The 57,671-nt window shown below is 58.2% G+C and carries 37 protein-coding genes and 2 pseudogenes (1 of these 39 running past the window's edge); 24 read left to right on the top strand and 15 right to left on the bottom strand.

Annotated elements, in window-relative coordinates; translation table 11 throughout:
* Positions 1-454, bottom strand: the 5' portion of a protein-coding gene (locus tag OHL18_RS20850) for an APC family permease (RefSeq protein ID WP_263376924.1). It extends 959 nt beyond the left edge of the window; only the first 454 of its 1,413 coding nucleotides appear in the window; it begins with the start codon at positions 452-454; its stop codon lies off the left edge, out of view.
* A 266-nt stretch (positions 455-720) separates the two neighbouring features.
* On the opposite strand from OHL18_RS20850, the gene OHL18_RS20845 reads away from it, so the two are divergent.
* The 3 genes from OHL18_RS20845 to OHL18_RS20835 all read left to right on the top strand — a co-directional run bounded on the left by OHL18_RS20845 (position 721) and on the right by OHL18_RS20835 (position 4,505).
* Positions 721-1,089, top strand: coding sequence for an energy transducer TonB (locus OHL18_RS20845; RefSeq protein ID WP_263376811.1), 369 nt, complete (start codon positions 721-723; stop codon positions 1,087-1,089).
* Between the two features lie 50 nt (positions 1,090-1,139).
* Positions 1,140-2,624, top strand: a complete 1,485-nt coding sequence (locus OHL18_RS20840; RefSeq protein WP_263376810.1) for a methyl-accepting chemotaxis protein — start codon at positions 1,140-1,142, stop codon at positions 2,622-2,624.
* A gap of 198 nt (positions 2,625-2,822) precedes the next feature.
* Complete coding sequence (locus tag OHL18_RS20835) at positions 2,823-4,505, top strand: B12-binding domain-containing radical SAM protein (protein ID WP_263376809.1); 1,683 nt, start codon at positions 2,823-2,825, stop codon at positions 4,503-4,505.
* Positions 4,506-4,979: 474 nt separating this feature from the next.
* Here the strand turns inward: OHL18_RS20835 and OHL18_RS20830 are convergent, their stop codons facing one another.
* A complete protein-coding gene (locus tag OHL18_RS20830) occupies positions 4,980-5,435 on the bottom strand; it encodes a MarR family winged helix-turn-helix transcriptional regulator (RefSeq protein WP_263376808.1) in 456 nt (151 codons plus the stop codon).
* A 71-nt stretch (positions 5,436-5,506) separates the two neighbouring features.
* On the opposite strand from OHL18_RS20830, the gene OHL18_RS20825 reads away from it, so the two are divergent.
* The 3 genes from OHL18_RS20825 (at position 5,507) to OHL18_RS20815 (ending at position 12,259) form a co-directional block, all read left to right on the top strand.
* Entirely contained in the window at positions 5,507-7,966 is a 2,460-nt protein-coding gene (locus OHL18_RS20825) for an ADOP family duplicated permease (protein ID WP_263376807.1), read from the top strand.
* 962 nt (positions 7,967-8,928) lie between these two features.
* Positions 8,929-11,880: a beta strand repeat-containing protein gene (locus tag OHL18_RS20820; RefSeq protein ID WP_263376806.1), complete on the top strand. Its 2,952-nt coding sequence runs from the start codon at positions 8,929-8,931 to the stop codon at positions 11,878-11,880.
* 178 nt (positions 11,881-12,058) lie between these two features.
* Complete coding sequence (locus tag OHL18_RS20815) at positions 12,059-12,259, top strand: hypothetical protein (RefSeq protein ID WP_263376805.1); 201 nt, start codon at positions 12,059-12,061, stop codon at positions 12,257-12,259.
* Between the two features lie 151 nt (positions 12,260-12,410).
* Here OHL18_RS20815 and galA read toward each other — a convergent pair whose 3' ends face one another.
* Positions 12,411-15,422 (bottom strand): beta-galactosidase GalA, encoded by a 3,012-nt coding sequence (gene galA, locus OHL18_RS20810; RefSeq protein WP_263376804.1) that lies wholly within the window; start codon positions 15,420-15,422, stop codon positions 12,411-12,413.
* Positions 15,423-15,811: 389 nt separating this feature from the next.
* On the opposite strand from galA, the gene hrpB reads away from it, so the two are divergent.
* From hrpB to OHL18_RS20790, 4 genes and pseudogenes are all read left to right on the top strand, one after another.
* Positions 15,812-18,133, top strand: a complete 2,322-nt coding sequence (gene hrpB / locus OHL18_RS20805) for an ATP-dependent helicase HrpB (protein WP_263376803.1) — start codon at positions 15,812-15,814, stop codon at positions 18,131-18,133.
* A 614-nt stretch (positions 18,134-18,747) separates the two neighbouring features.
* Positions 18,748-19,095 (top strand): annotated as a pseudogene (locus tag OHL18_RS20800) (SDR family NAD(P)-dependent oxidoreductase); the annotation flags it as partial.
* 59 nt (positions 19,096-19,154) lie between these two features.
* Positions 19,155-19,922: an IS6 family transposase gene (locus OHL18_RS20795; protein ID WP_263376802.1), complete on the top strand. Its 768-nt coding sequence runs from the start codon at positions 19,155-19,157 to the stop codon at positions 19,920-19,922.
* A gap of 429 nt (positions 19,923-20,351) precedes the next feature.
* The gene (locus OHL18_RS20790) at positions 20,352-21,266 is read left to right on the top strand and encodes a TIGR03435 family protein (protein ID WP_263376801.1); all 915 of its coding nucleotides are present in this window, start codon (positions 20,352-20,354) and stop codon (positions 21,264-21,266) included.
* A 180-nt stretch (positions 21,267-21,446) separates the two neighbouring features.
* Here the strand turns inward: OHL18_RS20790 and OHL18_RS20785 are convergent, their stop codons facing one another.
* From OHL18_RS20785 to OHL18_RS20765, 5 genes are all read right to left on the bottom strand, one after another.
* On the bottom strand, positions 21,447-23,582 hold the full coding sequence (locus OHL18_RS20785; protein WP_263376800.1) for a VWA domain-containing protein: 2,136 nt from the start codon (positions 23,580-23,582) through the stop codon (positions 21,447-21,449).
* A complete protein-coding gene (locus OHL18_RS20780; protein ID WP_263376799.1) occupies positions 23,583-26,573 on the bottom strand; it encodes a carboxypeptidase regulatory-like domain-containing protein in 2,991 nt (996 codons plus the stop codon). It lies immediately after the preceding gene.
* A 208-nt stretch (positions 26,574-26,781) separates the two neighbouring features.
* Complete coding sequence (locus OHL18_RS20775; protein ID WP_263376798.1) at positions 26,782-27,900, bottom strand: TIGR03435 family protein; 1,119 nt, start codon at positions 27,898-27,900, stop codon at positions 26,782-26,784.
* 486 nt (positions 27,901-28,386) lie between these two features.
* Positions 28,387-29,190, bottom strand: coding sequence for a hypothetical protein (locus tag OHL18_RS20770; RefSeq protein ID WP_263376797.1), 804 nt, complete (start codon positions 29,188-29,190; stop codon positions 28,387-28,389).
* A 20-nt stretch (positions 29,191-29,210) separates the two neighbouring features.
* On the bottom strand, positions 29,211-29,510 hold the full coding sequence (locus tag OHL18_RS20765) for a PadR family transcriptional regulator (RefSeq protein ID WP_263376796.1): 300 nt from the start codon (positions 29,508-29,510) through the stop codon (positions 29,211-29,213).
* Positions 29,511-29,566: 56 nt separating this feature from the next.
* Here OHL18_RS20765 and OHL18_RS20760 point away from each other — a divergent pair, with 56 nt between their 5' ends.
* Positions 29,567-30,340, top strand: a complete 774-nt coding sequence (locus OHL18_RS20760) for an ABC transporter ATP-binding protein (RefSeq protein WP_263376795.1) — start codon at positions 29,567-29,569, stop codon at positions 30,338-30,340.
* Positions 30,333-31,985 (top strand): hypothetical protein, encoded by a 1,653-nt coding sequence (locus OHL18_RS20755; RefSeq protein ID WP_263376794.1) that lies wholly within the window; start codon positions 30,333-30,335, stop codon positions 31,983-31,985. The genes OHL18_RS20760 and OHL18_RS20755 overlap by 8 nt, the downstream gene beginning before the upstream one ends.
* 75 nt (positions 31,986-32,060) lie before the next feature.
* Here the strand turns inward: OHL18_RS20755 and OHL18_RS20750 are convergent, their stop codons facing one another.
* From OHL18_RS20750 to OHL18_RS20740, 3 genes and pseudogenes are all read right to left on the bottom strand, one after another.
* Positions 32,061-32,987, bottom strand: coding sequence for a VWA domain-containing protein (locus tag OHL18_RS20750; protein ID WP_263376793.1), 927 nt, complete (start codon positions 32,985-32,987; stop codon positions 32,061-32,063).
* A gap of 54 nt (positions 32,988-33,041) precedes the next feature.
* Positions 33,042-33,185 (bottom strand): hypothetical protein, encoded by a 144-nt coding sequence (locus OHL18_RS20745; RefSeq protein WP_263376792.1) that lies wholly within the window; start codon positions 33,183-33,185, stop codon positions 33,042-33,044.
* 105 nt (positions 33,186-33,290) lie between these two features.
* Positions 33,291-33,674, bottom strand: a pseudogene (locus OHL18_RS20740) (integrase core domain-containing protein); the annotation flags it as partial.
* An 84-nt stretch (positions 33,675-33,758) separates the two neighbouring features.
* Here OHL18_RS20740 and OHL18_RS20735 point away from each other — a divergent pair.
* Both OHL18_RS20735 and OHL18_RS20730 read left to right on the top strand, forming a co-directional pair.
* The gene (locus OHL18_RS20735; protein ID WP_263376923.1) at positions 33,759-34,457 is read left to right on the top strand and encodes an IS6 family transposase; all 699 of its coding nucleotides are present in this window, start codon (positions 33,759-33,761) and stop codon (positions 34,455-34,457) included.
* 462 nt (positions 34,458-34,919) lie between these two features.
* The gene (locus OHL18_RS20730) at positions 34,920-37,448 is read left to right on the top strand and encodes a putative bifunctional diguanylate cyclase/phosphodiesterase (protein WP_263376791.1); all 2,529 of its coding nucleotides are present in this window, start codon (positions 34,920-34,922) and stop codon (positions 37,446-37,448) included.
* Positions 37,449-37,803: 355 nt separating this feature from the next.
* On the opposite strand, the gene OHL18_RS20725 is transcribed toward OHL18_RS20730, so the two are convergent.
* Complete coding sequence (locus OHL18_RS20725; protein ID WP_263376790.1) at positions 37,804-38,196, bottom strand: response regulator; 393 nt, start codon at positions 38,194-38,196, stop codon at positions 37,804-37,806.
* A gap of 21 nt (positions 38,197-38,217) precedes the next feature.
* On the bottom strand, positions 38,218-39,192 hold the full coding sequence (locus OHL18_RS20720; RefSeq protein WP_263376789.1) for a nucleoside hydrolase: 975 nt from the start codon (positions 39,190-39,192) through the stop codon (positions 38,218-38,220).
* 243 nt (positions 39,193-39,435) lie between these two features.
* On the opposite strand from OHL18_RS20720, the gene OHL18_RS20715 reads away from it, so the two are divergent.
* The 3 genes from OHL18_RS20715 to OHL18_RS20705 all read left to right on the top strand — a co-directional run bounded on the left by OHL18_RS20715 (position 39,436) and on the right by OHL18_RS20705 (position 43,285).
* Entirely contained in the window at positions 39,436-40,407 is a 972-nt protein-coding gene (locus tag OHL18_RS20715; RefSeq protein ID WP_263376788.1) for a nucleoside hydrolase, read from the top strand.
* Between the two features lie 16 nt (positions 40,408-40,423).
* Positions 40,424-41,848: a purine-cytosine permease family protein gene (locus tag OHL18_RS20710; protein ID WP_263376787.1), complete on the top strand. Its 1,425-nt coding sequence runs from the start codon at positions 40,424-40,426 to the stop codon at positions 41,846-41,848.
* Between the two features lie 1,161 nt (positions 41,849-43,009).
* Positions 43,010-43,285, top strand: a complete 276-nt coding sequence (locus tag OHL18_RS20705; RefSeq protein WP_263376786.1) for a hypothetical protein — start codon at positions 43,010-43,012, stop codon at positions 43,283-43,285.
* A 462-nt stretch (positions 43,286-43,747) separates the two neighbouring features.
* Here OHL18_RS20705 and OHL18_RS20700 read toward each other — a convergent pair whose 3' ends face one another.
* On the bottom strand, positions 43,748-44,401 hold the full coding sequence (locus tag OHL18_RS20700) for a TetR/AcrR family transcriptional regulator (protein ID WP_263376785.1): 654 nt from the start codon (positions 44,399-44,401) through the stop codon (positions 43,748-43,750).
* Between the two features lie 342 nt (positions 44,402-44,743).
* Here OHL18_RS20700 and OHL18_RS20695 point away from each other — a divergent pair, with 342 nt between their 5' ends.
* A complete protein-coding gene (locus OHL18_RS20695; RefSeq protein ID WP_263376784.1) occupies positions 44,744-45,700 on the top strand; it encodes a hypothetical protein in 957 nt (318 codons plus the stop codon).
* Between the two features lie 487 nt (positions 45,701-46,187).
* On the opposite strand, the gene OHL18_RS20690 is transcribed toward OHL18_RS20695, so the two are convergent.
* Positions 46,188-46,964, bottom strand: coding sequence for a TetR/AcrR family transcriptional regulator (locus OHL18_RS20690; protein WP_263376783.1), 777 nt, complete (start codon positions 46,962-46,964; stop codon positions 46,188-46,190).
* Positions 46,965-47,182: 218 nt separating this feature from the next.
* On the opposite strand from OHL18_RS20690, the gene OHL18_RS20685 reads away from it, so the two are divergent.
* From OHL18_RS20685 to OHL18_RS20660, 6 genes are all read left to right on the top strand, one after another.
* Positions 47,183-48,289, top strand: a complete 1,107-nt coding sequence (locus tag OHL18_RS20685) for an efflux RND transporter periplasmic adaptor subunit (RefSeq protein ID WP_263376782.1) — start codon at positions 47,183-47,185, stop codon at positions 48,287-48,289.
* Positions 48,289-51,504: an efflux RND transporter permease subunit gene (locus OHL18_RS20680; RefSeq protein ID WP_263376922.1), complete on the top strand. Its 3,216-nt coding sequence runs from the start codon at positions 48,289-48,291 to the stop codon at positions 51,502-51,504. The genes OHL18_RS20685 and OHL18_RS20680 overlap by 1 nt, the downstream gene beginning before the upstream one ends.
* Positions 51,501-52,937 carry an efflux transporter outer membrane subunit gene (locus tag OHL18_RS20675; protein WP_263376781.1) on the top strand — a complete coding sequence of 479 codons (1,437 nt, stop codon included), beginning with the start codon at positions 51,501-51,503 and terminating at the stop codon, positions 52,935-52,937. Before OHL18_RS20680 ends, OHL18_RS20675 begins: the two co-directional genes overlap by 4 nt.
* Positions 52,938-53,344: 407 nt before the next feature.
* Positions 53,345-54,715 carry a hypothetical protein gene (locus OHL18_RS20670; protein ID WP_263376780.1) on the top strand — a complete coding sequence of 457 codons (1,371 nt, stop codon included), beginning with the start codon at positions 53,345-53,347 and terminating at the stop codon, positions 54,713-54,715.
* Positions 54,716-54,967: 252 nt separating this feature from the next.
* Positions 54,968-56,467, top strand: a complete 1,500-nt coding sequence (locus tag OHL18_RS20665; protein WP_263376779.1) for a CHASE2 domain-containing protein — start codon at positions 54,968-54,970, stop codon at positions 56,465-56,467.
* Positions 56,433-57,338 carry a fasciclin domain-containing protein gene (locus tag OHL18_RS20660; protein ID WP_263376778.1) on the top strand — a complete coding sequence of 302 codons (906 nt, stop codon included), beginning with the start codon at positions 56,433-56,435 and terminating at the stop codon, positions 57,336-57,338. Before OHL18_RS20665 ends, OHL18_RS20660 begins: the two co-directional genes overlap by 35 nt.
* The last annotated feature ends 333 nt before the right edge of the window (positions 57,339-57,671 follow it).

Genomic DNA, 57,671 nt, shown 5'->3' with positions numbered 1-57,671 from the left:
AGAGCGCGCAGACGATCACCACCGCAAGTGCCCACAACGTCCCATAACCTCCCGCAGTCCACGATGGGGCAAGGCGAGTGAGGTAGAGGACAAAGATCGTCGGGTAGATGGCCATGTCGAAGATACTGGCGGCCAGAGACAGCCAGGCCTCCTGAAATCCCCAGAAGCCGCCAAGAGCGCGCTTGACCCACCAGTAGTAGCCGCCCTCTTTGGGGAGAGCGCTGGCGAGTTCGCCCACCATCAGGCTGGTGGGGAGACTCCAGACGAGCGGGATAAGCAGAAGCAGGATAAGCGCCTTACCGTAGCCGGCGTTGCCGAGGATGTCTTCGATTCCGTAGGGCCCGCCGGAGACCATGAAGTAGGTCGCGGCAACAAGCGCGAGCAGGCCCATCTTCCGGCTACGTCCTGAGGCAGCCGGTCTTCCATCCCGCATAGCCAATGCCTCACCCCACATTGCCAATCCCCACACCTCCAAGCAGATGGAAATCATGGTCAAAGAACGCCCAATCGAATGATCGTAATTCAGATAAAGGCGTGGACTGAGAGAAATCGGAGATCGGGTTGCGGCTGAGAGAGCAACGCCAGATCTATGCGGAACGGAAATATCCCCCACATGGCGTCGCGAACTAACACGGCGGTGGTATCAGAGTTCCTGAACTTCCTTAGTAGCGTTGTCGATAGCAGAAACGCAAGAAAACTTCTGTAAGAAGGAGAAAGCCCATGACTAATATTTCGCAAGCCTCCCCCTGCACTATCTCCGTTGGAAGCCGCCGCAAACTGGCGTCTTTCGGCATGCTCTCTCTCGCTCTCGGCATTCTCTTTCTGAACCCGCTCCAGGCGCATGCGGACGATCGCCCAGTCGTCCACAAGGTTGCGCCCGTCTATCCCGAGATGGCGAAGCGGCTTCATATCACGGGTACCGTCAAGGTGCTCACCACAATCGATGCGACCGGCAGCGTAACGAAGGTCGAAGGCCAGGGCAGCAACAAGATCCTCTCTTCCGCGGCTGAAGATGCTGTAAAGCATTGGAAGTTTGCGGCCGGTAGCGGGGTCGACACCATGACGATCCAGATCAATTTTGACGAATAGTGCTGGCTGATCTCTCCATCTAGTCGCTGCTGATATCGAGGCGTTGAACAATGAGTATTCGAGGAAAACTACTGCTCAGCATCGGTGTGCTGGCAATCGGCTATATCTTATTCCTGAGCATGGTGGAGATCACGACCTCCTCCACGCAGAAGCACATGAGCATCGCCTCGGAGTTCCTGTTTCCTGCTGCATCCGACATCCAAGCGGCCCAGGCCAGCTTCCAGAAGCTGAACAAGGCCTATAAGGATGCCGTGATGCAGCAGGACGCCTCCGTCCTGAACGCCTCCGATGCTGAAGCGCGTGCGGGAGAGGATACGTTGAAGGAGGCGAGCGAAAAGCTGGCCTACGATCCTTCGCTGCAGCAGTCCGCTGCGACGCTTCTGGATACCTTCACTCAACTTCATGTTCGTGCCAAGGCCACCTACAGCAAGATGCTGTCGACGACCAATATGAGCACGCAGGATCAGGGTGACCTCACTGCGGTCGAGCAGGAGAGCAAGCACCTGGAGAATGCGCTTCAGGAGCTTCACGAGACCGTCGGAAACAAGAACTACAAGGCCGAACTCGACGCTGTAACAGCTTCAAACAACCAGCAGAAATTCCTCGGCTTTCTACTTTTCCTTCTGGCGAGCGCCTTCGCCGTGGTCTCGGTCCTCATCCTGGAGAAGCAGGTATCGAAGCCACTTCGCGATCTGGTGAACCGGCTTTCGGACGGAGCGCTGCGCATCGCAGCCTCTGCCACCGAGGTCTCTTCCTCCAGCCAGTCTGTCTCCGAGGACGCATCGCATCATGCCGCGTCGCTTGAAGAGACCTCCGCCGCGTCTGAAGAGATCAAGGCAATGGCCCAGAGCAACACCGACGGTTGCCGCTCCGCTGCGAACCTCATGTCGATGTCTCAGGAGAAGTTCACCCACACCAATCGCTCGCTTTCCGATCTCGTCCTGGCCATGGAAGAGATCAAGTCATCGAGCGGAAAGATCTCGCGCATCATCAAGGTGATCGACGAGATCGCCTTCCAAACCAACATCCTGGCGCTGAATGCAGCAGTTGAAGCAGCCCGCGCCGGCGAAGCTGGCAATGGATTCGCCGTAGTCGCCGACGAGGTACGTACCCTCGCACAGCGTTCCGCACAGGCTGCGCGAGACACTGCCGAACTCATCGGAGACTCGATCCTCAAGTCGAACAGCGGCAAGACCAAGGTGGATGAAGTAAGCGCAGCGATTCAGGCCGTGACGGATGAGTCTTCCCGCGTGAAACTTCTGGTCGACCAGATCAGCCTTGGCAGCGTCGAACAGACCCACGGCATCAGCAACATTGCACGGGCGATCTCTCAGATGGAGCAGCTTACCCAGACCTCCGCCGCGAGCGCTCAACAGAGTGCCAAGGCAGCAGGCGAGTTGACCGACCAGTCCGAGTCGCTTGAAGACATCGTCAAGATCCTCAGCACGGTGGTCAACGGCAATGAATCCGATACTTCTTCTCGCAACAGCTTTATCCGGCGCGCCGGCCGTACAGCTACAACCTTCGCATCGTAAACCGTTCTCCAAATGACTCGCTGCGCGGCATTGTGCCGCGCAGCGAGTCGTTTAAGCGGCTTGTCGAGGTGTTCCGCTGCTCAAACCGAGCGGCCTTTATTGTCGAATCGATAGGAAAGGTTATAGTTGCGTGTAGCGATTACAGCGTCAAAGCCGCAGATCGTACCCATCAGCCTAAATCCGTTGCCTGGAGCGCGAATGTCCCAGCCCTTGAACGACGCAACTATGCCGTCTTCCTTGTCTCATGGAGATACAAGACACTTCGCCCCGCTTGGCAGCAACATCAACGTGCTGATGATTTGGCCCAGATTCCCTCCTTCCTTCTGGGGATTTGAAGGCGTGCTTGAGATGATTCCCGAGAAGGCAATGACTCCCCCACTGGGGATGATCACGGTCGCGGCGCTCTGTCCTGCATCGTGGACGATTCGCCTGATCGACCACAGCTTTGATGAGCTGAGCGACGAAGACCTGCGATGGGCAGACCTCGTCATGATCAGCGCGATGCATGCGCAGCGATTGGATGCGATCGGAGTTCTGGGTCGAGCGAAGGCGCTTGATAGGCGCACCTTTGTCGGAGGTCCGTGGGCAAGCACCGAGCCGGACGTGGTCTTGAAGCACGCTGACCATGTCTTCGTCGGAGAGGCCGAGGAAGCCTTCGCCGCAATTGCGATAGCGCTTGAAGATGGAACGGCGCAGCGGTTGTACAAGGTGATCGACAAGCCGGACATGACGAACAGTCCGGTGCCCAGGTTCGATCTTCTGAAGCTGAACAAGTACACCTCGATGCCGGTACAGTTCTCGCGCGGATGCCCGTTCCAGTGCGAGTTCTGCGACATCATCACGATCTACGGCCGCAAGCCACGGGCAAAAGAGCCGGCCCAGGTGATCCGCGAACTGGACACGCTGCGGGCTTTGGGGTGGAAGAACGAGGTCTTCATCGTCGATGACAACTTCATCGGCAATCATCACAAGGCACTGGCCTTATCGCGTGAGCTTGGCGCGTGGCAGGTGGAGCACAACCATCCCTTCTCGTTTTACACCGAGGCCTCGATCGACCTCGCGGCCAAGACCGAGCTGCTGCAAGCGATGGTCGCGGCAAACTTCATGTACGTATTTATCGGGATCGAGACGCCCTCTTCCGAGGCGCTGAAGGAGTCTCGAAAGTTTCAGAACCTGCGCAGCAACAATGTGGACCAGGTCAGGATCATTCAGGAGGCTGGGCTGTGGGTGCTGGCCGGATTCATCGTAGGCTTCGACTCGGACGACGAGACCATCTTTCAACGCCAGCTGGACTTCATCGAACTCACCAACATCACGTGGGCGATGGCGGGAGTCTTGCAGGCGCCGCCGACAACGGCGCTCTACGACCGGATGAAGTTAGAAGGACGCCTGATCGAAGACAGTGAAGCGACCACCAACTTCAGCCCACCGAACTTCGAGCCTAACCTTCCGGTTCCAGTGCTGCTGCGCGGGCTGAGCACTCTTCTATCCGGCCTGTACGAGGCAAAGCCATTCTTCAAGCGGGCGCTTCGGTCGCTGGAGGTGTGGCAGCCACAGGAAACGCAGGTCCCGCCCGAACTTCCCATGGCGTATAACCTGCGCGTTCTCGGGGCGTCGATGTGGCGGCAGGGAATGCGGTCTTCTTACCGGGTAGAGTATTGGAAGTTTCTCTACCAGTTGCTGACACGGTTCGCCCGGAAGCCTGCGCAACTATGGCTTGGATTTACCGTGTTGCTCTCGGCGCACCACTTCCTGATCTACTCGCGCGAGGTTGCAAGGCAACTTGAGGCGGAGTGCCTGTCCATCGAGGCGCGTGGAGAGGTCCCAAGAAGAGCTCCTCGAGCAGTAAGTGCGGCGGCGCAACTGGCGGCGCGGGCCTGATGGGTCATTGGATTCGATACAGAGCCTAAGCAGCGTTGCTCAACTCCCCTCCGTCCAGATTTGAACTTCATCGGGGAGTAATTCCCGACGCGATCATTGACTACGCCTCTGGAGGGGACATCAGTCATAGGGTATTACTCACGGAGACAAATGCAGTGTCGGTGAGTTCACTGGCGAGTATACGCTCGATGAGAACGAGCGCCTGAGCTTAGGGAGTCTTGCTGGCTGCCAATGACGGCGATGTCTGGAGCGGCCGAGAAGATCACGCTCTTCTTTTTCGCAAATCCTCGGGCGCAGTTCCACGTCGTCAGCTTCATTTGGAGATCTTATCCGAACTTAGCTCAATTACAGGCGACCGAATCGCCATTGATGCGTACAGGCCGATGCACGTTTCCAGATCCGGTCGTGCTCGAAACGTGCATTGACGGGTTTAGCACTACCTAGACTCGAAGCTTTCTCACCAGCGGATTCCCTTCAAAGGATCGCCAGCAACCCCTTCCGTAGTGCTGCAGCGTTCACCACATCCCCCGTCCCTAGCAGCGCTTCAACTTCCGCATGCGTCCGTTCCCATATGGGGACGGCACCGGCCAGCGCCGCCCTTCCCTCCTCGGTCAGCGTCAGCAGTCGGCTCCGCCGGTCCTCAGGATCAGGCGTGACCAGCACCAGTCCTCGACGCGTCAGCGTCTTCAATGCTGCTGTCAAAGTGGTTCGGTCCATTGCCAGTAGCCCTGCCACTGAGCTCATCGTCGCAGGCTTAGGACGGTTGAGCGACATCAGCATGGAAAACTGCCCGTTCGTCAGTCCTGCCGGTCGCAGCGCTTCATCAAACCGCCGAGCCAAGGATCGCGCGGTTCGCTGGACGCTGAGACACAGGCAGCAGTCTCGTACTCGCAGGGTGGTCTCAAACGGTACAGAATTTTCTGTTGACATCTACTCTACTATGTTGATATCAACATAGCCTGTCAAGCCGCACCGCACCGCGCCTCCTTGGAGACTTCGCCATGTCATTTCTTCGCGACCTCAGGATTGCCGTCCGCTCCCTCGCCCGTGTTCCCGCTTTGTGGATCACTGTTGCTCTGACCCTTGCACTGGGGATTGGTGCGAACGCTGCGATCTTCTCGGTGGTCCGCGCAGTTCTTCTGCGCCCTCTCGCAAACCGGGACGAGGCTCGACTCCTCTACCTTCGCCAGAGCGCTCCTGGGATAAAGGAGGAAAACGCGACCTTTTCGGTTCCTGAGATCGACGACCTCGATAAGAATCTCACCACCGTCTCTGAGATGGGCAGCATCTCGGCGATCCCCTTTACCGTCGTTGGCCTCGGCACTCCCCGCGAAGTCCCGGCCGGTGTCGTCGATGGCCACTACTTCGAAGTCATGGGTCTCCGGCCCGTCCTTGGGCGTCTGCTCACGCCCGCCGATGACGGTCCCAATGCGCCCGGAGCCATCGTCCTCACCTACCGTTTCTGGCGCAACTCCTTGAAGGCCGACCCCGGCGTGCTCGGCAAGAACGTCCGCCTGGAAAGCGGCGATGGCGCACGGATGGCCACGATCGTCGGCGTCCTCGAACCCTCCGTCCCCTATCCGGTCGAGACAGAGATCATTGGCAACGTCGTCACCAGCCCGCACCACCTTTCGGCCACCATGGTCACGGGCCGCACCCACCGCATGACCGAGGTCTTCGCCCGGCTTGCCCCCGGTGCCACTCTCGATCAGGCCCGCGCCGAGCTTCGGACGCGCTATGCGGGAATCATTGCTGCCCACCCCGATGTCTACAAGGCCGAGGACCACTTCCGCATCGACGTCACCCGCATGCACGACCAGATCAACTCTCGCGCCAACACGATTCTCTGGGTGCTATTTGCTGCCTCAGCACTGCTCTTTGCGATTGCCTGTTCCAATGTGGCCAACCTGGTTTTGGCCCGAACCGTCCGGCGTGAGCCCGAACTCGCCGTGCGCTCGGCCCTGGGCGCCAGCACCGCTGTCCTTCGCCGTTCGTTGCTCGCCGAAAGCCTCGTCCTTTGCGGCTCCGGAGTCGTCGCGGCGCTTCTGCTGGCGTGGCCCATGGTACAGGTCATCGGCCGCTACGCTGCGCGCTTCTCTGTGCGCGCCCAGGAGATTCAGCTCGACTTCAGCCTCGTTGGCTTCGGCATCGTATTGTCCCTCGTCGCCGCCATCTTCCTCGCGTACATTCCGCGACTGCCTGCCGGCAATGGATCCGTTGCCAGCGGATTGACGAGCACGCGTAGCACCAGTTCCAGCAGCAACCGCCGTCTCCGCCTCTTCGCTGTCCTTCAGATCACAGCGTCTTTCCTGCTTCTGACTGGAGCCGCAGTTCTTGTACGCACCCTTTACACCCTCGAGCAGACTCGGCCACCCTTCGACACGTCTCACGTCCTTGCCATCAATCTCCCGGTCATGAACTTTGGCCGCAGCCCGGCGCAGGTCCGCGACTTCTACCAGGAGGTCCGTCGCCGCGTTGCCGCCCTCCCCGGGGTCTCCGATGTCGCTACCGGCTTCAGCGTGCCGTGGCGTGATGAGCAGGGCCTTAGTATCAACTTCACCTTTGCCGCGACCGGAGCAGCGCGCCCGCACGGCATCGAGGACTGGCGGTCGAAGTTCCGCGTTATCTCACCCAACTACTTCGAGACTTTGGGTGTTCCGCTTATCCAAGGCCGCGACTTCCGCGACTCCGACAAAGAGGGCGCTGAGCGTGTCGTCATCATCAGCCAGGCTCTTGCCAAAGAGCTGTTTCCGAATGGCGACGCCCTCAATCGCGAACTCCACTGGACCGATCCCGTCATCCAGTTCATCGGGCTCTCGCCCGAACCTCGCCGCATCATCGGGGTTGTCGCCGATATAGACGACGAGAACATCATCCCCGCTCCGGCCATGACCATCTATCAGCCCACCGATCAGGAAGGCTGGTACGGCCGTCTCTTGGTCCGCACCCAGACCGATCCCTACGCGCTCGTGCCCGCCATTACCCGCACTATCCATGAGATCTCCGCCGAGGAGCCGGTCGAACACCCCGCCACGCTCGAAGACATCCGCGCCGAAGCACTCACCTCCGACAAGCTCAACGCGATCGTCTTCGGCGGATTCGCCGCCGTCGCTCTGCTCATCTCTGTCGTTGGCGTGGCCGGTGTGCTGGCCTTCTCCGTCAGCGGCCGTACCCGCGAGTTTGGCATTCGTCTAGCGCTCGGAGCCCATCCCCGCCACATCATGAACGATGTCCTGGTCCAGGGCCTTACCATCGCAGGGATAGGGCTCGCGGCCGGCATTCTCTTTGGAGCAGCTGGGACGCGCGGCGTCGCAGTCTATGTCGCCGATGTCCACATGCCCGGCGTGCTCTCCTTCAGCGTTTCCGCGATCATTATCCTCATAGCCGCATTGGTAGCGAGTGCGATACCCGCCGCCCGGGCCGCGCGCGTGAATGCTGTCGAAGCGCTGAGAGCCGAATAGCTCCTGAAGCCGATCGGCACTGAACTCCCAAAAGCACACTAAGCCTGATTCCGAAGTCAGACAAGCGGCGCGCATCTCAAATATTTGAGCGTTCGAGCTTGGCTTGCTTCAGGATCGTGGTCCTCGCGCTCCAGCAACTTTTGCAAACACTCGATCCCGGTGATCGATGAGGTAAAGAAGAAGGTCAAAGGACTTTCTGCTCACCGCAATCGGTTGCTCCTGCCACTGAATGACCCAGCGAAGACGATCAACGGAGTCGTCGTCAAAACGAACCGATTCTATTGTTTTCAATGGCATAGAGGTCTTGAGCTGGAATTGATATTTCTTTGAGGCGAATTTGAGGTCTTTTCATGCTAGCCGTGGCATAAAAGCGGTCATGCAAACAAGAGCCCAAACGAGAGAAGCTTCTGGCCAGAAGCAGATCACGACTCCGGACAAAGCCATCGACCAAATGATTTACGAACAGAGGACGTTTGTCGTCTATGGACGGCCAACACTATGAGTCGACCACGGCGCGTTCCTATTGAAGTGATCCGCCGCCAACTCTGTCTCACGGTTACGAGACCGATTGCGGCGGCCAACCAAGCCCGCCCCCGTCCGACAGACCAAGATCGAAATGATGCCGAACGGAACTCTCCTCCTCCGCCCGAGTGTCCGGTCTGCGCTTCCTCGTGGTTCGTGCTTTCACCAGACGACGGCCAGAAGCCCGCAACCGTACAGCGGGCTTTGGGGAAGCATGGAATTCATACGCGGCTAGCAATGACGGGCGATCTCCTCGTCTGCTCCAGGTCATTTGAAGTTCACATAGGAGCTCGCGAATTCTCAAGAGTTCGCTCCTGACAAACCGCAGATGCAACCCGGTAGCCTTGCAGGCTGAGAAAGTCGGTTCGCGGTTGATTCCGTCGCAGCCGCCGTCTCGGTACGTACAGAACCTTCAAGCACGACCTTGAGAGGAACGGAAAATGTCATTACTTATCTCTGTTGGGATATTGGCCGGCCTCGCGCTTTGTGGCTACGTCTGCTATCAGGCTGGAGAGGCACGGCTCAGGAAGGTCAATCTGCCAAGAACCGCCCTGCGGAAGTTCCGCGGTAAGTCTCGGGCTGTCGCTATGGTCGTGCTTCTGGCGGCGGCCGCAACTCATCGTGCGACGGCCCAGACGACAGAGACGCTGAAGTCGCTCGCCACGCCGATGGCGGCCAGTTCCCCGACCATTGTGCCGATGCTGGTTCGTTACGATGGCTCTGCCGACCGAAGCGACGGCAAACCAAAGACCGGGGCGAGTCCCGTGACCTTCCTCGTCTACAAAGAGGAGCGAGGTGGTGAACCGCTCTGGATGGAGACGCAGAGTGTCGGCTTTGACGCGAACGGCAAGTACGAGGTCTACCTTGGATCGACCCTCAGCTCCGGCCTTCCCACCGACCTTTTCGGCACGGGCGAGGCCCGCTGGCTGGAGGTGCAGATAACCGGCGAACCGGTCCAGCCTCGGACGCTGCTTGTCAGCGTGCCCTATGCCCTCCACGCCGCCGACGCCGCGACGCTTGGAGGACTGCCGGCCTCCGCCTTTGCGCGGGCGGGCTTACCAGGCACGAGTGCCGTTGCCTCATCCGGCGCCGTCGCCGCTACATCGTCGAATACCGTCACCACGCCCGGCGGGACTGCCGGCCTACTGCCGGTCTGGACTGGCACCTCGACGATCGGCAACTCGATCATCTATCAGACCGCGACTGGAATCGGCATTGGCAAGTTTCCGAACGCTACGCTCGACATCGGCGGCAACTCCACCTTCCGGGGAATTATGGGCGTCTCCCGGTCTGGCGATGCCATGACGTCTCAAGGCGCCCCGTCCTTCCCTATCATGATGCAATCCTCGGTCTGGAACAGCTCTGTCGGCAAGGAGGTGCTTCCCTACTTTGATATCGAGACCGAACCCGTCGGAAATAACACCGCGTCGGCTGGGGCCACGCTGAACTTCCTCTATTTCAGCGGAGTGGGGTCTGCACCCAGCGAGAGCGGGCTCTACATCAATGGAAACGGCACCATTCACTTCGCCCCCGGCCAGACCTTCCCTTCGACATCGTCTTCAGGCACCGCACTGGCTGGCACCAGCGGCTCCGGCACCGGCGTTCAGGGCACGAGCACCTCCGCTACGGGCGTGGCAGGCTCCAGCACGACCGGCAACGGCATGCTGGGCTACACCTCCGGAAGTACGCTGAACACCGCTGGCGTGCTGGGCGGCGCTGGAGGTCCATCCGGCTTCGGTGGAATCGCCGGAGTCTGGGGGGATGCGTACTCCCACGTGGGCGTACTTGGCACCAGCCAGCTCTACGCAGGCGTGCAGGGCATCAGCAACTACGGCCAGGGTGTACAAGGACAGAGTGCTCTTGGCTTTGGTGTGCAAGGAACGAGCACCTCGAGCTATGGAGTATCCGGCACCAGCACCACTTCGAATGGCGTCTATGGATCGACCGGCGGTACAAGCTTATACACGGCTGGGGTGCTGGGAACGGCAGGCACACGCACCAGCGCCCAGGCCATCGCGGGAGTTTGGGGAGACTCCGGGAATCATGTAGGCGTCTTCGGGAGCAGCACCCAGTACCCCGGAGTTGCGGGCCAGAGCACGCAGGGCCAGGGAGTTCAGGGCACCAGCACGTCAGGCACCGGTGTGCAGGGAATCAGCACCTCGTCTTACGGGGTCGAGGGAAGCAGCACCAGCGCCCCGGGAGTGCTCGGCTACACTGCCGGCAGTACAAGCAACACGGGCGGCGTTGTCGGACAGGCAGGCGGCACATCTGGCTTCGGCGGGATCGCCGGTGTCTGGGGCGACGCGTCCGCCTACGTGGGCGTCTATGGAAGCAGCAATACGTATGCCGGAGTCGACGGCGTCAGCAACCATAGTCCTGGCGTTGTGGGAACGAGCACAGGTGCGAGCGGCGTATACGGCGTGAGCAACGACACCAACGGGAGCGATGATGTAGCAGGAGTGTATGGCTATGCTTCCAGCGCCTTGCCGGCGGTGAAGGGACGCAATGCCGGCACCAACGGTCCCGCCGCGATGTTTCTTAATGACTCGATCTCTGCACCCGCGGTGATTGGGATCAACGCCGCCGGCGGAGCAAACGTATCGTCGGTCGCCGTGTATGGTGATTCCGCTCAGAGCAGCGGTATCGGCGTCGAAGGCAACACCTTGAGCGGAATTGGCGTGTATGCCACGACCAACGCCCAATCGACGGGCTTTCAGCTCTCCAATTTCGTGGGTCCGGTAGCCTTGTGGGCCGATTCCACCCCTCCGAATGGTGACGGCGAGGGAATAGCCATCCGCGCTACGGCGAACGGCAACAACGCGGGGTCCTTTACGAATAACTCTGAATACTCAACCATCTACAGCTACAACTACGGCTCCGGAGGTTCCGGCGCAGACGCCTTCAACGCGATCGAAGCTGCCAGCCCGAATGGAGTTTGCGGCTTCGGCGGCAACGGCGATATGACCTGCACGGGACAGGTGAAGGCGCTCGCCACGACGGGCAATGGCGCCCGCACCGTCGAGACTTACTCGATGCAGTCTCCAGAGAACTGGATGGAAGACTTCGGTTCTGGAACATTGAGGAACGGCCTGGCCACTGTGTCGATCGACACAGCCTTCGCAGAGACGGTGAGCGGCAACGCGGACTACCACGTCTTCCTCACTCCGCGTGGCGACTCGAAGGGGCTTTATGTGACGAACACGACGGCCACCAGCTTCGAAGTTCATGAGTCCGGAGGCGGGACTTCCACGCTGAGCTTCGACTATCGCATCGTTGCCAAACGCCGCGGCTTCGAGACGCAGCGTATGCTCGATGTGACCGAAACCATGAAGGCCGTAAAAGCCAGGAACGACCTTCAGGCGGCGCGCTTCAAGCAGGTGGTCAAGGAATGACTCGGCGTAGCTCTGCGTCTCACTGAATCTGCAATGGCTGGACGGCGGTAATCCGATTACCAGAAGCAGATGGCCGACGATCGTGGCAAGTGTCCCGAATCCGAACTTTTCCCGCTCTGGTCAGATTTGGCATCTGACATTCAGGCCCCAAAGGCTGAGGATTCATGGAGAGCGAACGATGAGTGGCATAAAGCGCTGGACGGCGCTGCTGGTGACAGCGGCGGCGATGATGACTTTAGGCGGGTGCAAGACCACGGTTGTGGAAAAGGAAGTGCCAACACCGGATCATCACGACGACCATCGCGACGATCATCGGCCGCCTCCACCTCCGCCGGATCATCACGACGATCATCATCAGCCTCCGCCGGATCGCCGATAAGGGGCGGTCGTGGGGCCCTCGGCAATGCTTAGCGAAAGTTGCGCACCTCTTCACCAAGCAAGCCAAGCCGGAACTGGCTGCCGCCTGAGAACTCTGTGGAGTCGGGCGTAGCTTGATTTCCTTGAAGTCGAAGCCGTCATCCGCACAGAACTCACCTCTGCGACCGCTGCAGCACTACTGGGACCACCGGAGGCCCGCTCATCGGCGGCACATCGATCGAGGGATCAGACCCGTCCGGCGCGGGTCCGATCGCAGGTCTTTCACCCCCAGTTTGTGCCTTGTGGGCCAACATTTCGCCCAGCCATCCGAGGTCGATCGTCTTCTGCAATTCCATCCGATCGCCCTTTATAGTGCCTGCGTAGGTGCCATTCCCAGATTTGAAGAACACGTGCTCTCCGTCGACCTCTCCCTCGGTGACTGGACCGTCGTCCGCTCCACCCAGAAAGCCGCCTCCGCCTCCCTCCATCTGTCCGGTGATAACGTTGCCCTTCTGCACCAACGTGAATACCGAAGCGCCGCTGCCCATCAGGAATGCCATGATGCCTGGTGGCGGCGCTCCTGGCACCGGCCTCCACAACCCGGTAATCCCTTGGCCTTCAGGAACTCTGCGCTTCCAAACCGGTACCTGGGGCCGCAACTCGGCCGTCGCCGCTTCTACCGTGACCTTCGCGGAAGCAAGCCCCGGCGAGCTAACCTCGACCGTGATGCGTCCAGCTTTCTTCTCTGTCTGCACCAACCCCATGCAGTAACCGCCAAAGGCCTTGCGCAAATCGCCTTTATCGGGCTGCTGATTGGTCGGGTCGCCGTTCCCCGTTCCGATCAGCCGCCCCGATCCCGAGACCTTGAACTTCACATCATTTTCGGTGATTGGGACAACCCGCCCTTCGGCGTCACGTACTTCCACGGCAAACATCCCGACATCCTCTCCATCCGCTTTCAACGTCTGGCGGTCCGCGGTGATGACCAGCGTCTTCGCGGTTCCCGTCGTCTCGCGCTTCGCCGTAAGTGCCACCTCGCCGTTCTTGAATCCGCGAGCTTCGATGACTCCGGGAGCGTATGTCACGATCCAGTCGACATGGCCATCGCGTGGGACATCCTTCGCACCAAGACTTTTCCCGTTCAACAGGAGTTCCACCTTGTCGAGGTTTGAGTACACCCACACAGAGACCGTCTTGCCCTCATAGCCCGGCCAGTTCCAGTGCGGAAACAGGTGAAGCACGGGCCTTGAAGTCCACCAGGACTGGTAGTAATAGAAAGAGTCTTTGGGGAAGCCACATGTGTCGATGATCCCGTACTGCGAACTGATATTGGGCCATCCATTTGGGGAAGGCTCGCCCCGATAGTCAAATCCGGTCCAGACAAAGCCGCCCGACACCCACGGTCTCGAATTGCAGAAGCTCCACCAACCCTCGGCAGAGGCCCTTCCCGTCGTCGTATAGGGATCGTAGGAAGAGACGAACCCCTTGGCTTTATCCGTTACATAGATTCCACGTGTGCCAACCGCGCTCACGGTCTCCGTCCCCATTACTGGACGATCGGGATGTTCCTTGTGATATGCCTCCGCCTGCGGATCCATGTAGTTGTATCCAATTACATCGAGTACCGCGAGGCCACCCTTTCCAATGGCACCTGTCGGCGCAATCGAAACCGGACGGGTTCCATCCAAGGCATCAACGTGCGCCTTCATGGCGGACAAAATGGCGACACCGCGCTCTCTGTTCGCCATCCCCTCTTCATTCCCCATAGACCACATGAAGACACTTGGCCGGTTCCTGTCCCGCCTCACCAGATCGCCAAGCTGGTTCAACCCCTCATCGTTTGAAGACATCATGCGGGTCTCATCGAAGACCAGCATCCCCAGTTCGTCACACGCGTCCAGCAGTTCAGGTGTCGGTGGATTATGCGAGGTTCGCAGAGCGTTGCAACCCATCTCCTGTAACTTGCTGACCCGGTAATACTGGACTGCATCGGGGACTGCCACACCCACTCCAGCATGGTCCTGGTGATTACAGGTTCCCTTTAGTTTCAGAGGGCGTCCATTGAGAAAAAAGCCCTTCTCCGGATCGAAGTGTGTCGTCCGAATTCCGAAACGGGTCTCGTAACGATCGACCGTCACTCCACCGGCCTCCAGTTGCGTCACCATCCGGTAGAGATGCCTTTGCTCAAGCGACCAGAGCATTGGGTGCTTCACCACGATCTCCTGGGTATATTCGTGCTCTCCTAACGCAGCAATTGAGATCGCGTCCGACCGCGATCTGCCAACGACTTTGCCTTCGGGATCAAGGATCGATGCGATCACGCGCACGGCCCGCGTCTCCTTTTCACCATTCGCGACCTCGGTACGAATCGCGAGCGTGGCTGCCCCATCACTGACCTTCGCAGCCACGAAGGTTCCCCATTGCTTCACACGGACCGGGGCCGTCTTCACCAACCAGAGATGCCGGTAGATCCCGGCCCCCTCGTAAAACCATCCGTCGGTGGACGTGGCGTCAACCCGAACCATCAACACGTTCCGCCCGCCGGGATTGGCGAACGCAGTGACATCGAAGCTGAACGGGTCATACCCGCCCTTGTGCGTTCCGATATAGAAGTTATTAAAGACCACCATGCTTTCGCGGTAGGCACCGTCGAACTCGAGCGTAAGCAGCTTTCCCGCATCTTCCGCCGGCAGTTCGAACACTCGCCGGTACCAACCGATGCTCGTCTCCGGATACTTCCGTCCCAGGGGATAAAATCCCTTGCTCTCGAGCGCCCCGTCGTTGGTAAAGGGCAGCTCAATCGCCCAGTCGTGCGGCAGATTCACCGCCTCCCAGTCGCCATCGTCAAACGCCACAGACCCCTCGGGCAGGAAATTCCCGGTCTTCTGAAAGTTTCCCGCACGAGCCGTTCCGAACCCGAAGTCCTTCTCCGGGTCATCAGCATTTCCGAGATGAAAACGCCATCCAAAATCGAGCAGCAACCGCTCCCGCGCCGATGTGCCTTGAGGAGCCACGGATTGATCCTGCGTCGCTCCTTCCGGCTCGTCTGGCGTATGAGCCGCCGCAAGATCAGGCTGAGCGTCAGCCGCCGCAACAATCCCTAATGGAAGCAGGCCGTTAGCAGCCGCCACAGCCGGGGCCATCAGCCCCGTCTTCAATAAATTCCGCCGCGAAAAATTCTTCATGTGCGCTCCGAGTCGATTGAAGGCTCCAATGCCTGCTACCGCTTCCAAACCGATGACAAACATAGTGGCATAAACCCATCACGTAAGGCATCCGGGATGGAGATTCGCTGGATTCGCCCGCTGTCCCGCCTTTGGATACCTATTCGCCCGCGTCGACATCTCGATCTCAACACCCTGGCACGATCGGGACGACACCAAAGTCTTCAACAAAAACGCGTCATGGGATCAGAGAACTTCGCCGCTCCGTTTCAGCAGGACCCTCAACCAAGAGCCGGACCAATGATCCGTTCCATAACCGCATAGGAACGCCCATACCCATAGCCTGCGCGGGAACCCCGCTAGCTCGTACAGATTGACGGGACGGAAGCTGGCGTGCTCCGATCAAGACAGTGAGCCGCAAGTCCGTACTTCCGGTGGATGCGATTCTGCCGGAGATGATCGAGTCTCTGCGCCGGACGCCGAATCTCGTCATCGAAGCTCCGCCCGGCGCGGGCAAGACAACGCGTGTTCCGCCTGCTGTTCTCGATGTGGTGCAGGGCGGCGTCATCGTCCTTGAACCGCGCCGGATCGCAGCGCGGCTCTCCGCGCGCCGTGTCGCGTGGGAGCTAGGCGAAGAGGTCGGTGAGACTGTCGGCTACCAGGTTCGTTTCGAAGAAAAGAGCGGCCCCCGCACCCGGCTCAGGTTCGTCACAGAAGGCATCCTGACGCGACGGCTTATGACCGACCGGACGCTGAAGGGCGTGGACGCGGTGATCCTCGACGAGTTCCACGAACGTCATCTCGACAGCGATCTCGCGCTCGCCCTGCTGAAGCGACTTCAAGAGACGCGGCCGGCGCTGTGCATCATCGTGATGTCAGCGACGCTCGACGCTGCGCCCATCGCCCGCTTCCTTGGCGATTGTCCGGTGCTGCGTTCTGAAGGCCGCATGTTTCCGCTCTCCATCCGGCACCTGCCCTACTCTCCGGAGTCGCTGCAGGTGCAGATGCGGAAGGCAGTCGAGCTTCTGCTGAGAGAGAAGCACTCCGGCCACATCTTAGCCTTTCTGCCTGGCATTGCGGAGATACGTCAAACCATGCGCGAGTGCGAGTCTGCGGCGCGAAGTGCGGGATTGCTTATGCTCCCCCTCCACGGCGACCTCACGCCCGCCGAACAGGACCAGGCAGTTATGCCAGGCCCGGCACGAAAGCTGATCCTCGCGACCAATGTGGCTGAGAGTTCCGTCACGGTCGAAGGAGTCACCGCCGTTATCGACAGTGGGCTTGTGCGGATCGCAACCTATTCTCCTTGGACAGGTCTTCCGACTTTGCAGGTAGGCCGGGTCAGCAAGGCCTCCGCAACCCAGCGTGCGGGCCGTGCCGGACGTACCGCGGCGGGCGAGGTGCTGCGGCTCTATCCCGAAGAGGACTACCTGCTACGGCCACAGCAGGACAGTCCCGAGATCGCGCGCAGCGATCTATCGCAACTCTTGCTGACCCTCCGCGTAATGAAGATCGCCTCCATCTCCGACCTGGACTGGCTCGACCCGCCGCCTGTAGAGGCCGTCGTGCTCGCCAAGTCCCTTCTCGATCAGATCGGAGCAAAGGATGAGATGGCGGAGCGCATGAGCCGCTTCCCTCTCACTCCGAGACTCTCACGCATCGTCGTTGCGGCAGTCGATCGAGGAGTCGGCGAAGATGGATGCCGAGTCGCCGCAATCCTCAGCCTTGGCGAGCGAAGCGAGAAGAGTGACCTGCTCGAAGCGTTGGATCGCGCGCCCAGCCCTCGCGAGCGACAGCACACAGAGCAACTGTTGCGAGCGGCAGGCCTATCGGGAAAGCCTAGCCATGATGACGATTCCCTGCTGCTCTCCATACTTGCGGGCTTCCCGGACCGCGTCGCGCGCAGAAGGTCGGGCAGCCAGATTGTGCTGTCGAACGGCGTCTCGGCAGAAGTTGCCGGTGCGTCACACCACGATGAGTTCCTGATCGCCATCGATGCAGAGGATCGCAAGGAGAAGCCGATGCCGCTGGTCCGTATGACCGCGCGCATAGAGCCGGAGTGGCTGCTCGATCTCTTCCCCGAACGGGTGAAGGAGAGCTCGACCGTCGTTTGGAACCGCGCCAACGAGCGCGTGGAGCAGGTAAATGCTCTGCTCTACGACAAGCTCGTAATTGAGGAGTCGCATGGTCCGGCGCCGGCTGAAGCCGCAGCCGATCTACTTGCGCGAAGAGCTCTTGAGGTGGGCATCGAGCAGTTTGTGGAGAAGGAACTCCTCGATCAACACCTGGCGCGAGTTGCGTTCGCAGGCTTCGACGCTCCGAATATTCCGCAGATACTGCGCGAGGTCAGCCTTGGACTGTACAGCTTCAACGAACTGAAGGACGCGGCGAAAGGCTTCATCGCTCTGCTGGAACAAAAGGTGGATGGGAGACTGCTGAACGATCTCGCCCCACAGAGCGTGCGGCTTCCGAGTGGGCGGCAGACGAAGATTCACTACGAGCGGGAGAGGCCACCATGGATCTCATCACGCCTGCAAGACTTCTTTGGAATGAAGGAAAGTCCGAAGATCGGTCCGAACAAGACTCCTCTGGTCGCTCACTTGCTCGCGCCGAATCATCGTGCGGTTCAGACCACGACCGACCTCGAAGGCTTCTGGGAGCGCCTCTATCCGCAGGTACGCAAGGAATTGATGCGGCGCTATCCTAGACATCAGTGGCCCGAGCGGCCCTGAGGGCAAAACGTAGCGGAAGCCACTCGTCCAGGTTAGTAGGGCAGTTGGACGCGGCGGCCGCTATAAACACTACCCCTGCACCTGTGGGTTTTGTATACGTTTCGGGATGTCTTGGGATGTTCTTGAAAGAGTTAGTGGCGGAGAGTGGGGGATTCTCTTCTGCCATTACGATGAAGCTCTTCCGAATGAGCTATATAAAGCGTTTCACCCGCTCCAGACAAGGGTTTCATAGCCGTTACAGCATGTCAGATCATACGGTGCCATACGGACTTGTGTCGACGGAAAACCGGGAAAAGTGTCACAGGAGTGTCACAAACTTCAGCACGTATCGAGCATAAAACTGGAGCTGATTCTGGCATTCTGATTTGGCCCACTCTGGCGGTTTAAGTTGGCCCACCCTATGGGCAGAGCGGACTCTACCCTGTTTCTCACGCGAGTTGAGGGACGGAGGGCGAGTTGGGGGACGGAGAGCCAAGGTGGAGCTATACGAGCAGATTCGTCGAGAGTATGAGTTTGGGGTTGGGTCCGTGATTGGTGTGGCGCGGAAGCTGGGCGTGCATCGGCGCATGGTGCGGGAGGCTGTGCGGAACGCAGTTCCAGCGCAGAGGAAGAAGACCGAGCGCGGCTATGGCCGCATCATCAACATCGGCTCCATGACCACCTTTCGCGGCTTCTTCGAGGTTGCGGCCTATGGTGCAAGCAAGGCGGCGGTGGGCTCGCTCACGAAGTCGCTGGCGGTGGAGTGGTCTCGCCATGGCGTTACCGTAAATGCGATCGCACCGGGAGTCTTTCGCACCGACATCAACACGCATCTGCTCGACGGCACCGAGCGAGGCCGCGAGTTTCTGACGCGGACTCCCATGGGCAGATTTGGCGATGTGCAGGAGCTTGTTAGCTCCGCTGTATTTCTCGCCTCACCTTCGGCATCCTTTATAACGGGTGAGATTCTCGCCGTGGACGGCTCTGTTGCAAACTTGCGGAGGCGGGGTAAAAATTGGGCTGAGCGCGGAGGGATCTGGTCATGTCAGAGTTCAAGTGGCGTCAATTTGAAGGCGAGATCATCCTCTGGGCGGTGCGTTGGTACTGCCGGTATGGGATCAGCTACCGTGATCTTGAGCAGATGATGGGAGAGCAGGGCGTGGGCGTCGACCATTCCACGATCTACCGTTGGGTTCAGAAGTACGCGCCGGAGATTGAAAAGCGGCTGCGCTGGCAATGGCGCCGCCCGCGTTCGACGAGTTGGCGGGTCGACGAGACCTACGTGAAAGTGCGCGGCAAATGGGCCTATCTGTACCGAGCGCTCGACAAACAAGGAAACACGATCGATTTCTATCTCTCGCCGACGCGGAACGCCAAAGCGGCGAAGCGCTTCCTCGGCAAGGCGCTGAGCGGATTGAAGGCTTGGGAGCTGCCGGATATCATCAACACGGACAAAGCTCCGACCTACGGTATCGCGATTTCAAAGTTGAAGGCCGAAGGTAAGTGTCCTGAGAACACAGTGCATCGAAAGGTCAAGTATCTGAACAATATTGTCGAGGCCGATCACGGTAAGCTGAAGCAGTTGATTAGTCCCGTGCGGGGTTTCAAAACGCTGAAGACCGCCTATGCGACCATCCGGGGGTTTGAGGTGATGCGTGCGCTGCGCAAGGGCCAAGCGGCGATCTTCAACCTCACGCAAGACATCCACGGTGAGGCACGCATCGTCGAACGCGCTTTTGGCATCGGAGCCAGTGCGCTCGCGGATGTCGTCGCCCTCATCGGGGAACAACTTGAACTCCACCCAGCTTGACGGCAAGGCCAGAGGAATGTCACGCACACCTGCGTCCATGCCGAAAGGTTGCAACAGAACCGATCCGCTCGACTATTTTGCAGATTCGCTCTAAGGACTCTCTGGCCGTTTAGAAGCGTTCAGGTGGAGGGCAGCTCGGACCGTGTTGTGATCCATCCAGATCAGCGAGGAGCCTTCGAATCTCCAGGGCAGCCCGCGCTGGGCAGACCTGACAGCTGCCTTCAAGGAACCAAACCTGCCCTCTGCAAGATTCGAAAGTTATGGAGGGCTGTGAATGGGGGCAGTACACCAAACGTCAAAGATCGAACGCTAGCGATCTGAGGCGGTGCAAACCGATGAGAAGTGCATGCTAAAGTAACCAAGTTCTGAGGCGACGTAACAAGTCGTCGGCTGCCTCGTCAAAACAGCATTCTGATTTGCGGGGAACCCATGTCTAAGACAGTACGCTTGCTTTACACGGCAGCTCCCTTGGTCATGACCATGCTGGCATCTCTCACTTGGGCGCAGGGTGCTCGCACTGGTATTGATCCGACCATGCTTACCTTTGAGGTCGTCTCGGTGCATCCAGATTCACCTGAAGGTATGGGTGGAATGGCAAGTGTGCAATGGAGGGATACAAGTTACGAAGCATCCCACGTGACCGTTAAGGAACTCATACGCGAGGCGTATGGAGTAGAGGATGTTCAGATCCAGAACGCGCCTAAATGGATAGATTCGCAACCGTTCACCGTAGAAGCGCGGGCTGATTCAACTGCAGCTGAGTCGATGAAAAACCTAGATGATGCAGGGCTGAGACTGAGCCGGGAACACATGCTGCAAGCACTGCTCAAGGAGCGATTCCGCCTCACGGTCAGGTCAAGCATAAAACAGCTCCCAATCTATGAAATTGACTTCAGTAGCGAGGTCCCTGGCCTACAGCGGGCCATCGCAGGTACTCAATATGGGGATGGGGCGACATGGGGTGACGGTTCTCCAATGGGAGCGCATTGGGTGTCCTACTACTTCATCGCCGGTCACATTGAAATGAAAGGACAGGGCGCTTCGATAGATCAACTCGTCGATCGGCTAAATCAGAAGCTAACTACGCAGCTGGGTCGCACGTTTGTGAACGCCACGAATCTCAAAGGGAACTTTGATTTTGACCTAACCTTCACAGTTCCGTGGCGAACGGTCTACGGCCCCATGGACAGCTCATTGATGGCAGGCGGTGCTTCTGAGGAAGGCTCTACAGATTTCTCCCTCTTCTCGGCTTTCAAGAGCCAGCTTGGCTTAAAAGTGAGATCAACAAAGGGACCAGTTCGCACGTTGTGGATCGAGCGTGTAGAGCAGCCCACCGAAAACTGATGGATAGGAGAGAAAGGAATTTCTGTCCCGCCGCGTCGCAGTGTCAAACGTTTCGGATGACGGGGCACCCGGAAGGGCAGTCTTCTCCGATTGCGCAAACGAACGTCTGTGCAAAGCTGGCACTGCCGGTACAAAGCGCAGCATTTAGGGGTTGCAAAGGTCTTTTGCGATTGCCATGTTCTATTGCGACAGCGCTAACGAAGCCTGCCAGAAGGTGGCCTTCCCGTGGGCTGGATCGAGGATGGTCACCTGGCAGTCGTACTTCCCAGCCTGTAGTTGTGAGACACCAATGTTGAAGTCCAGCGGCGCTATGGCGAGCCTTCCCGTCGCGACCGGAGTCACCGCGAGCGGCTGTGTCTCGAAAACCTTTACGTGGTCCCGATAGAAGCTGACGTAAGCGACAAACGATTGCGATACTGGCGCCGGTTGGCCAATCCTTTCATCGTAAGCTTGCAGGTAAACATAGAGCTCCCGCCCTTTCGTGAAGACACGCGTGACGCTCGGTACCAGCTCCCTGCCATTCGCGATGAGCGGGTTCGCTGCCACTGCCTTGGCCGCGTCCTTGCCTTTCATAGCGTCGTACAAAGAGTCTTTTAGATCGACACGCTGGCCGCTGAGAACGACCGAGCTGATGGGCACATACTGTATCTCCTTGTTGAGATTCGGGATGACGAAATTGGTCTGGAAGGTGCCGATGCGACCCGTCTCGTCGTCGCGGGCTAGAAACTTGATCGTGTACTTGCCGGGCAGCAGGGTAAAGCCAGATTCGTACTCGATTGGCCGCTTGGCAAGCTCGGCTGCGGTGGCGTCCGAGAGCTTGATGTTCACGTTGTCGCGGACGTTGCTGACGGTATTGTTGCCGTAGGTGTCCTTGACCTCGCCAACGAAGTCGATCAGCGTGTGCTCGGCACCACCCTTCTTCGCAAGGGCCAACTCGCGGCCGGGAATCTTCACCACGATGGGCACGAAGTATTCGGCCCGGTTGAGTTGGAAGTAATTGATCTCCATCGCCACGGTGAGGTCGGTGACAGGATCTTCGAGCATCAGAGCGTCTTCAAGCTGGCGCTCTTTCTCCGTGGAATTGAACTTGCCGAACTCCTTGCCCGCGTAATACCCCGGTCGATACTCGAGCTTCGCATCGGCTGGCTGGTTGACGGTGACCTTGATCTTGCGAAAACGCCCGTCGAGCGTGGTATTCGTCGCGTAGTACCCGAGGATGTAGTAGTCCGAAATGGACTGCTGCGCATTGACGATGCCGCGCGTGAGGTCGTTGTAGTCGAGCAGCGCTTTGCCGCCGGTGTCGCCGGCTAGCGAGAATATGGTGTCCTGCGAGCGCTGGAAGTTTGCGGTGTTGGCCTGTGCCGCCGTCCCGGAGTACATGCCCTCGTTGCCAGGCGAGCCCTGCGTGGCGTCACCCAACGGAGCGGACGCGACAAGGCCGCGCGCGTCGATCGGCCAGAAGGAGACGCCGGCGCGGATCGCCGCATCGACCGTCGCATGAAGTTGGGCCTCGTTGTCCGTGCCGTTTAGCCGCAGGCCGCTTGCGAAGTAGATCAGCGACTTCTTTTCGTTGAGGCCGCCAAGCATGTGCGCCGCGGTCTGCAGCGCGGCAAGCTGGCGATCTGTATTGAAGACGTTGAACTCGCTATCGTCCTGGCCGAAGGCCGCACCCGTGTCCGCACTGCTGGCGTCGTCTATGGAGTCGGCCGAGCCCTGTCCCTCACCGATCACCAGCGTCTCGAGGATGCTCAACAGCCGGTTACGGTCGGCCGTAAAGTCCTGCAATACATCCACCGATCCGCCCTGGTAACGCAAGATGGAGACTAGGTCGACCGAGGTCATCTGGGTTCGGACGAACTTCTCCGCGGCGGCCAGAGCGCGGAGCTGATCGCCCGGCGGCATGGCGCTCATGTCGAAGTAGAGCGCGAGCAGGCGGCGATCTTTATAGCGAAGGCTCTCGGGCTGTTCGGGAGCAAGCTGGGTTCGCCCAAGGCGCTTGTAGATGGTGATGCTCTCGTCCTTTGCCGGCGTCGCGGGCAGTGGTTCAGCCGTTGCCGGTAAGGTCTGGTGCTCGCAGAAGCGGATCTTCTGCTCCACGCCATTCTCGGTCAAGGTAAAGTCGCCCGCAGTGAGGCCCTGCACGGACTTGCCGTTCTTGTCCTTGACGGTGACAGCCTCGACCACAAGCTGTGAGCGGACCGCGAGCGTGAAGACCTCGGAGGCTCCTGCAGATTTGTTTTGCCCGATGGTTTGGGCACGCAACGGCGCGGCGATCATCAATGCGAGGGCGATATAAGTGAGCCATGAGCGCTTCATCTAGAACCTCACTCTCGCGGTCATCTGCAGGCTGCGCATCGAGTTGGTCGAGGTGGGCAGGCCAAAGACAGGGCTGCTCAACGAAGGGTCGATGGTCGTGTTGTAGCTTGTGAAGACGGCGTGATTAGCCAGGTTGGTCGCGTCCATCCGGATGTCGAGGTTGTAGCTCCTGACGATGCGGAAGGTGCGTGAGAGCGATGCGTTGAAGGTCAGAGAGCCGGGGCCGGTGATGGAGCCGCGTCCCGCGTCGCCCCATTGTCCGAGCTGTGGGGCAGTGTAGGCTCCGGGGTTGAGATAGTGTCCTGGGGCTGCGGCGTAGACTGAAGCCGAAGTGCGGTCGGGGCGAAGATTACCGGTCACGCCGCTGCCATTGGCCGCAGCGAGATACACCGGCGTCTCCGGTAGACCGCTTCCCGCGACGATCGTGCCGCCAACGGTCCACTCCTTATAGGCTCGGCCGCGCCAGCCGCTCAACAGAGTGCCGCCGCCAAGTCCCATCCCGGTGCTGTATTGGAAGGTGGTGGTGAGCAGGTGACGCTGGTCGAAGGTCGACAGCCCGCGCTCGGCGCGAAGGTCGAGCCAGTTCTGCGCGATGCTCACATTGGATGCGCTCTGCGCAGTCGAAGAGGACGATGAGGAGGATGTCGCGACGGGACCCTGTCCGCCCAGCGCCGCGTCGTCATCGATCGACTTCGAGTACGTGTAGAGCATCGACGCGGTAAAGCCACTGCGCAGGCGGCGTCGCAGTTGCACGCTTGCGGCCTCGCGGCTCGAGTCGCCGTTCGAAGTCCGGTAGGCGAAGCCCGAGGGGCACGATGGACAAGGGTTGATGCCGCCAAGCGGGTAAGTGTTGGGAAGGAACTCCTGCACGCCGCGGGTGCCCTTCACGCCAAGGTAGGTCGCCGTCATCTGCAGCGCCGCAGGCAGGTCGCGCTGCATGGAGAGCTGCCATGTCTGCGCGTAGCCGACGCGGAAGTCGGGGTCCACGGCAAAGGTGTTCGCCGTCGTCGCCGTGCAGTTCTGCCGCACCAGGCCTGTGGAGAGTGTCAGCGGACAGGCGCTGCTGTTCTCCGCATCGAGCGTTTGCGACAAGGGCGACTGCTGCGCCAGCTTAAGAGCTGTCGCCTGGTAGACCGAGGTGTCCGCATAGACGCCGTAGCCCGCGCGCACCACAAGTGAAGAGCCCGGTACGGGACGCCACGATACACCGAGGCGCGGCTCGACAAGGTTGCGGTCGGGCCGCAGCAGCGAGTTCGGATAGCGCTCCCCGGTGAGCGCACCCACCGGGGAGCTAGCAAGCACCGGCTCGACCGCAGTGAAGCCGGAGGCCACGTCCAGGTTGACCAACCGGTCCTTGATCTCCGTGATCGGTGCGCCATACTCCCAGCGAACGCCAATGTTGAGGGTCAGCTCCGGGCGGAGACGCCAGTCGTCCGTGATGTAGGCGTCGTAGACCGACTGGCGAAGGTACTTGTCCGCGTTGCCGTAGGCGATCGAGCTAGTGTCAGGCGCGCCGCTGATGAAGTCGGCAAAGTCCGAACCCGTTGCGGCACCGGTGAAGGTAAAGGTCCCGCGCGGATCCTCCTGCGAGAGATAGTTGAACTCCTGCCGGCGAAAGTCGCCGCCGAGAGTGACATTATGGTGACCTTTGAAGAATCGTGCGGAGGGTGCGACGGCCTCGGTGCGATTGCGATTGAAGGCAGATTCGGCATCGGTCAGCGCGGCGATGCCGCTCGAAAAGACCAGCGTTGGAGGTCCCCAATCGGCCGCCGCCTGGCTCACACCGCCGATACCAGCATCGCCTGCAATGTTGCTGCGGTTGGCGAAGTAAGGCGTCACCAGCGTCCGCAGGCGGCTGAACTTATACCCCAGCGTGGTGTAGACACCATGGTTCCAGCGGTGCTGCCAGTTCGCATTCGCTTCAAGACCGAGGGTGCCGGTCGTGTCGCGGAAACCGAAGAGGCTGGAGCTATCGGCCCGCGTGCTCTCAAAGCCGAATCCTCCGTAGAACTCATCTCTGCGGCCAATGCTCTTATCGAGCCGCGACTGAAGCGCGTCCTGGTGTGAGTGATTCACGATGCCGGTCTGGTAGTTGTACTCCGAACCGCCCGCAAGATTGGGCAACGGATATAGAGCGAGCAGAGCCTGCGCCACCGGGTCGATGGGCGTCGTGTCGCGTTGTGCCAGCGTCGGCACCAGACCGGACTCGGTCGCCGCGCTGCCGCTTCGGCTCCACTGATAGGCAAGAAAGAAGTTGGGGCCATGCCGCAGAATGTGAGGAATTCGAATGGGTCCGCCCACCGTAGCAATGCCGGTGATGGTGCTGTAGGACGACTTCGGCGTATTCAGCCCGGTAAGCGAATAGGGACGCGCGTCCAGCGCCGAGTTGTCATAGATGATGCCAATCCCACCGTTGTAGAGTGCCTTGCTCCCCTTGCGCGTGTTGCCAAAGCCCTGCGACATGGCGAACTTTGAAGTGGCCGCATTGTTCACGCTGCCGTTCACCAGGAAGCCGTCGTTCGAGGCTGCAGCTTCATCTGGAGGCTTCAGAGCTTCGGCCTCGCCGGGCTTCGTGGCCGGCTTCTCCGGTGTTGCCGGCAAGGGTGCTTGCAGTTCGGTCTTCACGATTTTCGTCTGTGCAATGACCTCATCCAGCGTAAGCATCTTCAGCTCCCACTTGACGACGGGAAGATCCGGCTTCACCGTAACCTCACGGTGCAGCGTGTTGAAGAGCGACATGGTCACGTCCATCTGCCACACGCCGTCGGCGAGATTGTGAAACGCGTAACCGCCATCCTCATCGGAGGTGGTGCTGATCTTTGTTGTCCCCTGCGTTGCCGTGATCGTCGCGCCCGGGACCGGATGCCCGTTGAATGTGACCTGGCCAAAGTGTTCTGCCGCATGGGCGGAGCACGCGGCCGAAAGGCAGAAGAGCAGAAGCGCGGAGCGAAAATATCCGCCGGCCCGCGACCACAAAAACGAATGCTTCATTAATTAGCTGGTCTCCCAAGAAGAATTACGACGTCCGTGCCGCAAAGTTCAGTGCTTATCGAATCGGCTGGCGACTCCCGCCGCGAAGGACCGCGACGAGCAGTTATCGCACGGAGTGAATGTGCGGTGAAGAAATCGAGGAAATAACTTCGCGCCGCCCGGCGCCCCTTGGGAAGTAGCCGGCGGCGGACGCTATGAGTTTGTCAAACTAATTAGCCGAAGGCTTCTCGACGTGGTCGATTGCGAGCACCTCGACCGGCGTCTTCTCCGCGCTCATCTTCAGCCCCAACTGCTGCTGCAGTGCTTCGGTCAGCCCGGCTGCCGGTTCGACCCCATCGGCCAGTTTCCCCACAGGAGAGTGTCCGTTGAACTGCGTATCGTCGGGCAGAAAGGTCACACTGAAGTCGAATCGTCCCTTCAGCCCGGTGTTGTCCACTACCGGACGGTCAAGCACCAGCGTCTGCAGGAACCCGGTGAAATCGCCCACCGTTCCATTGCGGATCATCAGTGTGAGGCCGCCGGTCGCGGGCCGCATACCAATGCCCGGCAGGGGACCGTTCATTTGCGTGGGGGTCAGCTTCTCTGCCTTCCCGACCGTCAGAACAAAAGCTGAGAGTTCCTTTTTATCGCGATGGAATGTCAGCTTGAACCGCTCCGTCAGCAGCTTGCGGATCATCAATCGCACCTGCTGCGGATTGGGCGCGCCCTCCACGTCAGGCACCGCGTCGATATCGAAACGGTCCTTGCTGATCCAGTCCGGTGCTCCAACGATCTGCTTGGCCTGCACCTCGTAGGAGAACGCGATCAAGTCCTGGAGCGATGAAGCCCGCGTCTTGAAGTCGCGCCCATTGATCGTCAACTGCTGCATGCTCGTAGCGCCCGTGTCGTTGGGCTTGATCGTGGCGACCTCGAACGACGGGTCCGCGTCCGCGGCCATCAGCTTCGGCGGCGGTGGCGGAGCCGGAATCTCCCAGGCAGTATCCTTCGTCGCACGCGCAAGCACGAACGGGAGCGGCTTCGGCCCCTGGCTCCAGGAACCGGTGATGGTCGTGCCGTCCTCGCTGAGCTTGCCTTCAAAGCTGCCGCCGATGAAGTCGATCGCGAATTTGAACGTCGTTCCGTCCTGAGTAACCGAAGATGCCTTGAGCGCCATCGCTCCCTGGTCGATGCTGTACATGGAGGCCTTTAGCTTTCCATCGTCCTTGGTTACGACCAGAATCTGCCGCAGGTCTTTATCCGCTTTCAACGTTCCCTGCCAGGTTCCGGTTACGTCCTGCGCGAATAGGCGTGTGCCTATCAACGTGGCAAAAACAAAGACAATGAACATCGTCCGCTTCATAGATAATCCCCCTGAAGTGTTTCTCAGCTTTCAATGGAAATGCTGTGCGATAGGTAATAGAGTAACCCGTGCTGAAGAGGCCGGTGCGGTTTGGACAGCGCAGGACTCAATAGAGTGAGCGCGAAGATCGCAAATCTTAATCAGTTCGTGACAGAGGGTCTTAACAGACAGATCTGCGGTCGGTAATTATTGGGCGATCTTCAGGAAAGAGAGCTCCATGTCATACGGACGAGGCAACACCGGGTCTGCAAAGCTCACTTCTGACTCTTCCGAGCCTGCTGCCGGTGGAATCCATAGGACACGCTGTCTGGTGCTTATCGAATTTGCAAAGCGGCATATAACCTGACCTGGGAAGATAGATGCGTCGTGACAGAAAAGGCGGCGTCCAGCGGGACATTGCTCCTGTGATGTTGTGATTCAGAGGGAGGCGGTAGGCACCTATTCAGGCTCAACGCCGCGACAACGTAGGGTTCGTCAGGCGACATCCAGATCGATCCACTCGCTGGACTGACACCAACTTGTCTCAATCTCCGGAACGCTGAGCTGCCCGTGTCCATTCTTGCAGGTGAGTTCTGTGCCATTCCATTCGAGCAAGTTGTGAGACGGCCGGCCTATCCGGGCAGGCTTTGTTAGCGATCGTAGACATTGTTTGCAGCGTTGCTCCTGATCGCCGATTGCCCAACGCAAGATAATCAGAGCAAGACAAACGAAGCAAAGCATCTGGGACAGGTCAGAGATGTTCGGAAGTGTTTTGTGCATGGGCAGGCAAAGGCTGGTGCTCAACAGGAATGCCAGGAGCAGAACCTGCGCGACCTGCACGAAGAAGAAGAATCGCAGGCTGAGCCTGAGTCCTCGGTTGATGTTTTGCTCGAGGTGCCGGTTCGAGTTGGTTATGAGGGCGACAAGAAGGATCAGAGGGGTAGCCACTAAGCAGTCCTTGAAATCTGCGGTCAAGGCAGCAGCGCCAAAATGCCAATTTCCTTCAAGAAGAAGGATGCTTAGACCTGACAGAACATTGAGACAGAAGAGCATCGTAAGGCAGAGCAACGCAGTGCCAGTGAATCTGCGGCGCCACGCTTCCGCGCGCAGCCACAGCCCATCGAGCACTAAGCCAGCGGCGAGGTCTGCGATACCACGGGGGTTCGGTCGGCCGCTATCACGCCGTGGGTGATGCATGTGCCAGAGCTCAGCTTGCCACGCCCGGTTCCACTCTTCCCTGTCGCCAGACGGCACAAGCCTCGCTGCAAGATGCAGGAGAGAGCGATCGAAGGCTGGCAACTCCGGAGGAGGCTCTTGGGTCATGCATTCTTCTCCGTGAACAGATGAGCAAGAAGCGGATATCGTTCCGTTGCCGCAAGCGCTGCAGTCTTGCCTGCCGGCGTGACCTCATAGTATCTGCGTGCTGGTCTTTGCTTTGCAGTCGCCTCCTCCTCGGGCTCCCATCGCGATTCCACTAACGCGTCCCGCTCCAGCCGACGCAATGCTGGATAGACCGTGCCGCTGGGCAGGCCGGTGACCTCCATCACGTCGAGACCGAAGCAGTAGCCGAGGCTGAGCGCCTTGAGGATGAGGGCGGCGGAGTGTGAGAGGCGAGGCATTGATGACCTATGTAGTATGCTAGCACGAAGTAGTACGCTACATAGGGGTGAGAGAGATGCTCGAACTTCAACACGCTTCCAAAAGCTACCGCGGCATACCCGCAGTCGAGGACATCAACTTTGTCCTCAGAGAGGGCGAGGTGCTCGGCTATCTCGGCCCCAATGGCTCGGGTAAGTCAACCACGGTCAAGATGGTCATCGGGATGATTCAGCCTACAAGGGGAAAGGTCCTCTTCGCAGGCCACAACATTCATGACGATCTGGCGGCCTTTAGGGCGCAGTTGGGTTATGTACCCGAGGAGGCGCACGTCTACACGCATCTTTCCGGGCTGGAGTATCTGCAACTGGTGGGCCGGTTGCGCGGACTGGAGGAACGGGTTCTAGAGTTGAAGGCCCGCTCCCTGCTGCAACTGCTCTCGCTTGAGAGCGCCCAGCACTCTTCTCTGTCGGACTATTCGAAAGGCATGAAACAGAGAGTACTTCTTGCTGCCGCGTTGCTGCATAATCCCCGGCTGATCGTTTTCGATGAGCCGCTGTCCGGACTCGACGCGGTTTCTGCGCGACTCTTCAAAGACCTACTCGTCCTGCTAGCGCGAGAGGGAAAAGCGATTCTGTACATCTCGCATGTGTTGGAGGTGGTGGAGCAGGTCTGCGACCGCGTGATTGTGTTGGCTAAGGGCAAGATCGTCGCGGATGCTCCGCCACGAGAACTGACGCGGCTGATGGAGCTGCCGACACTCGAAAGTGTCTTTGCTCAACTTGTGCGACAGGCGGATACACAGCGCGTCGCTGGCCAAGTAGTTGAGGTCATGAAGGTGCTCCATGATTAACCCGGCAAGCGTACTCCGTGTGTTGACAGCGCATTTCTTCCGACGCTTCTTCGATAGCGATACGATCCGAGTCGAAGGCGAGACTCTGACAACGGTTGTGCGCGCGATTGCCGCCACTGCCGCTCCCGGATTGATTACTGCCTTCTTCCTGGAGAACCACTACCCCGGACGAACGGCGTGGGGCGCAATCGAGGATCAGTACTTCTTCGTCTTGTATTCGTTTGCGGTGATGGGCGCGGTCGCTATCTTCCAGTGGGAGATGCTGTTCCCTGACCGATGGGATTTTCTGGTGCTTTCGCCGCTGCCCGTAAAGACATGGCAACTGCTTACGTCGAAGGTGATGGCGCTCATCGGCTTCTTCGGGTTATTTCTCTTTGGCTGCAATGTCTTTGGAGCGCTTGTGCTTTCCGCGGTAACGAGTGGTCACTTCTTCCGGCAGGTCTACGCGCACGTTATCGCTGTGACGCTGGCCGGAACCTTTGCGGCTGCGTTCTTTCTCGCGCTGAGCGGTACCCTGCTTTGCGTTTTGAACACCGCTCTGTTTCGGCTGGTCTCACCGTTTGTACAGATGTTCTCCGTGGCCATACTGATCTTGTTCGTCCTGTATTACGGCAAGCTCGGCGATGCGCTGCCGTTGGTTTTGTCGACGCCGATTGGATGGGCGCGCTGTATGCCGCCGCTATGGTTTCTTGGGGTTTACGAAGACCTTCTCCATGGCGCGGGTGGACCTCCCTTCGCGCATCAGATGGCGCAGTATGGTTTCCGCGCAACGGGAGTGACCCTCGTGGTGGCGATGCTCACCTATCCGCTTGCGTGGGTGCGCATGCACAGGCTCGCTGTCGAAGGAATCTCTAGCGGTCTGGGCCAGCAGGCGTGGTGGTTGCGTGGCTTGATTCGGTTAGGGGGCCGACGACCTGGAGAGGTCGCGATCCTCGCGTTCATCTGGCAGACACTGACACGGAGCAACAGGTACCAGGTCTATCTGGCGATGTATGGCGGTGTGGGACTCTCACTGGCGACTGCCTGCGGCGTTGAATTCTCCATAGATGGCTCCAGTTTCCTGCCGATAGTCTCCGAACGCGGTCTGCACGCAGCCCTTCCTCTTCTTCTTTTTTGGATGATCTCTGGGCTAAGGATCGCATTCGGTTTGCCACTGAATCTTTCGGCAGGATGGATCTTCCGGATCACCGGCGTGAGCATTCGAGAGTGTGCCGATGCGGCGAGGCGCTGGGTCTTCTTGTGCGCCTGTGCCATCTTGCTTCTCGTGATGCTGGCACTCACGGCAGAAGGATGGGGATTCAAGCAGATCCTGGTGCAGGCGGTTGTTGGGTTGAGCCTTTGCAGCCTGCTGACTGACGCCTTCTTCTTAGGCGAGCCAAGCGTCCCTTTCAACAAGCCGCGAATGCCGGGTAAGACCAATCTTCCGCTGCTGTTGACTCTGTACCTGGGCTTCTTTCCCTTGTTCGTCTATGGCGTAATAGACCTCCAGATCCATATTGAGACGCATCCGGGGAGATTGCTGATCGTCTCAAGCGTTGCTCTCGGCTTCAACCGTCTGGCGCGTAAGATCGAGGACCGGCCTGAGGAGATAGAAGAAGAGATGGAAGGATATGAAGGAGAGTTTCAAATGTTAGGGCTCAGTTAGCGCGGTGCCCACTGAGAATGTTGGACGATGGATCGGGGCTCGACAGATTGGTACGAGATGCGATGGCGGTTTGGCTCAGCGGGGCGGCGCATAGTATCCGGAGCGCACTTCAATGTGATCCTGAAGATCGTTCGCGTTGAGTTCGACATGATGAAACCGTCCGTCGTGTCGCATCTCGGCGGGAACATACGTTAGCTGATACTGGTTCCGCTGGGTGGCCTCGATCTGACGGAGATCATCGAAGCTATCTGACTCTGATGTTGGAGAGTCTGAGGGATCGTAGAAGACTCGGCCACCGGTCTTCTCACTTAGCTCAGCGAGAGCCGATGCGCCGACTGAGCTATCCGTGCGGAAGGCGTAGATGGCTGTGTGGGCGTGCTGGCAGGCTTGAACGGTATCAGAGAGGTCAAAGCGACTGGCGTTATCGTCGCCATCAGAGAAGAGCAGAATGAGGTTGCTGGTCGATGCCTTGTCCGCAGCGGCGAACTGGTATTGGCAGGTCTGGTGTACGGCATCATAGAGAGCGGTTCCGGGGCGTGCGCGCTCTCCGTACACGGAACGATGGCGCAGGCTGGACTCCAAGGTCATTTCGTCGTTGGTCCAGAGCTGAACTGACTTTGAGACGGTGCCGAAGTTGGCGATGAAAGCTTGATCGCTGCTCTGCCGCAGAATGCTCTTTATAAATTGCAGGGCGATCTGGCGATTGCGAGTGAGAGAACCCGCCATGGAGTCGCTGGTGTCGAATAGGAATGCGAGACGAAGGGGGACGTCGCGAAGTATCTGGAACTGTGAGACCCGCACCGGGGAAAGGCCGTTGTCAAGGATATGGAGATCGGCCAGTTTAAGGTCGTTGAGAGGAAGCCCGTGGCCGTCGGAGGCGTGGAACTCCAGAGTTACTTCGTTCACCTGTACAGATAGTGAGAAGGGTGGCTGGGGCGTCTGAGCCGCTAGCGGCACGGACAGAAGTATGCCAAGGGCAGTCAGCGTGGCACGAACGAACATACGGGCATTTTAGAGCAGATGAATGGCTTGCAACCTTCGAGCCGTGATGTTGGGTTACGGTTTGGGGGCAGCGTCGGCCGGAAGGAGCCGCGAGGTGACTTCTCGCCGATGGTAGTTGCGATAGGTGGCCCGGAACGACCATGAAGTGGTGTGGAAGCCCGAGCCGCCGGTATTGAGCATGGTGATCAAGGAGGGCATCCAGAAGCTCTCTCCTCCGAGCTGGACGGGTGCATACTCGATAGTGAGTTTCCGTTGAAGGGCCCAGCATTTCTATACCAAGGTCAGAGTTAGTCTTCGACCGGTTTAGGTTCCAGCCAGTACGCGGCTAGCCGCGTACTGGCTGGCGAACTCGCTTGGCGTCCTGTCCGAGAGAGATGCGTGAGGACGACTGTCATTATATTCTCGCCTCCAGGCTTCGATCAGGTGCTTTGCCTCCTTCAGATTCATGAACCAGTGGGTGTTCAGGCACTCGGCGCGGAAGGTCCCGTTGAAGCTTTCTACGAACGCGTTGTCAGTCGGCTTGCCGGGCCTGGAGAAGTCGATCTTTGCCCCGTTCTGATAAGCCCATAGATCCATGGTATGACTGGTGAAATCGCTGCCGTTGTCACAGAACAACACCTTAGGCACACCACGTTCGAGTTTTGGCTTGTTCAGCGTGCGCACTACATCGTCTCCCTTCAAGCTCTGACGGCTCTGGTGCAAACTGAGCGTCGAACCGAGTAGAGTGGCCTTTCGGGAAGTTGAGGAGCGCTTGTGGGCCATCTGAGCAGCATGGAAGAGTTGTTTGCGGGTCGGCATTTCGACCGCGAGGTGATCATTCTATGTGTGCGTTGGTACCTTCGTTTCAAGCTGAGCTATCGTGATTTGGTCGAGATGATGGGCGAGCGCGGACTAGACCTTGCCCATACGACCATTCTGCGCTGGGTTCGGCGGTATGTCCCGGAGTTCATCAAGCACTGGAACCGGTTTCGCAAGCCTGTTGGCAGGTCCTGGCGAGTGGACGAAACCTATATCAAGGTACGCGGCCAGTGGACGTATCTGTATCGAGCCGTGGACAAGGCCGGTCAGACTGTTGACTTTCGGCTCAGCAAGAGACGGGACGTGACAGCAGCCAAGGCCTTCTTTCGTAAGGCCATCCGGCATGAGGGGCGGCCGCCGCGGACGATTACGTTGGACGGCTATGCCGCCTCGCATCGCGCGGTGCGCGAGATGAAGATCGACGGCGTGCTTCCAAGACGCCCAAGATTGCGATCATCGAAGTATCTGAACAACCTCATCGAACAGGATCATCGAGGCATCAAGTCAAGAACTCGCCCCATGCTTGGGTTCAAGAGCTTCTCCGCCGCTGCCGTCACGATTGCCGGAGTGGAACTGCTTCGTCGTATTCACAAGGCACAGTTCTCCCTCAGCCGCCTCCAACTCAAAGACCATGCTGCGCCCGCACTCTGGAATGCAGTGCTCGCTGCCTAATCGAAAACCACGTCGCCAGAAGAACCGCGGCCGTCGAGAAATTTGCACCAGAGCCATTCAGATTGCAGGGCAGTTTGAGGGGTGGGCCAAACCGCTGACCCACTCATCACGGACAGTGAGATTGAGCCAGTGATGAGGCCAATTTATGCTCTTCCGGTCGGAATTCGATGGGATAGAGCGCCGGTGCAAGACTAGGCCACAGTTCGCCGCAAGCGCGGCGTTTTCACGTCAGAGCGAAATCTCATGGGGCACGAAGAGAGCAAGAGTTGATGGACGGCCGAGATTAGGAGTCGATCTGGAGCGAGAGGAGACAAGACGGCTCAAGACGGAACGAAGCAGGCGCATACCCGAAGGTGTCATTGATGTTTGCGTTCAATGAATCGATGATATGTGAGTCTAATCAGAGATCCGAAACTCCACGGAGCGTGGCGAGTCGAGGGCCGACGAGCAGGATGCAAAGTTGTGGGAGATCATTTGCAGGGATCATGGATCAATCTCGTCCTGCTAGGCCTGCTGATTACGTTCTTTGGTGTGCAGCAGCGGAATCGCCCGCAGTTGTACTTCCGGTTCTGGTTTGCCGGCTGGCTGCTGATCTTTCTCAGTTTCATTTCGAACGAACTGAAATTTGCAGACCCTAAAGCTTCTCTCCTCAACGAGCTATTTCGTCTCGATACCGTCTTTCTAGGCGGTGCCGCGTTCGTAATCTCGTTCGTGGTGAAGGGAGGCAAGGTACTGAAGCCCCTTCTCCTGGGCATAGCTGTCACTGTGCCTGGATGCCTAGTGATCGACCTTAACGCGATAGGACATACTTCTTACTGGTTGCTGTGCCTGCTGATTGTGATCGGTCAAGCTTCCTCGCTCCTTGTGAATCTATATCTGCCCATGCGGTGGAGGCGCGTTCGAAGCTTGGGCATTGCCCTCTGTATAGTTTTCTGTGCGGCGACATTGCACGTTGCAAAGGACAGCGCCTCCCTCCATGAATGGATCATGTGCGAGATCTTCCTCTATGCTGGCTTGCTGTATGCGGGGACGTATCGTCGTCTAAGCATTGAGTGGATGGCTGGAACTATCGGTTTCATCGCTTGGTCTGGTTCGTATCTGTTGATCGCCCCCCTAAAAGTGCATCCCACCGCCCTCGCGTTGCTCTGGCAGTTCTGGAGTCTGCCGAAGTATGTTGTCAGCTTCGCGATGACCCTCCGGATCTTCGACGGCGCACGCGCCGACATCGCAAAGCTGGCCGATGGGTATAAGTTGCTGTACGAAGACTTCCGCCTTCTCTATGAAAACCATCCTCTCCCAATGTGGATCTATGACAAAGATTCCCTGAGGTTTCTTTCAGTAAACTCGGCCGCTTGCTCGGGCTATGGATTCACCAAGGAGCAATTCCTCGATAAAACAGTCTCTGATCTGGTTGTAGAGGAAGATACCGACGGATCAGAGGAAATTCTAACCAACTCTCTTAGACAGCATCTTCAGTATGGGCGCCACCGGCTCAGTGACGGTAGAGTCATCTCGGTGGAGATGACCGAGCGGGAGATTCAATTCGCCAATAGGTCTGCGGGATTCGTGCTCGCCATAGATGTCACGGAGCGTGAAGAACTAAACCGCAAGCTGGTATACCGCGCACAGCATGACGTGCTAACCGGGTTGCCGAACCGATTGTTGTTGGAAGATCGTTTGGCCCAGAGTCTCGAACGCGCTAATCGTGACAACACGCACGTCGCTCTCTTCACCGTCGATGTGGATCGTTTCAAGCTGGTCAACGATACCTTTGGGCACGGGGTCGGAGACGAATGTCTGAAGAAGATCGCTAAGCGGCTAAGTGGCCGCGTCCGGAAGGCGGACACGATCGCCAGGACTGGGGGCGAAGAGTTCACGATTATTGTTGGCGGGGTAGTCGATCCGGACGATGTAGAGGTTATGGCAGAAAATCTTCTCCGCCTCTTCGACGCTCCTTTGTGTATTCCTGGGCAGGAACTTAAGGTCTCGATCAGCATAGGTGTCTCCCTTTATCCAGCCGACGCAGTGGATGCGGACAACCTGCGGATAAAGTCGGATCAAGCGTTGTTCTATGCAAAGCGTAACGGACGCAACCGCTTTGCGATAGCCTCCGAAGAGGTGTGCGCTTCGTTCAACGACGCCCTGGCGGCAGAGCGAGCGGTACGCAACGCACTGAGAGACGATGGTTTTGAACTTCACTATCAGCCGATCTACGACAGGGAGGGAGTTGCCTCGAGGTTTGAGGCTCTGCTACGGATGAAGCCCTCATGCCCGGAAGTGTTACCTCCTGCTATGTTTATCCCAATCGCAGAAGAAAGCGGTCTAATTCTAGCGATCGGAAGCTGGGTCATCCGTCAGGTATGTGCCCAGTTGGTAGCGTGGCGAGACGTCGCCGATACCCGAGTGTGCGTTGCGATCAATGTGTCCGCGCGCCAGCTTGCGCAAAAAGAATTTGCCGCACGAATACTGGAGATACTGCGGGAGCATGACTTGTCCCCATCCTCCATTGAGTTTGAGCTGACCGAGACGGCCCTGATGTCCGAACCTGAACTGATCAAAGACAGCATGGCTAAGCTAGCCAGCGCAGGCATTCAGTTCGCGATCGACGACTTCGGCACAGGCTACTCTTCGCTGGCCCGCCTCGCGGACCTTCCGATTGCCACCCTGAAGATTGATCGGTCTTTTGTCGTTCAATTGAACCGAACTAACCGGAGGAACGGGATCGTAACATCTATCATTCAGATGGCAGAGACCATGGGCGTAAGCGTGGTCGCCGAAGGGGTGGAAGACGAGATCCAGCTAAGCCTCTTGCGGGGCCGCGGTTGCGACTACTTTCAGGGCTACTATCTGTCGAAGCCGATGCAGGTTGAAACGTTGACGAACGCTTTTGAGGAGCAAAGCCAACTCTTGCTCCGACACCCGAACTTCGATGCACAAGACACGTCTCGCAGCCACTGCGGAAGAGAGCCCTTACTCATAAATCCTGAATGACCAGCGTGCCGTTTCGGCCTCAGGAATCCGATAAGAGTCCGAGCTCCGCTTCTGTGAAGCCACCGTGGAATGCGACAACGTTTATTGCACCGTGCTGGCAGCATAACCCAAGGCAAACCGACCAAGGCGTGATGTCGCTCAGCAGAGTTCGCGAACGCCGTTAATCCTCCATTGCGCCCCACACGATCAGCGAAGGCTCGGGATCCGGGAGCCTTGCTCTTATCCCGCTTGAGATTTGGTCTCTGGAGATGATCTTTACTCTTTCGATTAGTTTGAGCGGATGTAGAGGCTTCGAAAGCACTTCGATATCGTGACCGAGTTCCAGGGCATATTCCCGGAGATCATCCACTCCGGCCTAGCCGGTAAACAGAAGGATCTTGCATTGCGGATGAGTGTCGCGCAGTCGGGTTTCCAGGTCGAAACCGCTCATCTGGGGCATGATGATGTCCGAGATGACAAGGTTGGGTGGTGTAGCGGCACAATGATCGATCAGATCCAAGGTATCGCTAAAAGGAGCGCAGTGAAACCCTTCCCAGTGAAGGATGTGTGCGGTTGTTTCTGCAATTGAAGATTCATCGTCCACGATGAAGATAAGGAAGGGATCGGACATCTGGTTCATTCGGTCTCTGCTGTCTTCGGTGAAAATCACATAAGTGTTTCTACTACGCGGGTCAACCCCACCTATCGGAAACCTCGCCTTTGGCCGTTCATCTGTGAAGCTGCCAACGACGAGCGCTTTCGCCTTCAAGGCGAGCCTCCTAGAAACACGTTAGCGAAGCGAGTCGGCGAGAGCCTTCTTCCAGCCTGCTATGTCGAGTTCCCAGCAGATGTCGCTTGGCACGGCGCTTGCCAGCACATCTTTCCAAACGAGGTGATTGCGTTGATCGGTCGTGACTCCAAGTCGATCGACGATCGTCATTCCGCGCGTCATTTCGCTGTTGGTTTCAATGCTGACGAAGTGCCTGCTTGAGGACAGACTGAGGCGGGGATCGAGGAGGATCGCCATGGCGATGGGATCCGGGAGAGAGATACCCACCTCGCCTGTTTGAACCTGATAAGCGGCGGCGGCGGCGCTGTTGCAGCGGATAGCGAAGTCCGCAAGGGGAGTGTTGAGAGCGCCTATACGTTTGATGTCGGCGTCCTGAAGCGCGGCATCGAAGCGCGAGAGCTGCCAGCCAATCATCTCAATCCGCAGACCGGAGAGGAAGACGATGCGCGCGGCCTCCGGGTCGACCCAAATGTTAAATTCAGCGGCCGGAGTGACGTTACCCTCACAGCAGGGCGCGCCGCCCATTACGACGCAGCGGGCTATGTTGGCGATAATGCGAGGTTCCCGTGCGATGGCAACGGCCAGGTTTGTCAATGGGCCGAGGGTGATGATTTCAACGCCCGGGTTCGCAAGGACGGTCGCAATGATCGCGTCGACTGCGTGGATTGGCTCGGCAACCCGTGCCGCTGGTGCAAAACCGTGATCACTCAGTCCATCAAGTCCGTGGAACCACTCAGCTGTCTCGAGCTCGCGAAGAAGAGGTTTGGCCGCACCCGTATAGACGGGAACCTTCGCACCGCAGAGTTCCACCGTGTAGAGGGCGTTGCGCGTCGCCTGATCGACCGGGACATTGCCGGCAACGGTAGTGATTGCCGCGATATCCACGCGCGGCGATCGAATGGCCATGATGAGCGCTACAGCGTCATCGGAGGCGGTGTCCGTATCGATCAGAATAGTGCGGCGGCTTGAGGTCATGGACATCTCCTGAGATATGGTGCCATGGCGGGCCACGTTGTGAGGGATCCAATCTAGCAAGAGACAGCGGCGTTCGCTCCGGCCGCTCTCCGTTGTCGACCGCAGTCGTTGAATCTGTATGGAAGGGAGAATCATGGGAACGGGTTATGCTATGTGGATACACTTGTCCGATAGAAATTGCGGCGGTATATATTCTCTCCGCCAATCTAGATTCCGCCGGCTTTGGCACTTGTTGGAGGCGAGATGAGGAAGGCTTTATTGTCCAATCCCCAGAGCGTAATCTTCGATACTGATCCGTCGCCGGATGATGCCGTCGCCTTCCTTGCCGCACTCGCCTCCCCGACAGAGATTGAAGTGCTTGCCATCACAACGGTCGCGGGAAACGTACCTGTCGAACTTACTTCGAAGAACGCACTGAAAGCCCTGGCGCTTGCAGGTCGAAGTGACATTCCTGTATACAAGGGAGCTTCCGGGCCATTGGTTCGCGGCCTGATCACGGCGGAGCACGTTCATGGCCGAACGGGTTTCGACGGCTACGATCTCCCGGAACCGCACACCGCGCTTCAGGCTGAGTTCGCGCCCGATGCGATTGTCACCATGGTGATGTCTCGTCCCGCAGGGTCGGTCACCCTATGCTGTCTAGCGCCTCTGACCAATATCGCGTTGGCATTCGAGCGTGAGCCGCGTCTTGCACAACATCTTGCCGGGATCGTCTTGATGGGCGGCGCGATGTCCGAGGGTGGGAACATCTCGCCCGCGGCAGAGTTCAACTTTTTTGTCGATCCGGAAGCGGCTTCAAGAGTTTTCAGCAGCGGCATCGCCATTACAATGATCCCGCTGGACTGCACACACCAGGCGCTGCTCACAGATGCCCGACTCGAGGTATTACGAACAATGGGTACCGCTGTCGGTACGGCCTTTTATCACCTTATGGAGTTCAATAAGCGCTTTGATCGCGCCAAGTACGGATGGCCGGGCGGACCTCTACACGATGCCACGGTGACAGCCTATCTGCTCAAACCCGAGTTGTTCACGGGGCGCAAGGTCTTTGTAGATATCGAGCGCAGCAGTCCGCTGACGCTCGGCGCAAGCGTCGTCGATTGGTGGGGAGTGACTGGTAAGCCGCCCAATGCACTGGTTCTGCGTACGATCGATGCAGACGGTTATTTCCATCTTATCTTCGATCGTCTAAGCCGTTTTCAGTCCAAACCTTAGGCGGGAGTTCGCAATCATGATCGCCGAACCGGCTGCAATCCGATCAGAACCATCCGCGGTGGAGCACTTCTCGATCGAACCGATCCCGATCAAGCTGAAGACCGTTCGCTGGCCTGATCTTTTCCTCCTCGTCAGCAATTTCCTAATCAATCCGTCGACCATCCTGATCGGTGGCCTTGCAGTCGTCTCAGGACTATCGTTCTGGTCGACCATAGTGACCTGCACGATCGGTATTCTCGTCGTCTTCGTGGGATACATCGTCATGGCGACGGTCGGTGTTGATTATGGACTGACCGGGCAGGTCACCTGCCGCATGGTCTTTGGCATTCGCGGGGCCAAGTGGCTGCCATCGACAATGCGCACCCTTGCGTCAACCTATTGGTTCGCCGTGCAGACGGTGATCGCCGCTTCGGTCATCGCTGCTGTGTTGCGTCAGACGACAGGACGCCAATATTCGCTTGTATGGATTGGGCTGTCCTTGGCTGCAACGCAGGTTATCCTTGCGCTCTTCGGGTATAGCTGGCTGAAGATGCTGTCACGGTTCGGTATGCCGATCAAACTTGGCGGCATCGTTTATCTCTTCTGGTTACTGATGCATGTGAAGGCAAACAGTTATCGGCCGTCCTCCGTCTTTCAGTTTCATGCGCGCTCTGGTTGGAACTATGCCCTCTGCGCCGTCTGGTTCGGCAATATAGTTGCGGCATGGCTTACCATGATCACCGATGCGGCGGACTTCTGCCGTTATACGCGCAGCCGCACCGATATGTGGTGGGGGACCATGCTGGCCGCGTTCCTGGCGACAGCGTTCTCCGTTTCGCTCGGTGCCTATGGCGCTGCGGCCTCGTTGGGCCGTGAAGCGAATCCATTCTCGCTGGCTGCCGAAGTAGACCCTCACTGGAGAACTTTGCTGATTTTGCTTGTCGTGATTGCGCTTGATGAAACCACCATCAACGTCTTGAACGTCTACACAGGAGGGCTGTCTCTAAGTAACGTATTTGAGAGACTCGGTCGATTCTGGAATACACTTCTGGTCGGTATAGTCAGCACCGTTCTAGCCGGCTTTCCGGTATTGCTCACTCGCCTTGTTCCCTTCACGACGATGCTGGGAAACCTCTTCGCTCCCCTTGCCGGCGTCCTGATCGCCCACTATGTGTTCATCGAGCGGATGCAGGTCGATGTCGCTGCACTTTATGATCCCGCCGGCCGCTATAGCTACTGGCACGGCGTCAACCGCTCGGCGATGGTCTGGTGCGTCTTAGGATTCGGCTTCTATTACGTCCTCCCGGTTTCGGCGTTACCGCCCCTACTCACACCCTTGTTCACAGGCGGAGGCTATTTATTAACGGAACGCTTGCAGACACATGCAAAGCTGAGTTTTAGGATCAAGTGCCGCTCGCTCCAAAGGTTCTCTGGGCGGCTCTGGTGCAAACGGCCAGAGTGATCGGGCGGTAGTGGTCGGGCGAACCGATTTTGTCGTTATTCCGAAACTCTGCGAACCGTCTTCCTCATTCTAGGGCACTTGCCTATACCAGAAACTGGTAGAAGAGTGCCGTAACTGGTAGAAATATGCCCTAACTTGTAGAACAATCGTGCATGGAATCTGCAAGCCATTGTCGGGCCTCCAAACCAGACTTTGAGACTGCGTACCCGAAAGACTGGGAAACCGCCAGCAGACGAGCCAAGGCGATGGAGGAGCTTCTCGCCGATGGAGCCGGTCAGTCGCGGATAGCGTCAGTCGCCCGCGAACTTGGCCTTTCCGCATCGATGGTGTATCGCCTTCTCGCACGATACCGAAAGAATCCAGCGCCAAGCGAGTTGCTGCCGAGGAAGGAGGGGCGACCGTCCGGTGTCCGCAGGCTCGACGATAATGTAGAAAACCTCATTGGGGAACTAATCGTCGGCTACTACTTGAAGAGAGAACGGCTGCGAATCGTTGATCTCTACCGGCAAATAGCTCTGTCCTGCCGGGTTGCGAACCGCTGAGTCCCTTCATACAAAGCGATTCGGGCTCGGGTGAAGCAAGTAGATCCAGCGCTAATCGTGCGGGCTCGGGAAGTATCCAAGGCCTCGCGGGATCGATTCAAGCCTGTGAAAGGTGGGCTGAGGCCAACCAAGCCTCGCGAGTTGTGGCAGATTGACCACTCCCTCGTCGACGTCATCCGCGTGGACGAACTGGAGCGTCGGCCAATAGGGAGGCCTTGGCTGACGCTAGTGATCGATGTCGCTACCCGTATGATTGCAGGCTTTTATCTGACGATGGATCCGCCATGCGCCACATCTACAGCTCTCGCCATTAGTCACTCAGTTCTCCCAAAATCCGGTCCATGCCTCGAGTCCGACGAATCCTGGCCAGTCGAAGGGCTGCCGGACGCAATACATCTCGACAATGCGAAAGAGTTTCATAGCCAGGCGCTGGAGCTGCGCTTCGGTCAGCTCAACCTCTTCACAGCAGGTTGGGTGTTCTGTGACCCATACGCGAGTTCCGCCGACCCCTTCAGAGAACCTATTGTTTCCGCATCGAGCTCCGAATGTTCAAGCAAGCGTGTGAATGCCTCGACACTGCAGGTTGACGATCCGCTGAAACCGAACAGCGAACGGATCTTTGCCGACGGAGAGATGGCCGAGCGGATACGCCGTCATCCATGGGAGACCACGGCGATCGGCGCGACGGATCGCTCGTGGCTTCAACGCCACCGAGGACAACCGGATCACGGGCAAGGCCACCCACCCCAGCCCACGCGACGTGATCGACGTGCTGACCCCCGAAGGCAAAGTTCGGTGGTGCTTTACCGCCTCACAGCCGCCAACGATCTCGGACTCACGGACACCGTTCCAACTCGGATCGGCGAACTCACCGATGGCCGCATGCGGCCCATAACCTTCGCAACCTTACTCTTGATTTTCAAGCTGCCGCGCAGAGCCGCCTCGGCTGGGCCGGCGACCCCGCGATGCGCTTTCTGTAGGCGCTCCATTCGCTGCGCGACTTGCTTTCGTCCGACCACGGAACCTGCACAAGCGCCTCATCTCCATTCTCAAAGACCCGATCCTGGGTTGGCCATTCAGGACGACTGCGCAGAGGTCTGTCGGCCTTGCCGGAGTGGATGCGAGTAATTGAGCGCGACCTGCTCAAGCAGGCTCATGCTGGTGTACCCGCCCTGGCACCCACCGCTCATCGGCACCAGCCCGCATCATTAAGAAGCAGACGGTTGCACTCGGCCGATGACCGAGGGTCGAGGAACTTGTAGAACCTGATCATAAACAAAGGCTTTTCATACAAAGCGCTGGGAATCAGAATTCAGAAAATGGACTGTTCGGGCTGTGCGGAACGAGAGAACAGATACTAGCCAGTTGAACCATATCCATGCAAGAAGCAGTCAATCGCCTCCTTCACCCGCTGCCGCATCTCCGCCTTCGTTGGAGCCGGTGTGGAGCGGAGTTCCATAGCGAAGTGGAACTCCGGGATGACAAGGTCGAAGAACTGGCGCGCGGCGACATGGGTATTCGTCTTCCGCAATCTCCCCCTCTTCACCTGCCCTGCAAGGTAGGACGCAAGAGCGGCCTGCACTCGTTGCGGACCTTGGGAATGAAATGATGCGACGATGTGTGGGAAACGCCCCTTTTCCATCACGAGGATACGGTGAAGGGAGAGCGCTTGAGGAGCAAGCAGAAGCGACAGACCGAGCTCACCGAAAGCGGTAAGTGCTTTTTCCGGGACGTCCTCGGACAGGAGAACTGAGTTTAGCTCTCCCTTGAGAAACTCGGTACGGCGAAGCAGCACCCTTTCAAAGAGTTCTTCCTTAGTCGGGAAGTGGCGATAGAACGTCTCCGTGGAGGCATGGGCCTGTTTGGCAATTGCCCCCATGCTCGTTGCATCGAAGCCCTTTTCCATAAACACCCGGGTTGCTGCATCGAGCAGTCGGTCTAGGAGCAATTCCGTACGAAGCTCGGTCTTCGACCGTTCCGTTGTCGTCTTTGTGGCCGCCTTCTTCATCATGGATTTCAAGCTACCGATACCTGCAATGTTCTTTAACGCTGTGCATCCATTGTTACATGCCGAAACGAACGTTTCGCACCGAGTGGGGTCGCATCGTGCCCTGCCATAACCGAAAGATGGAACCGCGGCTTGCCCCGTTTTCCTCTTCATTCAGCTCAGGCTGTCTGCTTCCCTGAAACTTTCTTTCAGATCGCGAATCTACTCTTAACAATACGAAACGAACGTTTCGGTTCGTTTATCGCAAATTGATCTCCGACCACGCGTCGCAGCTACGGTACATGCGATGCACTCCGCACACAGCCAACCGTACAAGCCGCTGAAGCGGCCATGAAAGGATTTCCCTTGAATCGTCTACAGTACTTGACTGCCCTTCTGTCGCTCACTGTCGGTTCGTTGCATTCGCACGCACAGGCGACACAAACCTCCCCATTGGAGATAGCGGATGCGACGGAGACTGCCACATATCCGGTCACCCATATCGCCGGCCTTTCGGGTACTACATCAAACTTGAAGGGCGACCTCAGTCTCTCCCAAACAGCACTCCGATTCACAAGCGCCGGCTCCCATGTTGAGATTCCGGTCTCACATATTGAAGCAATTTCCATCGGCGATGAACGCGTGGAGACCGGCGGCGGAGCAGGTTTGATCCTGCGACTCGCGGCACCTCCGTTGGGCGCAGTCACCCAGAAGAGCATCGATCTGCTCACCATCGAATACCGTGACGAAGACGGCGGTTATCACGGTACGGTTCTTGCAGCGTCCAAAGACGTCGCGGAACGTCTCAAAGGTCAGCTCTCCTCTCGATTGATGACTGCCGACGGGGCCCTCACGCCACCGTGCCAGAAGCAGGCGACCAATCCCACTGCCATCGTTTTGGAGCCCATCGCTGTGTCAGGTGTACAGTTGCCCGCCGAGTATCGCGCACTGCTCTACGAGGACCTCGTTGCGAAGCTCCACCAAGAAGCGCCGTCAACCTCGTTTGTTCGTGCAGGAGATCGCAACTCGGGTCCAGGATGCACGGGTATGACGCTGAAGCTGACAGTCACCGGCTTCAAGAAGGGCAATCGCGCTGTGCGTTCTTCAACCGGCCCCGTTGGCTTCTTGACAGCAAACACGTCGCTCTCAGTCCACATCGATCTCACAGACAGCTCTGAGCACACTCTCATTTCCGCGGGTGCAAGCAGTAACAACCGGATCGACAGAGAAAGCCTCGACATCACCAGTATGGTTGCCAGCAGAGTGTCGAAGAGAGTCGTCAAGGCGACTTCCACACTTGAATCCAGAAAGAAGGTCTCTTAGGACAATGAGATGAACAGGAGGGCGCCTTACTGGCCGCTCATAAAGGTGTCGATCGCAGCCGCGATCCTGAAGCCGCTCTCTTTCGGAGAGCGGTGCCAAGACCGATCTGCAGACGGAGGGTCTGAGAAGCGGGGTATTTGGCGGAGGCGCAGTGCTGCCTAAAGTAGTGGGTCCCTATCACTACTACAGCGCGGAGGCGAACCTGTCCGAGGAGTTCACCCTTACTGCGCTTCACAACCTGCGTTCGGCGGATCGGTCGCGTCAGGCGGCATTGCTGAACGGCCGCGATGCGCGCGAGATGGTGGTTGTCGCAGTGAGCGGCTCCTACCTGCGCGTACTGGCTACACAGGCTCTGGTCGCTTCTCAAGAGGCGCAGTCAAATACGCGGAGTTCTCGGACAAGCAGGCGAAGCATCAGACGGACGCGGGCACCAAAGCCTAAATCGATGCCAACCGCAGCCTTGTCGAAATGCAGACACAGCAACGGACTAGGAACGGGAACCTCGCAACCAGTCACTCAAGAGAATCGACGCCAAGGGTGGGATGGTTTGCGCCAGAACGTCGCGATTCATGACCTCGGGACTGAAGAGAGCGCTGACGGCAAATCCCTCCAGCAGCGCCTCGATGGCAAGGCCCCTGCGTGGTTGCTCAAGTGGGGCTCTTTCGTCGAAACTGAACTCTCTTGGAAGCTCTTCCATCTCGTCGGGCATCAGGGCATCGAGGTGGCGCTTCGCCATTTCCGCCCGCATCTCCGGATGACGGATGGCGAACAATTTGAACTCGAGTTGGAGCAGAAGACTCTGTGAATCGTGGATCTGTTCCAGGAGATAGAGAGCGACTCGTCTCTCACGAGCTTTCTTCCCTCTAACGTTCGCGAGCAGGGCGCTTACCTCGGACCTGACACGCCGGAACGTAATACTTCGCAGCGCGATGAATATCTCCGCCTTGCCGTCGAAGTTGGCGTAGAACGCTCCACGAGTGCGCCCAGCGTCCAGCGCGATGTCTTCGATCCGTGCCGCCTCAAAGCCATCGCGCGCGAAAATTCGCTCCGCGGAGGCGAGCAGTGCCGTCCGGGTCGCCTGTGTCCGCTCACCTTGGCGCAGGCGACGGGCAGGCTTTGCATCCTCATTTGGCTTGCGACGAGGGCTGGTGTCGGATTGCGAATTGGTTTGTTTTTTCATTTTTTTTTGCACCGATTGGATGTTCGCAAGCATATATACATGCGTGTATGTTTCTATTTTACCGCCGAGCCGCTGTTCTGGCACGGCAATTCAGGAGATTCTTCTTGACTTCTTCCTCAGAAACGCCCTCCTCGCTCCGTGTCACATCTCCTTTACGAAACGTCTCGAAGACTGCGCCTCGCAAACTCTGCGTTATCGCAAGTCTATTCGCGGCATTGTCTCCCGTGTACTTGCTTAGCGGTTGCAAATCGTCCGGACCGTCGTCAGGTGCCGGAGGTCCTCAGGGGCCCCTTCCGGTCCAAGTGACCGCTGCCGCCTCCGAGTCGGTCCCGATCATCGGCAACTGGGTGGCGACTACCGACGGATATGTGAACGCGCAGATACAGCCTCAAGTATCCGGCTACCTGATCCGGCAGGACTACACCGAAGGCAGCGAGGTCCACAAGAACCAGGTCCTCTTTGAGATCGATCCTCGGCCGTTCCAGGCCACGCTCGACCAGGCGCAGGGACAATTGGACCAAGCCAAGGGACAGCTTGGACAGGCCCAGGCTGAGGTGCAGCTCGCTGAGATCAATGTCCAGCGCGACACCCCACTGGCTCAGGCTCATGCTATCGCCCAGAGCACCCTGGACAACGAGACCAAGACGCTCCAGTCGAATCAGGCCTCGGTTGCCAGCGCCCAGGCCGCGATTGCAAGCGCCCAGGCACAAGTCGAATCCGCGCAGCTCAACCTGGGCTTCACCAAAGTGCGATCGCTCATCGACGGCGTCGCCGGACAGGCCGCGCTTCAGGTCGGCAATCTGGTAAGCACCTCTTCCGTACTCACAACGGTCTCGCAGCTCAATCCGATCAAGGCCTACTTCTACATCAGCGAGCAGGAGTATCTCGCGCTCGCGGCTCGGGCCCGTTCCAGCGGCCACGCTGACCTGCTGGATACAGGCGCTTCCATTCCGCTCAAGCTCACGTTATCGAACAACCAGGTTTTTCCGGAGTCTGGGCGAATCGTCTTTGTCGATCGGTCGGTGAGCTCACAGACTGGCAGTATTCGCCTTGCAGCGGCGTTCCCCAACCGCAATAATCTGCTGCGGCCGGGCCAGTTTGGCCGCATCAGCGCACAGACCCAGGTGCTTCAGAATGCTGTTGTCATCCCGCAGCGCGCCGTCTCCGAACTGCAGGGAATGAACCAGGTCTACATCGTGGGCTCGGGCAATGTGGCGCACGTGCATACCGTCCAGCTTGGTCCTCAGATCGGTCAGGACATCGTCATCACCAAAGGGGTCGATGCAGGCGAGGTTCTCGTCACCGAAGGCAACGACAAGGTCAAAGATGGTGCCAGGGTCGCCCCGCAACAGGAGACTACCGCAACCGCAAGCAACGCCGGACAAGCTCCGCGAGGGGAGAATCAGTGATATCGAAATTCTTTATTCGTCGCCCCATCGTGGCGATGGTCATTGCGATCCTGATGGTCATTGGCGGATTTGTATCGATGCTCAGCCTTCCGACCGCGCAGTTTCCCAACATCGTCCCCCCCGAAATCCTCGTCCAGGCAACCTATCCTGGCGCCGACGCCAGGACTCTCGAACAAGCCGTCGCCACGCCCATCGAGCAACAGATGAACGGCGTCGATAACATGAACTACATGCAGTCCACCAGCGCCAGCAATGGCCAGATGCAGCTCACGGTGGACTTCGACGTAAAAACCAACGCGGACAACGACCAGATCCTGTCGCAACTCCGCGTGTCGCAGGCGGAGAGCCAGTTGCCGACTGCGGTAAGCACTGCCGGCCTCACGGTCCAGAAGTCGCTGACGTCGCCGTTGATGCTCCTGTCGGTTTCCTCTCCTCACTCAACCTACGATGGGACATTCCTCGCCAACTACGCGTACATCAACCTGGTCGACGACATCACGCGCGTGAAAGGCGTGTCTCGCGTGCAGGTCTTCGGCGCTGGCCAATACGCGCTGCGCATCTGGGTTCGGCCCGATCAGCTTGCGAAGCTCGGCGTCACTGTACCGCAGATCACGCAAGCCCTACAGACGCAGAACACCGTAAACCCTTCCGGACAGATCGGCGCCGAGCCGATCCCCAGCGGACAGCAGTTCACCTATACCGTCCGGACGCAAGGCCGACTCGTCACCGCGGAGCAGTTCGGCAACATCATTCTTCGCTCCAACGCCGACGGCTCCGTACTGCACCTGAAGGACGTCGCACGCATCGAATTGGGCGCTCAAACTTACAACCTCAACGGCCGGTTTGAGGGGAAACCTGCAGCCATCCTGGCAATCTATCAGCTGCCCGGCTCGAACGCGGTGCAGTGCGCCAAGGACGTCCGCGCCGAACTCGCCAAACTGTCCAAAGCCTTCCCACCCGACATGGTGTCCGCGGTTCCGCTGGACACCACCAAGGCCGTCAGTGCCGGCATCCACGAGATTCTGGTCACGCTGGTCATCGCGCTCGTCCTGGTCATGCTGGTCGTCTACATCTTCCTCCAGGGCTGGCGAGCCACGCTCATCCCTTTGCTGTCCGTGCCGGTTTCGCTCATCGGCACGTTCATCATCTTCCCCGTTCTCGGCTTCAGCATCAACACGCTCTCGCTCTTCGGACTGGTGTTGGCCATCGGTCTCGTGGTCGATGACGCCATCGTCGTCGTCGAAGCCGTCGAGAAGCACATTGAAGAAGGTATGTCCCCCAAGGATGCCTCCTACGCCGCCATGGAGCAGGTATCGAGCCCCGTCATCGCCATTGCGCTCATCCTTACCGCCGTCTTTGTGCCGACGGCTTTCATCCCTGGCATCACCGGTCGCCTCTATCAACAGTTCGCCGTGACCATCGCTATCTCGGTCCTGTTCTCCGCGTTCAACGCGCTTACGCTAAGCCCCGCCCTTTGCGCCCTGCTCCTGAAACCCACGGATAAGAACGCCAAGCCCGGTCTCCTGGGCCGCTTCTTCAACGGCTTTAACAAGCTCTTCGAGAGGGCGACCAACGGCTATGTTGGCCTCTCGGGATGGCTCGTGCGCAAGTCGATTGTCGGCATCATCATCATCCTTGGACTAAGCGCCGTGGTGCTCCTGCTCGGAAAAGGCCTGCCCGGCGGCTTCCTGCCAACTGAGGATCAGGGGTATGCCTTCGTCAACCTGCAACTGCCGCAGGGCGCCAGTCTCGAGCGCACCACCGACGCCGCGAAGTCGGTCGAAGACGCTCTGCACCAGGTGCCGGGCGTTCAATCCGTCGTCTCCGTCGTGGGCTTCAGTCTGCTCTCGCAGACGCAGAGCACCTACAACGCCTTCTTCTTCGTCACGCTCAAGGACTGGGACGCCCGCAAGAGCAAGGAGGAACAGTTCGCCGTCATCCAGACCAACCTCTCGAAGACTCTCGGCGGCGTCAAGCAGGGGATAGCGTTCTCCTTCGCGCCGCCAGCTATTCCCGGCCTGGGAACGTCGGGTGGCGTTAGCATGGTGCTCGAAGATCGCTCTAACTCGACCGACCCGAACTTCCTTACCGGCAACCTATACAAGTTCCTCGGCGCGCTAAACCAGCGGCCGGAGATCGCCGCTGCCATCCCAACCTACTTCCCCGCCGTCCCGCAACTCTACGTAGACGTCGACCGCGAAAAAGTCGCACAGCAGCAGGTAAATATCGGCGACGTCTACACGACGCTGCAGGCCTTTCTCGGCGGCTCGCTGGTCAACTACTTCAATCGCTTCGGACGTCAATGGCAGACCTATGTCGAAGCGGAAGGCGATACGCGCACGAACATTGACAATATCGGACAGTTCTACGTGACCGCCGCCAATGGCAATCGAGTTCCGCTCTCCGCCATCACCACGGTCCGGCGCATCGCGGGTCCCGAGTTCATCACGCGCTATAACGAGCACGAAGCGGCCTCGATCACCATCGTCGCAAAACCCGGCTTCAGCACCGGGCAAGTCATGAAGGGGCTGGAACAGACCTTCGCCCAAACAATGCCGGACGGCATGGCGATGGACTACTCCGGCCTAAGCTTTCAGGAGCAGCAGGCGCAGAAGAGTGTCCCTGCCTGGGTGGTCTACGCCATTTCCATTCTGCTCTGCTTCCTCATTCTTGCGGCGCAGTACGAGAGCTGGTCGTTGCCGTTTGGCGTGCTGCTCAGCACACCCGTAGCGATATTCGGCGCATACCTCGCGCTGACCATGAGGCACATGGAAAACGACGTCTACGCCCAGATCGGCCTGGTCATGCTCATCGGCCTCTCCGCCAAGAACGCGATCCTGATCGTCGAGTTCGCCAAGGACGAGTATGAGAACGGCAAGAGCATCTTCGAGTCGGCCATGGGAGCGGCCCGTCTGCGCTTCCGGCCGATCCTGATGACAGCCTTCGCGTTCATCCTTGGCTGCGTGCCCCTGTGGTTCGCTACGGGAGCGGGCGGAGTCTCGCGTCAGATCCTAGGCACCGTCGTCATCGGCGGCATGCTGGCCGCGACCATCATCGCGATCTTCCTCGTCCCCACCACCTTCTCTCTCGCCGAGCTCGTCGCGCAGCGCCTCGGAAGTTCGCACAACGCAGGCCTCGACTCATCCCACGATGCCGGTCCGCCTGAAGATAACTCCACTCCTCATTCGGCTCCCCAACAGGTAGGTGCGGCATGAAATGGAAACTCGCTCCCGCAACACTGATTATCGTTGCCGCCACTGGTTGCATGGTCGGCCCCAACTACAAGCGGCCGCTCGTCAACACGCCCGCGGCCTACCGCGGCGCTCCCGAAGTGATTCCCATTGGCACTCCGCTTGGAGCCGAAAAGTACACTAGTATCTTCACCGACCCCGTCCTTCAATCCCTCATCGCCGAGGCATTGAAGAACAACTACGACGTAAAGATCGCGGCCGACCGCGTGCTCGAACAGGAGGCGGAGGTCGGCATCACCAGGGCAGGCCAGTACCCGACGGTGAGCCTCGGAGGCACCTACGACGCCGTGGCGCTGCCCGGCGGTCTGCTCAGCGGCCTGGGAAATAACAGCGGCAGCTCAAACTCCAACGGTGCGAACAGCAACCAGGGGCATACGAAGATTTACACCGGCGGCTTGACTGCCTCCGTGGCCTGGAACCTCGACTTCTGGGGCTACTATCGTCGTCAGACCGAGGCAGCCCGCGCCTACCTGCGCGCCACCCGATGGGCGCAGCAGACCACCTATTCGACGCTCGTAGAGAACGTTGCCACCAGCTACTACCAACTCCGAACGCTCGATTCCGAGCTGACCATCGCCAAGGACGAACTCAAGGCTCGCAAGGATTCGTTGGAACTGACGCACAAGCTGGAAACCGGAGGCAGCGACTCCCTCGTCGACGTGCGTCAGGCAGAGGAGCTTGCATACACCGCTGAGGCACAGATCCCCGATCTTGAACGCCAGATCACCCAGCAGGAAAACAGCCTTTGCATTCTGCTCGGCCGCGCTCCTGGCCCGATCGCTCGCGGCCTTCCCATCGACCAGGCTCCGCATCCAACTGAGGTTCCCGTTGGTCTGCCGTCCGATCTTCTCGAGCGTCGTCCCGATATCCGCCGAGCTGAGGAGCTGCTCGTCCAGGCAAACGCAAACATCGGCGTCGCAAAGGCCCAGTTCTTTCCTCAGCTCTCGCTCTCCGGTACGGGCGGAACGAGTACAAGCCAGCTCAAGGGAATCGTCGAATCGAAAAATCTTTACTACTATGCGTTCGGCTCGGTGAGCCAGCCGATCTTCGAAGGCGGCAAGCTAACCAACAATCTCCATTACGCAAAGGCCGAAGATCAGGAACTCGTCGATACCTATCGGCAGACGATCGCCGGCGCCCTTCGCGATGTCGACAACGCTCTCGTTGCGTACAGCAAGACCCGCGAATACCGCGAAAAACAGGAGAAACAGACGGAAGCCACTCGTGATGCAGTTCGGCTGGCGCGTATGCGCTATCAGGCTGGAGCCACCAGCTATCTCGAGGTCTTGACCAATGACGCCAATCTCTACACGTCCGAGCTGACCCTCAAGACCGCGCAGCAGCAGGAAGCGCTTTCGCTGGTGCAACTCTATAACGCGCTTGGGGGCGGCTGGTAGTGTCGTCTGGGAGGACGCAGCAGAAAGGAATTAAGTTGGGCACCTCGTCGACGTCACCACACACCGGCAGCCGCATTGGATTGGGATAAGGCTTCAACGACGGAGAGCAACTCTCGACTTCGTGGACCACTGAGCGGTAAGCCTTTTTGCGAGCGAAAGACTACAGCCCTGCTGCTCCAAGGTTTTGGACAGTACAACACGCAAGATACCTGAAAGGATAGCAAATGAACCAAATTGAAGAATCACCTAAAGGGGCTCTGTTACAAATAATACCGCTGGCTAAGGGTCCCCGAGCCGCTGTCTTTAGCCTATCCGTCGTCACTTCCACCAGCGCCCGCGACAACACCATTACGGTAACGAGGCAGGACGGGCAAAGTGTATCGTACGATCCACGTCGCTTGTCAGGGGTGAACGTTTACAGGGAGGAGCCGCGTGAGTTTGCCACAGGCGACCGTCTACAGTTCACCGCCACAGACAAAGACCTAAATGTCGCGAACCGGGATCTCGGCACCATCACGAAAATCGAACCCGGCCAGCTCACCGTCCGCATGGACGGGAAAGAGGACCGCACCGTCAGCTTCGATCCAGCGCAAATGCGGCACATCGATCATGGTTACGCTGTGACCTCGCACGTCTCGCAAGGGCTTACCGAGGGCCGCGTCATCGTCAATATCGATACAGATTCCTCAAGAAATCTCATCAACACAAGGCTCGCCTACGTCACGATCTCTCGCGCGGAGACGGACGCTCGAATCTACACCAATGATGCCGAAACTCTGGGAGCACGACTCGCGACCGATGTCAGCAAAACCGCCGCGGTTGATTTTCGGCAGCCTGTGGTCGCCCCCCGCCGCCCAACTGTCGAACCCGAAGTACACCAATACTCAGACCCGAATCATCGCATCGCCGCCGTCGCCACCGCCTACATGCAGCGACCCGACAGTAGCGTCATCGTTGCACCAGATCGGGCGGAACGCCAAGAGCTAAACCAGCTCATTCGCGCCGATCTCCAGGCACAGGGGACACTCTCGCCAGACAGCAAATCGCTTACCGTCCACGTCGAGCAGCCCATAACCAACGCAAAGTTAGCCGCACAGTACACACCCGGCGACCTCATCCAGTACGGGCAGGGAAGCCCCGAACTCCACGGAATCAATCACAACAGCGTTGGAACGGTTCTAGCGAGTAATCCACAAAAGAATGCGCTCACGGTTCAAATTTCGACGGGTGATTGGGCTACCTATAGTCCGCACCTCACCAAAACGATGACGGCGGAAAGCGCTGTCTACCGAGTCGAGCAACGAGAGATCGCTCAGGGCGAACGGATACAAATCACATCGGCTATGGCGGAACTCGCCATTAGAAAGGGTGAGTTTGGCACGGTCACCGCAATCAGCGAGAGCAGGGAACTAGATGTCCAGCTCGATAAAGGCAAAACAGTCCATCTCGACCAAAGGCAGGCCCAGCACATCGAACACGGTTACGCAGTCGAAGGTATCAGAGCTGGAGCGCCCGAGCGGATCATCGTAACGCAAGAGGCGGCGCTTGAGAGCCAGAGAGAGATAGCCTCGCTCGCACGTAGCGGAAGAGAAGTGAGCGTCTACACGTCCGATGGATCGAGCCCGGCCCAGGCTCTCAAGAATCCCACCAGCCTTCCACAACAAAAGCAGATCGATACCACTGCCAACGTCATCGCTCAGGACAACGCACTCACATCTCCAAGCGTTGTTGCGCCCGAAGCAACCCAGGTTCAGCATCGTCGGGGCATGGGCATCTAGCCTCTCCTGCCTGGGCAGGATCAGGAAATTGGATTCTCCAACGACTTCAAAGAGTTTCTCTTGGATTGCTTCGGTTTGCCAACTATAGTGTAGACGCGGAATATTATCATCGCCCTCTTCATAAGTGAAGTTGTGAATTCGATCTGAAGGGAGACTTCGACGTTCATGGTGAAATGTTTCCGGCTTGCACAGCACCACTTCCGGGAAAGGCGTCAACGGGTTATTGTGGCCTGGTCTCGGGTGTCGGATAGTATGCCGCTCAAGGACTTCGCAAAGCCCTCTGTGATCGTCGTCTTTGGGCTGGTCGCCTTATGGAACCTGCTGATCTCAGGGGGCAAGTTCTTGAATAGGCAGATTGACCCCATGCATCCGGTAACCAAAGCTTTAGTGGATACCCTGCGGGAGCTACGCGATGTCAACTTGGATCTTCAAATGCGGCTTTATCAGCCTATTACCTGGCGAGCGATCCCACTCAAGAATGAATACGTTCGACTGGTCTATATCGATGACCAAGCTCATTGGAATTACATGTATGGGAATATTCCAACAGATCGGAAGCAACTGGCCAAGCTGATCTTGCACGCTGCACAATTACGGACCAGAGCTAGCGTTATCGGAATCGATGTAGAACTATTGAAGCCTCTAAACCCTGAGGGAGACGATCCCAGAAGAACGCAACCTCAAGACTCTGCGGCAGTTGTGCAACGTCAAACATCATGCAGATGCAGCCAAGCTGTATTGCCGACAGTGGCCCCTGCGCAGCCCTGCCTTTCGCTCGGGGACGCTGCTCCCGGTCCGACAGCAGTGCCATATCCGTTGGATTGCGATACTCCCGACCTGTCAAAGTGGAGCGATAACGAGGCACTTGCCAAAGCTATCCGCTTTGCTACAAATCATGGAGTTCCGGTGATTCTTGGTAGCGTTCTATATCGCGATCTGGGACAAAAAGAAGATGATCCAGCAAGTCAGTTACCGCCACTGTACTCGCTTGATGATTTAGATCCATCGAAATGCATCGGTCCTCGTTGCACGGGATTTGGATACATCAATTTGCCTAACGATAAGCGGCAAATTTCTGTAACCCTGGATGTGCGAGGCCCGGATGGTCGCCGAAAAGCGGTCGATTCTTTTGCATACAAGATCGCGAAGGCTGCGAAGAGTTCGGACAACATCCTCTCCGATCCTGAGGATGCCACCCCAGGTGCAGAGGTCTTCGGCACGTTCTTACCCGAGCTCGACTTCGCCCCAAGTCGAATCGATTTTGCGGAATTGGCTAATGCAACCTACAAAGCAATGTCTGCCTGTAATGGTCACGTCGTCTTGATCGGCGGCCGTTGGAGGGCTGAGCAGGGCCGGGGTGAACCCGTCGACCAGCACCTCAGTCCCGCTGGTGAGATCAGCGGCGTAGCCCTTCATGGAACCTATATCGAGGCTCTGCTAGCCCACCAGACATCTCACGAGTGGTCGTTCTGGCCGAATGTATGTCTCGACATCGCGCTGGGCCTGCTAATCTTTTACGCTTTTGGAAATATCCAGAACCGCCGAAGAAAGGCCTTGTGGCTGATTATCGGCATGATTAGTGTTGTGCTCATCGCTTGGTTCTCGATGGGCTTGTTCAACAGGTATCTAGATTTTCTCTTCCCGATTGAGTTATATTTCGTTCATATTCTTGTCGAAATGCTAGGGCACAAGCATCACTCTCCGAGCGGAGATTCTCATGTCTCTGAGCATCAATCAGATCCGTCGATTTGAATGGCCAGTGAAGGCCTGTTTCCTTCTGATCACGGCGGTGTGCTTCGCTGGATTAGCGACGCTAGCGAAGTCGAGTCCGGCGACGTCACGAACAATCCCCAACGCCGTTCTGACACGCCTTGACGACATATCCGCACAGATTTCATATCGAGACCGTGACGACAGAGTGATCGTGATTGACCTCATTGTCGATGACAAGACTCGAAAAGGAGATATTAGAACTGGGGACACCGTAGTTGTCACATTTGTAGATAAAGGTAAGCAGCACATCGTGCAATCTATCAAACTCTATGTTCCGACGGAAACCACGCCTGTTCCGGGTGGTGAGCTTGGGGGTGTTGCTGGAGTGGACGGCAACTCCTATCCTCCGGTGCAGGGCGGAGGGGGGGGGAGGAACCCCGAAGTTGGTGGCGCAGCAATGTACGCCAACAAGAACATCATCCAGAACGCGGTCAATTCGCCCATCAACAGGACACTCGTTGCTGCCGTCAAGGCTGCTGGCTTAGTCGATACGCTGAGCGGTCCCGGGCCCTTCACGGTGTTCGCTCCAACTGATGATGCTTTCGGTAAGTTGCCGGCCGGTACAGTCGACACTCTTGTAAAGCCTGAGAACAAAGACACCCTCGTCAAGATCCTCACTTACCACGTAGTCCCTGGCAAAATTACCTCCAAGCAGCTCGAGAAATTGATCAAGAAAAGCGGCGGTATGGTAAGGCTCAAGACAGTTCAGGGCGAGGACCTTAGCGCCAGCATGTCTGGATCCAACATCGTGCTCACCGACGCAAAGGGGGGAACCTCCACGATCACCACCGCTGACATCATGCAGTCGAACGGCGTCATCCACGTCATTGACACCGTCCTGATGCCATAGTTCCACGGGATCGGCTATAGGCAGAACACTCCCGACCTTACTGGAGCCCTTTGGCACACTTGGAGAGGGGTGACACATGATCTCCTGTTGAACCGATTGGACTGCGCCCTTGGTATCCAAAACAGATCAGTCGGACTATAGCGTTGCGAACAAAGCATTTAAGTCCGATAATAAGTGTTACGTATAGTTACTCTGTAGCGGCTCGTTAGAAATGTCATGGTCTGGCCCGATAGAAATGTCAGGGTCTAAGGATGGCATGGATTTCTATGAGCGAACGCGATCTTAGGCGGATTGAAGTGTTGAGCGACGTGCGGGCCGGACGTCGCACGGTGG

The organism is Granulicella aggregans (assembly GCF_025685565.1).
Taxonomy (GTDB): Bacteria; Acidobacteriota; Terriglobia; order Terriglobales; family Acidobacteriaceae; genus Edaphobacter; species Edaphobacter aggregans_B.
This window is presented reverse-complemented; position numbering and strand designations above follow the sequence as displayed.

Bases quoted from the DNA above. Each gene is read 5' to 3' on its own strand.
- OHL18_RS20845 (WP_263376811.1), top strand. From the start codon at position 721: ATGACTAATATTTCGCAAGCCTCCCCCTGCACTATCTCCGTTGGAAGC.
- OHL18_RS20840 (WP_263376810.1), top strand. From the start codon at position 1,140: ATGAGTATTCGAGGAAAACTACTGCTCAGCATCGGTGTGCTGGCAATC.
- OHL18_RS20835 (WP_263376809.1), top strand. From the start codon at position 2,823: ATGTCCCAGCCCTTGAACGACGCAACTATGCCGTCTTCCTTGTCTCAT.
- OHL18_RS20830 (WP_263376808.1), bottom strand. From the start codon at position 5,435: ATGTCAACAGAAAATTCTGTACCGTTTGAGACCACCCTGCGAGTACGA.
- OHL18_RS20825 (WP_263376807.1), top strand. From the start codon at position 5,507: ATGTCATTTCTTCGCGACCTCAGGATTGCCGTCCGCTCCCTCGCCCGT.
- OHL18_RS20820 (WP_263376806.1), top strand. From the start codon at position 8,929: ATGTCATTACTTATCTCTGTTGGGATATTGGCCGGCCTCGCGCTTTGT.
- OHL18_RS20815 (WP_263376805.1), top strand. From the start codon at position 12,059: ATGAGTGGCATAAAGCGCTGGACGGCGCTGCTGGTGACAGCGGCGGCG.
- galA (WP_263376804.1), bottom strand. From the start codon at position 15,422: ATGAAGAATTTTTCGCGGCGGAATTTATTGAAGACGGGGCTGATGGCC.
- OHL18_RS20795 (WP_263376802.1), top strand. From the start codon at position 19,155: ATGTCAGAGTTCAAGTGGCGTCAATTTGAAGGCGAGATCATCCTCTGG.
- OHL18_RS20790 (WP_263376801.1), top strand. From the start codon at position 20,352: ATGTCTAAGACAGTACGCTTGCTTTACACGGCAGCTCCCTTGGTCATG.
- OHL18_RS20785 (WP_263376800.1), bottom strand. From the start codon at position 23,582: ATGAAGCGCTCATGGCTCACTTATATCGCCCTCGCATTGATGATCGCC.
- OHL18_RS20780 (WP_263376799.1), bottom strand. From the start codon at position 26,573: ATGAAGCATTCGTTTTTGTGGTCGCGGGCCGGCGGATATTTTCGCTCC.
- OHL18_RS20775 (WP_263376798.1), bottom strand. From the start codon at position 27,900: ATGTTCATTGTCTTTGTTTTTGCCACGTTGATAGGCACACGCCTATTC.
- OHL18_RS20765 (WP_263376796.1), bottom strand. From the start codon at position 29,510: ATGCCTCGCCTCTCACACTCCGCCGCCCTCATCCTCAAGGCGCTCAGC.
- OHL18_RS20760 (WP_263376795.1), top strand. From the start codon at position 29,567: ATGCTCGAACTTCAACACGCTTCCAAAAGCTACCGCGGCATACCCGCA.
- OHL18_RS20755 (WP_263376794.1), top strand. From the start codon at position 30,333: ATGATTAACCCGGCAAGCGTACTCCGTGTGTTGACAGCGCATTTCTTC.
- OHL18_RS20750 (WP_263376793.1), bottom strand. From the start codon at position 32,987: ATGTTCGTTCGTGCCACGCTGACTGCCCTTGGCATACTTCTGTCCGTG.
- OHL18_RS20745 (WP_263376792.1), bottom strand. From the start codon at position 33,185: ATGCCCTCCTTGATCACCATGCTCAATACCGGCGGCTCGGGCTTCCAC.
- OHL18_RS20735 (WP_263376923.1), top strand. From the start codon at position 33,759: ATGGAAGAGTTGTTTGCGGGTCGGCATTTCGACCGCGAGGTGATCATT.
- OHL18_RS20720 (WP_263376789.1), bottom strand. From the start codon at position 39,192: ATGACCTCAAGCCGCCGCACTATTCTGATCGATACGGACACCGCCTCC.
- OHL18_RS20715 (WP_263376788.1), top strand. From the start codon at position 39,436: ATGAGGAAGGCTTTATTGTCCAATCCCCAGAGCGTAATCTTCGATACT.
- OHL18_RS20710 (WP_263376787.1), top strand. From the start codon at position 40,424: ATGATCGCCGAACCGGCTGCAATCCGATCAGAACCATCCGCGGTGGAG.
- OHL18_RS20700 (WP_263376785.1), bottom strand. From the start codon at position 44,401: ATGATGAAGAAGGCGGCCACAAAGACGACAACGGAACGGTCGAAGACC.
- OHL18_RS20675 (WP_263376781.1), top strand. From the start codon at position 51,501: ATGAAATGGAAACTCGCTCCCGCAACACTGATTATCGTTGCCGCCACT.
- OHL18_RS20665 (WP_263376779.1), top strand. From the start codon at position 54,968: ATGCCGCTCAAGGACTTCGCAAAGCCCTCTGTGATCGTCGTCTTTGGG.
- OHL18_RS20660 (WP_263376778.1), top strand. From the start codon at position 56,433: ATGTCTCTGAGCATCAATCAGATCCGTCGATTTGAATGGCCAGTGAAG.